The 52,810-nt window shown below is 44.8% G+C and carries 42 protein-coding genes, 2 tRNA genes and 4 pseudogenes; 12 read left to right on the forward strand and 36 right to left on the reverse strand.

Annotated features, from left to right (window positions below):
* Positions 1–153: 153 nt before the first annotated feature.
* Both ACEW9J_RS25675 and ACEW9J_RS25680 read right to left on the reverse strand, forming a co-directional pair.
* Positions 154–792: pseudogene (locus ACEW9J_RS25675) on the reverse strand (transposase); the annotation flags it as partial.
* Between the two features lie 296 nt (positions 793–1,088).
* Complete coding sequence (locus tag ACEW9J_RS25680) at positions 1,089–1,241, reverse strand: hypothetical protein (protein WP_373547907.1); 153 nt, start codon at positions 1,239–1,241, stop codon at positions 1,089–1,091.
* Positions 1,242–1,283: 42 nt separating this feature from the next.
* Between ACEW9J_RS25680 and ACEW9J_RS25685 the strand changes: the two genes are divergently transcribed.
* Positions 1,284–1,415 carry a hypothetical protein gene (locus ACEW9J_RS25685; protein ID WP_373547908.1) on the forward strand — a complete coding sequence of 44 codons (132 nt, stop codon included), beginning with the start codon at positions 1,284–1,286 and terminating at the stop codon, positions 1,413–1,415.
* A 5-nt stretch (positions 1,416–1,420) separates the two neighbouring features.
* On the opposite strand, the gene ACEW9J_RS25690 is transcribed toward ACEW9J_RS25685, so the two are convergent.
* Positions 1,421–1,660: a transposase gene (locus ACEW9J_RS25690; RefSeq protein ID WP_373547909.1), complete on the reverse strand. Its 240-nt coding sequence runs from the start codon at positions 1,658–1,660 to the stop codon at positions 1,421–1,423.
* Between the two features lie 114 nt (positions 1,661–1,774).
* Positions 1,775–2,032 (reverse strand): hypothetical protein, encoded by a 258-nt coding sequence (locus ACEW9J_RS25695; protein ID WP_373547910.1) that lies wholly within the window; start codon positions 2,030–2,032, stop codon positions 1,775–1,777.
* A 634-nt stretch (positions 2,033–2,666) separates the two neighbouring features.
* Here ACEW9J_RS25695 and ACEW9J_RS25700 point away from each other — a divergent pair.
* From ACEW9J_RS25700 to ACEW9J_RS25710, 3 genes are read left to right on the forward strand one after another with little or no spacing between them, the layout of a single operon-like run.
* Positions 2,667–4,445 carry a Mu transposase C-terminal domain-containing protein gene (locus ACEW9J_RS25700; RefSeq protein ID WP_373547911.1) on the forward strand — a complete coding sequence of 593 codons (1,779 nt, stop codon included), beginning with the start codon at positions 2,667–2,669 and terminating at the stop codon, positions 4,443–4,445.
* Between the two features lie 3 nt (positions 4,446–4,448).
* Positions 4,449–5,279, forward strand: coding sequence for a TniB family NTP-binding protein (locus ACEW9J_RS25705; protein WP_373547912.1), 831 nt, complete (start codon positions 4,449–4,451; stop codon positions 5,277–5,279).
* Positions 5,276–5,776, forward strand: coding sequence for a TniQ family protein (locus tag ACEW9J_RS25710; protein WP_373547913.1), 501 nt, complete (start codon positions 5,276–5,278; stop codon positions 5,774–5,776). The genes ACEW9J_RS25705 and ACEW9J_RS25710 overlap by 4 nt, the downstream gene beginning before the upstream one ends.
* Before the next feature lie 158 nt (positions 5,777–5,934).
* Here the strand turns inward: ACEW9J_RS25710 and ACEW9J_RS25715 are convergent, their stop codons facing one another.
* The 11 genes from ACEW9J_RS25715 to ACEW9J_RS25765 all read right to left on the reverse strand — a co-directional run bounded on the left by ACEW9J_RS25715 (position 5,935) and on the right by ACEW9J_RS25765 (position 21,978).
* Positions 5,935–7,404, reverse strand: a complete 1,470-nt coding sequence (locus ACEW9J_RS25715) for an ATP-binding cassette domain-containing protein (protein ID WP_373547914.1) — start codon at positions 7,402–7,404, stop codon at positions 5,935–5,937.
* Between the two features lie 33 nt (positions 7,405–7,437).
* Positions 7,438–7,842 carry a hypothetical protein gene (locus ACEW9J_RS25720; protein WP_373547915.1) on the reverse strand — a complete coding sequence of 135 codons (405 nt, stop codon included), beginning with the start codon at positions 7,840–7,842 and terminating at the stop codon, positions 7,438–7,440.
* Between the two features lie 48 nt (positions 7,843–7,890).
* Positions 7,891–8,325, reverse strand: coding sequence for a hypothetical protein (locus ACEW9J_RS25725; RefSeq protein WP_373547916.1), 435 nt, complete (start codon positions 8,323–8,325; stop codon positions 7,891–7,893).
* A gap of 112 nt (positions 8,326–8,437) precedes the next feature.
* Positions 8,438–11,164: a phospholipase D-like domain-containing anti-phage protein gene (locus tag ACEW9J_RS25730; protein WP_373547917.1), complete on the reverse strand. Its 2,727-nt coding sequence runs from the start codon at positions 11,162–11,164 to the stop codon at positions 8,438–8,440.
* A gap of 14 nt (positions 11,165–11,178) precedes the next feature.
* The gene (locus tag ACEW9J_RS25735; RefSeq protein WP_373547918.1) at positions 11,179–12,840 is read right to left on the reverse strand and encodes a DUF262 domain-containing protein; all 1,662 of its coding nucleotides are present in this window, start codon (positions 12,838–12,840) and stop codon (positions 11,179–11,181) included.
* Between the two features lie 284 nt (positions 12,841–13,124).
* On the reverse strand, positions 13,125–16,211 hold the full coding sequence (locus tag ACEW9J_RS25740; protein ID WP_373547919.1) for an anti-phage-associated DUF1156 domain-containing protein: 3,087 nt from the start codon (positions 16,209–16,211) through the stop codon (positions 13,125–13,127).
* A gap of 123 nt (positions 16,212–16,334) precedes the next feature.
* Positions 16,335–16,946, reverse strand: coding sequence for a Uma2 family endonuclease (locus tag ACEW9J_RS25745; protein ID WP_373547920.1), 612 nt, complete (start codon positions 16,944–16,946; stop codon positions 16,335–16,337).
* 100 nt (positions 16,947–17,046) lie between these two features.
* On the reverse strand, positions 17,047–17,622 hold the full coding sequence (locus ACEW9J_RS25750) for an anti-phage-associated DUF3780 domain-containing protein (RefSeq protein ID WP_373547921.1): 576 nt from the start codon (positions 17,620–17,622) through the stop codon (positions 17,047–17,049).
* Positions 17,619–20,339, reverse strand: a complete 2,721-nt coding sequence (locus ACEW9J_RS25755; RefSeq protein WP_373547947.1) for an anti-phage-associated DUF499 domain-containing protein — start codon at positions 20,337–20,339, stop codon at positions 17,619–17,621. The genes ACEW9J_RS25750 and ACEW9J_RS25755 overlap by 4 nt, the downstream gene beginning before the upstream one ends.
* A 51-nt stretch (positions 20,340–20,390) precedes the next feature.
* The gene (locus ACEW9J_RS25760; protein WP_373547922.1) at positions 20,391–20,810 is read right to left on the reverse strand and encodes a hypothetical protein; all 420 of its coding nucleotides are present in this window, start codon (positions 20,808–20,810) and stop codon (positions 20,391–20,393) included.
* 247 nt (positions 20,811–21,057) lie between these two features.
* On the reverse strand, positions 21,058–21,978 hold the full coding sequence (locus tag ACEW9J_RS25765) for a MerR family transcriptional regulator (RefSeq protein ID WP_373547923.1): 921 nt from the start codon (positions 21,976–21,978) through the stop codon (positions 21,058–21,060).
* Between the two features lie 72 nt (positions 21,979–22,050).
* On the opposite strand from ACEW9J_RS25765, the gene cas12k reads away from it, so the two are divergent.
* Positions 22,051–23,892, forward strand: coding sequence for a type V CRISPR-associated protein Cas12k (gene cas12k, locus ACEW9J_RS25770; RefSeq protein WP_373547924.1), 1,842 nt, complete (start codon positions 22,051–22,053; stop codon positions 23,890–23,892).
* Between the two features lie 927 nt (positions 23,893–24,819).
* Here cas12k and ACEW9J_RS25775 read toward each other — a convergent pair.
* From ACEW9J_RS25775 to ACEW9J_RS25805, 7 genes are all read right to left on the reverse strand, one after another.
* Positions 24,820–24,893: transfer RNA gene (locus ACEW9J_RS25775), tRNA-Pro, on the reverse strand.
* A gap of 166 nt (positions 24,894–25,059) precedes the next feature.
* Positions 25,060–26,340 (reverse strand): HhoA/HhoB/HtrA family serine endopeptidase, encoded by a 1,281-nt coding sequence (locus tag ACEW9J_RS25780; protein ID WP_373547925.1) that lies wholly within the window; start codon positions 26,338–26,340, stop codon positions 25,060–25,062.
* Positions 26,341–26,508: 168 nt separating this feature from the next.
* Positions 26,509–27,846, reverse strand: coding sequence for an N-acetylmuramoyl-L-alanine amidase (locus ACEW9J_RS25785; RefSeq protein ID WP_373547926.1), 1,338 nt, complete (start codon positions 27,844–27,846; stop codon positions 26,509–26,511).
* A gap of 394 nt (positions 27,847–28,240) precedes the next feature.
* Positions 28,241–28,792 carry a peroxiredoxin gene (locus ACEW9J_RS25790; RefSeq protein WP_373547927.1) on the reverse strand — a complete coding sequence of 184 codons (552 nt, stop codon included), beginning with the start codon at positions 28,790–28,792 and terminating at the stop codon, positions 28,241–28,243.
* A gap of 279 nt (positions 28,793–29,071) precedes the next feature.
* On the reverse strand, positions 29,072–30,133 hold the full coding sequence (locus ACEW9J_RS25795) for a DUF3474 domain-containing protein (protein ID WP_373547928.1): 1,062 nt from the start codon (positions 30,131–30,133) through the stop codon (positions 29,072–29,074).
* A gap of 256 nt (positions 30,134–30,389) precedes the next feature.
* Complete coding sequence (locus tag ACEW9J_RS25800; RefSeq protein WP_373547929.1) at positions 30,390–30,920, reverse strand: phycobiliprotein lyase; 531 nt, start codon at positions 30,918–30,920, stop codon at positions 30,390–30,392.
* 139 nt (positions 30,921–31,059) lie between these two features.
* A complete protein-coding gene (locus tag ACEW9J_RS25805) occupies positions 31,060–31,734 on the reverse strand; it encodes a HEAT repeat domain-containing protein (protein WP_373547930.1) in 675 nt (224 codons plus the stop codon).
* Positions 31,735–31,823: 89 nt separating this feature from the next.
* On the opposite strand from ACEW9J_RS25805, the gene ACEW9J_RS25810 reads away from it, so the two are divergent.
* On the forward strand, positions 31,824–33,089 hold the full coding sequence (locus tag ACEW9J_RS25810; RefSeq protein ID WP_373547931.1) for a sensor histidine kinase: 1,266 nt from the start codon (positions 31,824–31,826) through the stop codon (positions 33,087–33,089).
* Positions 33,090–33,156: 67 nt separating this feature from the next.
* Here ACEW9J_RS25810 and ACEW9J_RS25815 read toward each other — a convergent pair.
* Positions 33,157–33,229, reverse strand: a tRNA-His gene (locus tag ACEW9J_RS25815).
* A gap of 91 nt (positions 33,230–33,320) precedes the next feature.
* Between ACEW9J_RS25815 and ACEW9J_RS25820 the strand changes: the two genes are divergently transcribed.
* Together ACEW9J_RS25820 and ACEW9J_RS25825 are read left to right on the forward strand one after the other, a co-directional pair.
* Positions 33,321–33,677, forward strand: coding sequence for a DUF4359 domain-containing protein (locus ACEW9J_RS25820; protein WP_373547932.1), 357 nt, complete (start codon positions 33,321–33,323; stop codon positions 33,675–33,677).
* Between the two features lie 189 nt (positions 33,678–33,866).
* The gene (locus ACEW9J_RS25825; RefSeq protein WP_373547948.1) at positions 33,867–34,787 is read left to right on the forward strand and encodes a TIGR04168 family protein; all 921 of its coding nucleotides are present in this window, start codon (positions 33,867–33,869) and stop codon (positions 34,785–34,787) included.
* Between the two features lie 67 nt (positions 34,788–34,854).
* On the opposite strand, the gene ACEW9J_RS25830 is transcribed toward ACEW9J_RS25825, so the two are convergent.
* A complete protein-coding gene (locus ACEW9J_RS25830) occupies positions 34,855–35,910 on the reverse strand; it encodes a Rieske 2Fe-2S domain-containing protein (RefSeq protein WP_373547933.1) in 1,056 nt (351 codons plus the stop codon).
* Between the two features lie 97 nt (positions 35,911–36,007).
* Between ACEW9J_RS25830 and recO the strand changes: the two genes are divergently transcribed.
* The 3 genes from recO to ACEW9J_RS25845 all read left to right on the forward strand — a co-directional run bounded on the left by recO (position 36,008) and on the right by ACEW9J_RS25845 (position 39,356).
* On the forward strand, positions 36,008–36,823 hold the full coding sequence (gene recO, locus ACEW9J_RS25835; protein WP_373547934.1) for a DNA repair protein RecO: 816 nt from the start codon (positions 36,008–36,010) through the stop codon (positions 36,821–36,823).
* Positions 36,824–36,987: 164 nt separating this feature from the next.
* The gene (locus tag ACEW9J_RS25840) at positions 36,988–38,379 is read left to right on the forward strand and encodes an MFS transporter (protein WP_373547935.1); all 1,392 of its coding nucleotides are present in this window, start codon (positions 36,988–36,990) and stop codon (positions 38,377–38,379) included.
* A 197-nt stretch (positions 38,380–38,576) separates the two neighbouring features.
* Positions 38,577–39,356, forward strand: a complete 780-nt coding sequence (locus tag ACEW9J_RS25845) for an ABC transporter ATP-binding protein (RefSeq protein ID WP_373547936.1) — start codon at positions 38,577–38,579, stop codon at positions 39,354–39,356.
* 119 nt (positions 39,357–39,475) lie between these two features.
* On the opposite strand, the gene menD is transcribed toward ACEW9J_RS25845, so the two are convergent.
* The 12 genes and pseudogenes from menD to ACEW9J_RS25905 form a co-directional block, all read right to left on the reverse strand.
* Positions 39,476–41,251 carry a 2-succinyl-5-enolpyruvyl-6-hydroxy-3-cyclohexene-1-carboxylic-acid synthase gene (gene menD, locus ACEW9J_RS25850; RefSeq protein ID WP_373547937.1) on the reverse strand — a complete coding sequence of 592 codons (1,776 nt, stop codon included), beginning with the start codon at positions 41,249–41,251 and terminating at the stop codon, positions 39,476–39,478.
* A gap of 6 nt (positions 41,252–41,257) precedes the next feature.
* Positions 41,258–41,674, reverse strand: a complete 417-nt coding sequence (locus ACEW9J_RS25855) for a hypothetical protein (RefSeq protein WP_373547938.1) — start codon at positions 41,672–41,674, stop codon at positions 41,258–41,260.
* Positions 41,667–41,912, reverse strand: coding sequence for a hypothetical protein (locus ACEW9J_RS25860; protein ID WP_373547939.1), 246 nt, complete (start codon positions 41,910–41,912; stop codon positions 41,667–41,669). The genes ACEW9J_RS25855 and ACEW9J_RS25860 overlap by 8 nt, the downstream gene beginning before the upstream one ends.
* A gap of 98 nt (positions 41,913–42,010) precedes the next feature.
* Positions 42,011–43,537: a ferredoxin:protochlorophyllide reductase (ATP-dependent) subunit B gene (gene bchB, locus ACEW9J_RS25865; protein WP_373547940.1), complete on the reverse strand. Its 1,527-nt coding sequence runs from the start codon at positions 43,535–43,537 to the stop codon at positions 42,011–42,013.
* 279 nt (positions 43,538–43,816) lie between these two features.
* A pseudogene (locus tag ACEW9J_RS25870) lies at positions 43,817–44,419 on the reverse strand (RloB family protein).
* Between the two features lie 4 nt (positions 44,420–44,423).
* Positions 44,424–45,824 carry an ATP/GTP-binding protein gene (locus ACEW9J_RS25875; RefSeq protein WP_373547941.1) on the reverse strand — a complete coding sequence of 467 codons (1,401 nt, stop codon included), beginning with the start codon at positions 45,822–45,824 and terminating at the stop codon, positions 44,424–44,426.
* Positions 45,825–45,958: 134 nt separating this feature from the next.
* Positions 45,959–46,876 (reverse strand): histone deacetylase, encoded by a 918-nt coding sequence (locus tag ACEW9J_RS25880; RefSeq protein WP_373547942.1) that lies wholly within the window; start codon positions 46,874–46,876, stop codon positions 45,959–45,961.
* A 125-nt stretch (positions 46,877–47,001) separates the two neighbouring features.
* A complete protein-coding gene (locus tag ACEW9J_RS25885; protein WP_373547943.1) occupies positions 47,002–47,733 on the reverse strand; it encodes an ABC transporter ATP-binding protein in 732 nt (243 codons plus the stop codon).
* Between the two features lie 59 nt (positions 47,734–47,792).
* The gene (locus tag ACEW9J_RS25890; protein ID WP_373547944.1) at positions 47,793–48,578 is read right to left on the reverse strand and encodes an ABC transporter ATP-binding protein; all 786 of its coding nucleotides are present in this window, start codon (positions 48,576–48,578) and stop codon (positions 47,793–47,795) included.
* 84 nt (positions 48,579–48,662) lie between these two features.
* Positions 48,663–49,601, reverse strand: coding sequence for a branched-chain amino acid ABC transporter permease (locus tag ACEW9J_RS25895; protein ID WP_373547945.1), 939 nt, complete (start codon positions 49,599–49,601; stop codon positions 48,663–48,665).
* Positions 49,598–50,537: pseudogene (locus ACEW9J_RS25900) on the reverse strand (branched-chain amino acid ABC transporter permease). The gene ACEW9J_RS25895 and the pseudogene ACEW9J_RS25900 overlap by 4 nt, the downstream one beginning before the upstream one ends.
* Positions 50,538–50,610: 73 nt before the next feature.
* Positions 50,611–51,828, reverse strand: a complete 1,218-nt coding sequence (locus ACEW9J_RS25905; RefSeq protein ID WP_373547946.1) for an ABC transporter substrate-binding protein — start codon at positions 51,826–51,828, stop codon at positions 50,611–50,613.
* A 220-nt stretch (positions 51,829–52,048) separates the two neighbouring features.
* On the opposite strand from ACEW9J_RS25905, the pseudogene ACEW9J_RS25910 reads away from it, so the two are divergent.
* A pseudogene (locus ACEW9J_RS25910) lies at positions 52,049–52,615 on the forward strand (Uma2 family endonuclease).
* The last annotated feature ends 195 nt before the right edge of the window (positions 52,616–52,810 follow it).

A 52,810-nucleotide genomic window follows, 5' to 3' on the forward strand; every position in this document is an offset into this window, starting at 1 on the left:
CGGACATTCAGCGATTGAATACATTAGCACTATCGATCGAGATTTTTGATATATGGTGCGATTGAACCGACAATTACGCTATATGTAGGTGTTGACATTCGATCGAAAACCTTAACTTGTCAGGAATCGGGTTTCCCGACCGACCCAACTCCGCTTTTTTGCTCCTGTCCCTACTAGAAATTTATCACTCTCTTGCATCTGTAAACTCATATCATTCTTTATTCTCAAGACAAAGTATCGCTCTTTATCTTGAATTAGATCCTTGATTCTTTCCAGCTTACAAAATCCTCTATCCATTATGTTGACTCCATTCTTCGGTGTCGCTGCTATGGTTTCTTCTCCATATTTACTGTCATGTCCTTGTCCAAAATGAATTAATATTCCACCTGGCTCTGCTGTTAATAAATTAATACCGCTAAATAGTTTAACTTGGTGATATCCTTCTTTCCATAGCAATTTACTAGTCAAGGATATAATCGTTGAATCAATTGGAAATAATACTAGATTCGGGTCAATATTTTTCTTTTTATTCAGCTCACTTCTTAATCTTAAAAATAAATCATGAAATACAGCTGGATCTCTATTTTTGATAGCCTTCGAGAAAGTTGATATGTCCATATCTATTCCTCTAACATCCAACCTCTTGAATAAATCTCTCATACTGGATTGACTTTGATCCATTACAAAACTCAACCAGCATGACACAAACTTGAAGGTGTCCAGCACTGGATAATCATCTTTGGGAAGGTCGCCCAAGAATTTATTGATTATGTTCGGAAAATTTGATAACATGCTAACTAGTTTTTTGTTTTTAATCACCTCCATTTTATCTGAATGGGGGTCATTTTTTACCAGTTGTTACTATCATTCAACACTTCTGAAATAGATGGTGCAGTTCATGTCTCTGAATCTGCCCAAACTTACAAGGCAGAAAAAATGATTCTCTTATAGAAAGGCTACGCCAACGAGTTAGAAAAACATGGGTTGCGGATAATGAAATTTACCAATGATGAGGTAATCAATAGCTTCCAGGATATATGTAAACAGATTGTGGAATTGCTCGATCTTGTTACCCCCTAAAACCAAATCTATACGCCTATCGATCCTACTTTTTCCAAATCTACTTTGACGATCGCCCGTTCGACTACAGCGCAGGCGATCCACCCGAATTCCTCGTCGAAGACTTCCGCACCCAAGGCAAAGAAATCGTTTCTTGGGACAACTCCCTCAACAAAGATCATCCCATCCTGCAAGCAGCCAAAGCCGAATGTGCAGAATTAGGATTGAATAAATCGATCGCCACCCGCATCTGGAATAAAAATACACTAGAAACTTTCGGTTCAGCTTGGGAAGCAAGGAAGCAGAGAAACTTACAGCAATTTGCGATCGAACCCGCCACACTCAGAATTATCTAACCGACTTAAAAAGTAAACCACAAACCACAATGATTAAACCAATCGAGAGCATTTTCTTCAGTAATAGCCGAGGCTAAAGAGATTGCTTCATCAAGACCAGCAGAAGTACTGGCTTTTGCCGAGCGAAGAATTTCTTTTATTTTTGACCAACATAACTCAATTGGGGAGAGATCTGGTGAATATGGAGGCAAAAACTTAACCTGAGCACCGACAGATTCAATTAATTTTTTAGCAATTTCTGCCATAACGTCTATTCATCCCCAGGTTCACGCCCGTCTCATCAATGAATATCAGGTTTCTGATGTCGATCGGATCGAGCCAACTTCTCCACTCATATCTCAACTTCTGGACTCGCTCACTTAGTTGCTCTGTCGCCGGATGCGTTTTTTTTTACGTCCCAAATTTAAGCGATTAAGGTTACGACTCAAGCTCGACAGGCTGATCTCTAGTCCTATTTTATGTTTTATTAATTCTTGAATTTCTCTGAGATCTATGTCATTTGTCTGAGCCACCATTTTTTTCAATAATTCTTCTTCTTCGACTTTCAGCTTCAATCTCCTATCTCCGCCCTGTGGTAAAGCTTCAATTTTATTCGTCTCTCGGTAACGACGCAGCATGTCTCTAACGAAGGACAAACTCACTTTAAATCTTTTTGCTATTTCTCGCTGCGAACCTTCTTTATTTTTCCAAGCACTGAATACCTTTTTTCATAAATCAATTGAATATGCTGCCATCTCTCAATTTTTTTTAATTTATGATATTCAATTTTACTGTATTTGTGGCGGGTTCGATCGCAAATTTTTGTAAGTTCGTAAGCTGTTTTACATCTAAATCTTTTGACTGAATCCCTTACAGCAAAGGTTCTAGAGGACAAAAAGAGTGTTTTAAATGTTTGACAGCTTACTGCTATATCTGCCACCTTACTCTCCTGATTTTAATCCGTACGCCTTTGGCGGGGCGAAGCCCTATTTTATTGTTGTTTTGTACAGTGACTTATTAACTGACGTGATGACAGATTAGCGTCGTCAGCTCTAAGCTTTGTCCTGTATAGGTTACGTCATTATCTTATCAAAAACTCACTATTTACTTAGTGACACATTAATTGTCGTTTCTCAGCAAAGAGACACTTTATGTGTCATTTTCTGTTTCAGGATTAGATCGACATGATGACGGATTAGTTGTCGCTTTATTTAACTCAAGCTATAATAACATTATGTTTTTATAAATTGATTACGTTTACTAGGCTCACTGATGGAAATAAAAGAACAAGTGATTGTCGAGAGTGCCGATCCTGAATCATTGTCAGCACCAGAGCAACAGACGATTGTTACTGAATTAACCCCTGAAGGGGCAGTCAAACTAGAAGTGATACAAAGCTTGCTCGAACCGTGCGATCGAGTTACCTATGGTCAACGGCTACGAGATGGGGCGCAGAAACTAGATATATCGGTGCGCTCGGTTCAACGGTTGTTCAAAAAGTACCAAGAACAAGGACTGATTGCATTAATTACAACAGAAAGAGCCGATCGAGGTCAACATCGGATTAGCACATCTTGGCAAGAGTTTATCCTTAATACCTATAAAACAGGCAACAAGGGTAGTCGGCGGATGACTCCCAAGCAAGTCGCTATTCAGGTGCAAGCACAAGCTATCAAACTCAATGACAATGAGCCACCTAGTTATCGGACAGTACTGAGAGTAATCGCACCGATTCAGGAACGTGCAGCCGAAGTTAAGAGTATTCGTTCTCCAGGGTGGCGAGGTTCGACTTTATCGGTGAAGACTCGTGATGGATATAACCTAGATATCAACCACAGCAATCAAGTCTGGCAATCGGATCATACTCGCCTGGATGTGATGCTAGTCGATCGACATGGAATCGTTATCGGTCGTCCGTGGTTGACGACGGTGATTGATAGTTATTCTCGCGCTCTGATTGGTATTAATGTCGGCTTCGATGCGCCGAGTTCTCAGGTGGTGGCACTGGCTTTACGTCATGCTATTTTACCCAAGGTATATGAGGCAAAGTATGGACTGCATACTGAGTGGATTACTTATGGGAAGCCAGAGTATTTATTCACCGATGGTGGAAAGGATTTCCGATCGAATCACATCACAGAAATCGGCACACAATTGGGGTTTGTCCATAAATTACGAGATCGACCCTCCGAAGGTGGGATTGTGGAGCGATTCTTTGGAACGTTGAATGAGTCTGTGTTGAGGGCATTACCAGGGTATACCGGGTCGAATGTACAACAACGACCTAAAGATGCGGAAAAGGATGCCCAGTTAACGCTGCGAGATATCGAAAGAATAATTGTGGGGTTTATTGTCGATAAACACAATCAAGCTCTAGATGCGCGGATGGGAGATCAGACTCGTAATCAACGGTGGGAGTCTGGACTGATTGGCGATCCGCCGCTGATTTCAGAGCGAGAGTTAGATATTTGTCTGATGAAAACCATTCGGCGAACTGTGCAAAGGGGTGGGAATGTTCAGTTTGAGAATGTGATGTACCAGGGTGAGTATTTAGCTGGGTATGCAGGTAAAACTGTGAGTATTCGCTACGATCCCAGAGATATTACGACGATTTGGATCTATCACCAGGAACAGAATAAAGAGGTGTTTTTGACTCGCGCTCACGCTCACGATTTGGAAACGGAGCAACTGTCTGTAGATGAGGCAAAAGCCAGTGCTAAACGGGTGAGATCTGCGGGGAAAAGCATTACCAATCAGGCAATCTTGTACGACGTAATCGATCGCAGTGTCGATCGAGAAGCGACGAGTAAGCCTAGTCGCAAACAAAGACGGGAAGATGAGCAAGTTTATAAAAGAGCCGCCACAGTTACCAAAACTGTTGAAGAAATTCAGACGGGTAATTTGAAGCTTGATGCTGCTGAGTTAACCGCGATTGCCGAAGGCAGGTCTGCGACCAACGAACAGACTTCAGTGCCAGTGGTAAGTTCAATCCCCATCGACGATATGGAAGTTTGGGATTACGAAAAAATGCGTGATGATTATGGGTGGTAACAAATGAGTGAAGCACAGAAAATTGCGACCGAATTAGGCGACTTACCGATCGATGGGCAGTGGGTACAGGCAGAAATTAACCGTTTAAATCGTCGGAGCGTCTTACCTTTGGCTCATGTGAGAGAGTTACATGAGTGGCTGGATGAAAAGCGGAAAGCGCGTCAATCTTGTCGGATTGTCGGGGAATCTCGGACAGGGAAAACAATCGCTTGTGAATCATATATGTTGCGGAATAAGCCTCAGCAGACAGGTAGACAGACTCCGGTAGTTCCGGTGGTGTATCTGATGCCACCATCGAAGTGCGGCTCGAAGGACTTTTTTACATCGATTCTTGAATACCTTAAATATCGAGCTGTCAAGGGGACTGTTTCAGATTTTCGGAGTCGCGCGATGGATGTTCTTAAAGCTTGTGAAGTCGAAATGCTGATTGTAGATGAAGCCGATCGGGTGCAGCCAGATACTTTTCCTGAAGTGCGCGATATTAGTGACAAATTGGGGATTGCTGTGGTGTTGGTGGGTACCGATCGATTGGATGCTGTCATCAAGCGAGATGAGCAAGTCCACAATCGATTTCGTTCCCAGAGAAGGTTTGGAAAGCTGCTGGGACAGGAGTTTAAGGATACGGTGGTTATTTGGGAAAACAAGGTAATTGCTTTACCTGTACCGTCTAATTTAGCCAAGGTGGATACTCAAAAATTGCTGTTAAAGGCGACGGGGGGATATATCGGTAGATTGGATGAGATCTTGCGAGAAGCGGCGATTAAGTCGCTATCGAGAGGGCATAAAAAGATTGAATTCTCAATTTTGCAGGAAGTGGCGAGGGAATATACTTGAGTACTAAAATTCAGTTTTGGTTATTACCAGTTGAACCGTTTGCTGGGGAGAGTTTAAGTCACTTTTTGGGGCGGTTTCGGCAGCAAAATCATTTGTCGCCCAGTGCTTTAGGGGATTTGGCGGGAGTAGGGGCGGTAATTGCGCGATGGGAGCGGTTTCATCTCAATCCTTTTCCTTCAGATGCGGAGTTGGCTGCCGTTGCGGAGGTGGTTGGGGTAACATCGGAGCGACTCAGAGAGATGTTAGCTCCAGAGGGAGTGAAGATGAAGTGCGAACCGATTCGATTATGTGGGGCTTGTTATCAGGAGGAGCCTTATCATCGGCTGGAATGGCAGTATCAATCAACGGGAGGATGCGATCGACATCAGTTGCGGTTATTGTCAAAATGTCGTAACTGTCAGGCTAAGTTTCCTATTCCGGCATTATGGGAGGATGGGCAATGTAATCGCTGTAGATTATCTTTCATTGAGATGACAAAGTGGCAGAAATCATACTAGCAAAGAACTTACCAGTTATGATTATCTGCTTGACTATCTTATGGGTAGTTTCCCTTTAACCTTGGCAGCTCTAATCGTGTGATGATTGGCAGTAAAATCACGACATAAGACACCACGATTTAAGTTTTTTCTACACTAAGTTAATTAAAAACTTTACCCTATTGAACAACGGAGTCGCGCTGATATGCCCAAATGGTGATGAACCCAAAGGCAATTCCTGCCCACAGTAGCCAGATTAAATGCAATAAAAGATGACCATCATATAAGGATGAATCAGATGCCCAGAGAGACAACTGTCCATAATGATAGAACGGTGAAAACGCTACCACGGTTTCAATACACTCCTGAATGAATGGAGATACTCCCAAAGATAGCGGCATACCACATGTCATTATCCCAATCGGAATTGAGAACCCAACAATTGAGTCATAGCTTTTGGGATTTACTAAATAACTTAGCCCTAGTCCCGCAATCGCAAAAGGAATAACACCTAAAATCATACTTGCAAAAATTGTAATTTCTGCTGTGATACTTATTTGAATACCGCGCTGCCATATACCTATTGTTAACATTAGTAGAAGCGCGATCGCACACAACAATATTACAGTAACAATTTTTGTTGCTACATATAGTTCAGGCGGCAGAGGAGTTGTTCGTAAAAATTTTAGCCACTTGCCTGTGCGTTCGATGGCGACGCGCTTACCAAGTCGCTCGATTGCCACTATGAGTAGTACTAGACCACTATAGCCAATCAAAAACTTTTTATCACTAGAGGTTGCTGATAATGCAGTTGCAAACAATAAAATTCCTATTAAGAAAGTAGGAGTACGCCAAATTTGAAGTATTTCTACCCATAATTGTTGTTGAAATACTTGCAGCAGATGAGAGCGTGAAATACGCTCGTGGTTTGGATTTGCAACACTGGTTACAGTTGGAGTGACTGTTGTTGGCAGATTGCTTGACAGATTATCCTCCGCTAGTTGACAGTTTTTAGGTGCTTCTGCCAGTTTGTGTAGCGTAATTGTGCGGGTAGCCAGTTGCCCCAACACATTCCAGTCAGATTTATTATTCGTCACCATCAAAATTGTGACTCCCTGTTCTCGACATAGGCGTATTTGCTGCCAAAATTCCTCATAGCCTTTGTCATCAAGGTTTCTAGTAGGTTCATCAAGAACCAGGAGATTTGGACTTCCAGCTAAAGCTAGCGCAAAATATAGCCGCTGTTTCTGTCCGCCGGATAAATTGCTTGCCCATGCGTCTTGCATCTCAAGAAGTTCGACTTTACTGAGTAAGGAGTCAACAGAGATTGAATTAGGGTAGTAACTTTTTACAAGTTGCACCAGTTCTTTTACTTTTAAATTTTCGGGAAGATTAGCTTCTTGTAGAACAACACCCATGTGAATTTTAGATTCAGGTAGTTGAGGTGGCAGTCCCATCAGACTAACTTCACCACTACTCGGTCTGATAATTCCAAGAATGAGGTTTAGCAGCGTTGATTTTCCAGCTCCATTTTCCCCTTTGAGAATAACGAATTCACCTTGATGAATATTTAGATTAATATTCTGTAGAATAGTTTTTTTTGAGAAGCCCTTACTGAAGGTCTTAGATACATTGCAAAGTTCAATCATAATTTTGGTTAATTGCTCCTGTAGAAAGTTAACTTAATGAAAATATTGCATTAACAGCCAAACACCTGTGGATACAGCAACCGCAGGCAAAAGTGGCATTCCAACTAATGTAGTGAGTACCATCAAAGTACCTGCTCCTCCTGCAAATGCCCAAAATTCACCCATTTGACCACCTGTATGGCCAGTGTTCGTGTTACTACAATCGCTCCAAAAGCAAATTTCTGTACCTTTGGTAAAAACGAAAAAAGTAGCTGCAAGACCTATAAAAATTAGCCCAGCGACAAATGATTTACTCACAGAAACATTAGATATCTTTGGCACAAATCCAGAGGATATCTCTATTTTATCTGTGATATTAGGATCTGTATTGAGAGAGTCAGTAGTTATAGAATGAGGAACAATCGGAGATAATTCAGTGCTGTCAGAAGATGAATTCATAGTGAATAATTTGATAAAGATTGGATCTAAATAATCAAGATAAGGCAATTATTTCGCTAATGCCAAAACACTCTTAGCCATAAGCCCAACAACAATCATGATTCCAACAGTCACAAAAACAGGTGCGCCTGCAATCGTGGCAATCGCGGCAGCTACTCCTCCTGCTGCAACGCCAACAGCCGTGGGGTCGAATTTAGGTTTAGGATCTGGTTCAGGGCAGTGCTCCGTACATCTGTTAACAACGGGTTTGGTAACGGCTTCGCCAGCAGAATTGATGGGTTCAGTAACAGTCTTCGATATTGGTGGGCATGATGCTGCCAGTTTTCGATCCCAGTCGAACATTGGATGGCAAGAGTTCTGGACATTGATAGTTTCTATACTCAGGATAGAAGTCCATAGCAAAAAACCTACTAACAAAAGTGATTGAAACCACGGCTTTGATACATATATCCAGGGCTTGAAAAAATTAGATGAGGACTGCATAAAGTAAAGAAACACATTGTCTTGATAGTACCCAAATCGAGCTGTGTTATTGATATGCAAGCGATCGCATCAATTTCGAGAACTGGGGAAATCTAATTGAATAAAACTATTTTTAAGATCTACTAGAAATAGAACCCCAAGGCAAAGATAATCGTTTTACTACATCTCGGCGTGATAGTACCCGCGAACAGAGTTCCCAGCGATCCTTGTCAGGGTCGATCGTGGTTTGATAACGGATCTCGAAGACATCACGGGCTTTTTGGCGGAGGTGGATATACTCATCCATCATGTCTTCTAGCTTTTCGATACTCTCGATCCAGTCATCTTCGATCGAGTCTGGTAATCCACCAAAAATATCGTAGCGGTCTTTCATGCGGCGCGAGATGACTTGGTAGACTCGCTCGTCTTGAGTATCGTGGTAGACCAGATTTAGCATATCGACATTGCGCCGCGATTGACCAAAGCGTTTGATTCTGCCTAAACGTTGTTCTAGGCGGGAGGGATTCCAGGGTAGATCGATGTTGATCAGCGTACCGAGGGTTTGGAGGTTTAGCCCTTCACAGGCGGCATCAGTGGCGATAACTAAGCGGATGCTCCTTTCCTTGACGGCTTTTTTGATGTCGTCGCGTTCTACTGAGGTAAAGTCTTCGCCTTTGAATAGTCCACTTTTGCCAGCACCAGCATAGACACCGATCGGTTCGTTGGGCAGTAATTTGGCTAGTTCTACACCCATTGCGTAGACGGTATCGTAGTACTGACTGAAGATAATACAGCCATGCTCTAGCCAGGTGCGATCGTCGGTGCGGTGTTGGGTGAGAAAGTAACGTACTGCTGTTAGCTTGGGATCGCGGGCTTCTGGTCTGGAGAGTTCTTCCACGATCGTGTGCAAGTGCATTGCCTCTTCTGATGTCAGGGCACTCAAGGCATCATCCAGTAAGCGCACTTGTTCTTCATCATCGAGGGATTCCCGCCTCAGCATCTTTTCGGCGGTCGATCGACCAGAGGCGAAACTCGAACAAATCCTTTGCAGGAGCAATGTCTTCATGAATCCAGCCGCTTTGGTGCGTTTTTGTAAGGCTGTGGTAAAATCTTCAGCGGCTCGATACGCCAGATCGAAAGGATGATTGGTGAGCAAGCCTAGACCACTGAAGCCGACTCCAGTGTATGCGGTGGCTGGAGCATCTGGATTGGGATGGATATCTACACCGACTTTTTCTAGTAAACCAGCTTCTTCTAAGGTTTGGCGGCGACGTAGTACGGTATGACGAAGGATTGGGTTGTGCTGCTTGAAGAATTCGGGGGCGAGGGCTTGGCCGATCGCTTGTTGTTCTAGATATCCCAGGGAGCCGAAACCAAGATCGGTGAAAAATTTTTGTGGGGGTAATCCTAATTGCAACCGGAGGGTCATAAACAGGGCATCTTCATGGGCGGGTGGCAACGGATTTCGCAACCATTCCCAAGCGTCTCGCTCGTCTACAGGTCTTTCATCGCCTTTGACTAGGGGTAGTGCTTGTTCGCAGTCATCCCACTTGCCAAAGAATTCGCTACCTAGCACAAAGTCGGCACCAGCATTGAGGATACGGAGCAGATCCCAGAGTTCGTTTACTTCAGTTTGGATCGGGGTTGCGGTTCCCAAAAGTAAATTACGGGTACGGGAGCCGATGCGGAGCATGAAATCGAGGAGATTATTTGGTTCTCCTTTTTTTGCTCCTAGTCCCCCGCGTCGTCGTGCCTTGTGTGCTTCATCGAGAACGACTGTCCCATACTTACGCCCTAGTAAATACCCGCGCTCCTCAGAGTCATGGAAGATTAACCCCGTAGAAACAATAGCGATCCGAAAGGGACAGTTGGTGATGTCTTCTGGCCCGCGTGTTTTGATAATGTGTCCATTGGGATCGCTCCAGACTTTTCGATTTGATAACCAGACGGCACTGGGAATACCGAGTTTATCGGCTAGCTCTACCTGCCATTGGAGGGTGAGGGTGGAGGGACACAGGATTAGGATCGGGCCATCATCGAGTAGGGCGGACATCATCGCGCTGGCAGCGAGGGAAAGAGTTTTGCCGACTCCCACTTCATCGGCAAGTAATAGGCGAGCTTTACCGTAGATTTCGCGATGTTGGAGGAAGAGGGTGACAAACGATCGCTGCCACGGCTGAAGTTGTTCGCCACCGCGATAGATTGGACTTTCGGCGAGTGCAGCAGCAGGTAATTCGTTAAGTTTGACATCGGGAAAGCGGATCTCGACTCGATCGCCAATCCGCTTGACTTCGGCGAGAATGGCATCGGGGAGGGGGTAGGCATCTGGCCACAGGGCATCAAATTCTTCTTCAACCCAGGCGACTCCTTCCGGTGAGGTGTCTTCCCAGAGGATTTCGTAGTTGTGGGCAAAGGCACTTTTGGTTTCGTTGACAGAACCGAGAAAGCAGGTTTTGGTGCCATAGGCGGCTTCAACGACACCAGCTTTGCCGTGGATAAAGATCCGATCTTTGGGTACAACGCGGATCTCGACTTTGCCGCTGGTCAAGAGTTCGTACAAATAACGGTAGCGATCGCGATACAGCAACGATTCTACTTCACAGGGGACTTGATTCCAGCGTTCTTTCAGTGCCATCTCACGGACGTGTTTGGAGATGACAACATCAGCAGCATCTAGTTCACTATTGCAAATAATCTGCACTGAAGGAATAGTAGCAATTTCTTCGCCTACTAGCTCAAAAATGGAGCTACGAAAATAGCCTGCGATCCGTTTGTAGGACTTGGCTGTTTTGAGTCGATCGCGCAGGAAGGCATGGTCGAGGCGTTGGCGGCGGGAAGAGAAGCGGTTGATGGGGTTCATGTTATTTGGAAATCTTAACTCACGGGGCCTGCCCAGATCTGATTGGCTTTGTGGAGAAGATGATTAGCTCTTTCTTCGATTTCGGCAGCACGCCAATGTGATTGCTGAAGAATCCAGCGATTTAACTCGATGTGTGTGTTTTCGAGTTTGGCTTTTTTGTCAGCAAATGGCATGTTTCCTAGCTCTGGATTGTAAGCCGTTAATGTTAAATTTCCGAAGGTATTGATTAAGGTAGTGTGAATTTCCTCAGCGTTTGCACCAAGTTCATTTCTCCATTCAGGACTGAGTGATTGAGGCAGTAAATGTTCGATTGTTGCTTTAGCGAGATTCACCTCTTCTTTATGTCCAAATGATTTCTCCAGTCTTATCAAAATAAAACGAGTGGTTCCACGCCCATACTGCGGATGCTTGAGGAATGCTTCAGCAAACTCGGTATCTTTTGGAAAGCGACGAGCAGCGGTACCAGATGCCATCGCGTCGTGCAGCCATTGGTACTGTCCAGCTTCTGGAAAGTTTTTTGCCCACTGGATAAATAACTTGTTTAAAGTATTGGTCGCTACGTTACAAACAGATCGTCTGACAATGTAAGATTCAATCAAACCCAGGCATTTTTCCAATTCAATATCGCTGAGTGTCTGAGTTTGGCGAGCATTAAACAGACGGAGCAAAATGGGATAGGAAACTGTTACCTTGAGGGCTTGGATATTTTCTAGGCGATCGCGAATAGCTTTGTTTGCTTCTGGGTTGAGACAGAGGATGGTTGCGTAGAATTCGCCAAATCTCTGCATAGACTTGACCTCTGCTTCAACTTCTTGGGATGTTTCCAGGCTCCTTAGCTTAGTTTTGATGGCTGCATAAATTCCATTTTGCTTAATATCATCTCCATCCTTCATTGTGTAGTGACGGAGAAATTCTGTCAGATTGTCACCAAGTGCTTTTTCTAGAGGTTCCCAATACTTAGAATACACAACCTCTTGCTCTCCACCATTGGAAATTGAATGGCGAAAGCGCATGAGGATATAATTTCGGACTAAATCTGCTTGGGTAAGGGGTTCACCTTTGAAATTCAGGCTCTCGAAAATTAAATACGGATCGTCATCGTTACCCAAATTTATCATTACGACTTGAAGCGAATGTTCGAGGGTCGTTAATACTTTAGTTGGAATGACTGGTTCCCCATCAGCATCGATTCCTTTCTGCAACCGATCTTTGAAAAAGTGATAGGCATCGACCATCGAGCCACTAGTAACAGGGATTTGCCGATCGAGTGCGATCGATCGATAGACATCCCGATCTTTCTGGGTGGGGACAAATTTTAGAGTATCTTCTGGTTCGCGAAAGCCATTGGTTAGGTAGACTTGTTGAATACGGGCGGCAGATTGGTCGTCAAGGCAATCTCGCAAGGCACAAAGAATCAGTGAGATTGTAGTCAGACGTTGTTGCCCATCAATAATCAAATATTTGCAGACTCCGACTGGGATGCTCAATGCTGGAACTGAGACGATCGCGCCCATAAAGTGGGTACCAGCATCACCGAGGTCGTACTGCACCATTAAGTCATCCCAAAGAGATTGCCAATTGGGTTTTTTCCAGGTGTAGGGGCGTTGGAAAAGGGGAATCAGGTTTTGCTTTTCGCCGTTGAAGTATTGAATGACTTTGGTAGGTGAGGCTTCCATGAACAGATGCTGGCGTTGTGTAGAGGATCGAATGCAAAATTATCACATGGGTTAATGCTTTACGCTGATACCCAGATAGATTTAGGGTACCCAGAAGTAGCACCTAGAATAATACATTTTGCCTAAATTAAGTCAGAGTTGAGAATGTTTGCTTCGCGCAGATACCGCCTCCGACTGAAGTCGGGGCTAACGATGCAAAGTCCGCCTACGCGGACTAGGAAATTAGTCCGCGTAGGCGGACTTGGCAACACGAGCAACGATTTCAATCGTTGAAGTATTCGATACTATCCCAACCGTTGATTTTTCACCAGTTCGCGCAACACCCGCGCCGCACTCGCCTCATCGGGGCGCAACCCATCCAGTCGCTTGGCTAGATAATCAGCTAGTTCTACAGCTAGCTCTCGCTGAGTCATATCCCCGTAGTAGTTGGGGATATTAAGGGTGAGGTGAGCTAATACCTCGTCGCTGTCGAGATTTTTGACTAGCTCCATCACGGCATACAGGACGGCGCGTAATACTGACTGATACAATTCCGCACCTTCACCCATTTCGGCACGACCAAATTCTACGGCTGTTCGCAGTCGCGCTTTATTGGCGCGTTGGTCGCCCATTAGGACTTTGAAATCCCGCACTTTGAAGGCTTTGGCAAAGTTTTGGTAGTTGTCGAGGGTTTTAGTCCCACGCGCTTCCATATCCAGCATTTTAAGATAGAAGCGTTCGGCACCACTGAGTTTATCCCAATAGGTTTTGGCGATGCCTTGGGGCACGAGGCACTGGTTGGCGGTATCCACTGCAAAGTTGATCAGTCCATCCACAAAGGTGATTTCTTTTTTGACTCTGGGGCGAATTGCTTCGGCGGTCATGTCGCGTCCGTCGATAATGGCGTAGCGGGTGAGGACGCGCAGGGCGGCGGCATAACCCGCCATCTGGATATCGGCATCCTCAAATACGTTTTCGTCGCGGTACAGTCCTTTTGCCTGTTGGTTGAGTCCAGTCAATTGCTGGACTTGGGTTTCGACTTCTTCCTGAATTTCCCAAGCCAAATCGTCACGGGTGGTTTTATGTTGTCCGAGGCGTTTACGACAAACTAATAGGATTGTGCCTTTAACATAACTGCCTTCGCGCAGGGCACTATCTGTCTCTGTGACGACGTACCAAGCGGCAGTGACTTGCAGCCCAGATGCCCAGACGATGTTTGCCATATCTGCCCAAATTGAACCAGATTGGTGCGTGAACATAATGACTTGGATACCGTTATCCGGCATGTATTCCGTCATTCGCTTATATGATGAAACCATCCCTTGGCGGAAGTTTTCATTTTCACCTTTGATAGCTAGAGAACGGCGACTATCCCAGACCCAATCCGCAAATTCTGGAGGTGGATTTCTGCGGAGCCATGCAATGAAGAATTCAAGAATCTCCTCATATTTAACGGCATCACCATAAGGTGGATCTGTAATGTAAATATCATTTGATGTTTGAATATTATTCGCAGGTTCAGAAATAATAATTCTAGAGGTGTTTTGAAGCGGAAAATTCTTAAAGCTAGCAAGTATAAGATCTCCAGCAAACGATGATCCTCTAGTTCCATAATTATAGAGTGTATTTAAAGCCTGATTATCAAATACCGTCTCAACCTTATCATTTCCAAGAGCACTATTCCACCTACTCAATCGAGCATTTTGATTAAGTACACGACTCCAACCAAACTTCAATCGAGCATCACTTAACTGATTGACAAACGCTGCATAAAGGAGCTGACGAGGGTTGAAGAGATGATGCCAATAAGTCCAACCACGAGTACGAATTGGCTCATCAGTTTTTGTACCTGGCTCAATTCTCATATCTGGAATCCAACCTTGATCTTGCCACTGGGTTATATGTTTTGCAATATACATCTCAACTATCTTTTCACGATTCAAGTCTTCTGTCGTAATTCCCCGAAACTCATACTCATTACATTTACTCTGTGGTTTAGAACGCATCCATTGAATACAATACAGCCGCTCCTGAAGGATATCATCAGTTCTAGGCTTGAAATCTTTCTTCTCCCACGTTCTGAGGCGGTTTGCATTAGTCCCATCCTCTTTACGATAAACTCCTTTTAAAGTATCAATATTAGTTCGATAATCTATTCCATTTACTGTATGTACAAGGTAAGAATCTCTTCCTTTCCCTTCTTTTTGAACTGTCCCTTGTTTCGCAATAGCTAAATCGGCATCTGTTTCTACAACATTAATCTCGATGTCATAACGCTTAGATGTTACATCAGGGACTAGCTTGGCAACGACTTTTCGACTCGTGCTAATAATTAAGCTTGGAATCAGTGGAACCATCCACCCTGTCTGTGGGCAAAGGACTTCTACACAATAAAGGAACACTTTAGCTCGCCAGCCATTCCCATCTTTTTCGACTCCCAATCGATCGATTTCTACTTGAACTTTATCAACAAGCTGCTTTTGATCTTCCGCAAGTTGTTTGTGTCCTCCCTCTGCACCACCAACAATGTTGAATGCACCCCAAGTGAGCATACAGGCGACTGGATTAAGGTCAGAAGCATAGACATCACAACCCAATCTCGCCGCTTCAAAGGGAATTTGTCCCGAACCACAGAACGTGTCAGCAACACGAGGTCGATGACCAAATCTCATGATACCAAGCTGTTCTACCAGTTCAGGAAAAGTTTGTGCTTGGGTACCAAGATACTCGTTCACAGCGTCCCAAATATGATTGTGAACAGTGTCCATCACCTCTTCAGGGCGATAGGATTGCTCCATCCATTCACGGTAGGTTTCTTTTGGCAACATTTTAACTTCCAGATACCGCCGCTCTGAATCTGTCAAATCTTCCCGCCAAGACACTTTCACTTTTGCATACTCAGGTTCAGACCAATCCACAGGTGAAGAAATTGGTAAACTACCCTCTGGCTCCACAATGAAATAATCAGCGATCCGATCGATCGAAAGCTTCTCTAGTATCTCTTTTGGCTTAAACCGTCGTTTCCAGCGAATTGAGAATGAATCATCATCCATCGCCATCAACTTCTCAAATATTTCTAGATCGCGAGTGGGATTGTCAGTAGCTGGCAGTAAGCAACCCAGAACACAAGCCTTATTCAGAATTAGTGGCTTACGCCCTTTCCAATAACTACCCAAAGCCGTCAATGTCTTGCCCGTACCTGCCATCTGTTCCTTATACGCCTCAGCCGAGAGCTTCTGCACAGGTAATAGCCTTTCAATCAGGGCAGGAGCATCTTTGAGCGAAAATGGAGTAACAGCGTGGGTCATTGGGAATCCAGAAACAAAGGCAGAGTAAAGGCTTCGATCGAAAGTTACAATTACCTCAATCTCACCAACATCGATCCTTATCATCTGGCTACCTCGATCGACTGTCAAGGTTACACGCTTCGATCGATCTAATTATTAACCGTCACAACTCCAGCGCACCGATAGTGACAATGCCATTTACCCGATCTTGGATTATGCCGCAATGACCTACCAAATTCTCTCTAGAGTTAATACAAACCCTGGCATCACTTCATTGCAATCGACAGACATAGGGGATTCTAGAATTTCTGGTTCTTTTCCGGGGCGATAGATCTCCACTCGTTTGTTCTGGGGATCTATGAGCAAGCCCATTTTTACGCAGACCCGTTCATATACGAGCATCTTCTTCTGTGTTGGCTTGAGATCGTCACTACTAGAACGTAGCTCGATAACAAGATCGGGAGCTATCGACAAGAACTTTTCAAGTGAAATTCCCTCTAGTCTAGATTTCTCAATCCAAGAGACATCAGGTGACGGTTTTCCGCCTTCAAGTGCTGTGAAGTCATATCCGGTTGAAGAATCAAATACTCGACCTAAATTAGTTTGTCGGTTCCAATACCATACTTGACCTGACAAATCTCCATTCCTTTCACCACTAATCGGCAATGTTGGCGGCATAACAATCAATTCTCGATCGGGTGTCAATTCTAGGCGCAAGTCAGGATTATCGATACATAAGCGATCGAACTGTTCTGATGTGACGGTTAGGGTTGTATTGCTGACATCTAACAATAGTGGTTGAGAGTATGTAAGTGAGACAGGATCTTTAGTAATAATCATAGATTTCTAAACACTTATATTTAGCTGATGAGTATTAATACACACATCCAAAGAGTGTTACTAAATTATATCTCGCTGACCTCAATCGCTCCATCTTTGGTTATTTGGAATCCATGAACAAAGGCAGACTAAACAAATCGAGTTCGACAGGGCGGGGGCGTTTGCGTCTTGGGGACGGCTTCTCTCCATCCGAGAGCGCGTAAAATAGAGCGCGTCGCCAACCGCGTTGAGTATCGCAGGGCAAACCCGCCTCAGCTACCGTCATCGTAAACAGCCACCAGCGTTCCTCTGGCCGCAAAGCCGCCCATTTACTACAAATGATCGGAATTTTATCATCACCCGCCATTTCCGCCGCCCATGCGAGGATACACAGTTCCTTACCGAGTAATCGATCGACCAGATTGATCCCCGTATGCCAGCGACCAGTCAGGATTTTAGCAGCTTTGAGCCTGTCGTTAAACTCCCGACGGGCGGTATCTGCGATCGCCGACCAAGTAGCACGGGTGAGAATTACCCGCTCTTCACCACTGGGAACGCCGCCTTCCAAGCCACGATAACCATAATCTTCGGTAATCACAACCGATCGATTTCGGGCGGCGGGAATCTCGACCTGGAACAGGTGAGATCCAAACGCATTTGATGCCCCAAAATCAACAGTAGTTAGCTTTTCGCTCATTGCTCCACATCGCCAACCTTCAACTCAATCCCTAGCTTACTAGCGAAATCACTCAGATCGTGACCACTAGTAAAGTGACCTTTACGAAACGTCATAGTTACAGGCGTATCCGCTGTGAACTTTTCCAACACCTTGCTCAACAAAGCTTCGATGAAAGCAGCATCCACCGCAATCTCACCCACATTGATACTCATCATCTGGCTACCTTGCCCGACAGTCAAAGTCATCCCCTCAAAGGTAATCGATTTCTCCGCTGCTTGCTTCAGCCCTTCAAAGGTCTTGCTCCGAGAATCAAGCTTGCGCCCAGATTGGGAAACCAAACGGCTCGGCTTGACCGGATCGACCTGTACGCCCCGATTTCCCTTGGCAGGGAACCGGAAATCATTCTTAGCTTCCAGGCTATCGGCTTCAGCAAATACCCGAATTAACACGTCTCCATCACCAATGCCGATCGCACCAGTATAGGGAGTTCCTTCACGGGGTTCGCTACCATCGAGGGTATAGCGAATCGACCCTTGTGGCGAAACTAACAATTCAACCAACCGCTGACCGTCTCGCTCGGTTAGTTCATTACGGAGATTGAGCTTATTCGTCCAAGTGACCGGAATTCCTGTCTCATACAGGCCTGATGGGTCGCAGACCAAAAATGTTACTCGCAACGCATTGGTAGTCAGGATCTGATCTTGGAGTTGGGGACTAGAATCAGTAACTACACCATCTTCGGCATAGTAGATCCGTGGCGCGGGGCCAGCATTTTGGGGGTTAATTCGCAGCCGTAACCGACCATCATCATCGGGTTGAGATTCAGGAATGAACTGTACCGAAGTCATTTTCTTCTTCGGCTTCTTGGTGATATAGCCATTACCCAAATCTTCCCACAGACCACGATTACACGCGATCGTCTTGAGCGTATCCAAGCCCTTGGGCGGCAACCATTGCATCCCCGCTTGCTCGGTATATCGATCGATTACATCCGACCAGCGGGCATCGTCTTGATTCTCCGGCCACAGTAGATCTTGCGCCTTATCCCGAATAGCATCAAAATCTTGCTCGACATCTGGAAATAGCTTCGGTGGATTCGAGATTAATGTTTTCTCGATCTGTTCCTCACCGTTGAATGGTTTAGCACCATCACGAGTCATATCCAGCGGCTTAGAAATTAGTTGGGCAGGTTTCCCCGCCCGTTGAATCGGAAATAATACTTTATCAAAGAGGTTGAGGATGGTGGAGTTGAAATCTTGCTCGTAACTCTGCTGCTTGCGTTCCAGATCCTCCCGCTGAGGATGTCCGGCGGGAATCCGCCCGTCGGCTTTTTTAGCGGCGTACAATTGGCGGGCGGCTTTTTCCACGCTGCCCATCGCCGTCTTATCACCCGTCAGCACACAGATATTATTTTTCTGACTCAAACCCTCAAAAAACTTCTGCACCTCATCAGGCGGGATCTTCGAGTCTGGATTCACGACTAATAATACCCGACCTTTCCGCACTCGATCGGCTACCTCTTCTAGTTTCGGCAATGGCAACACATCGTCATAACAAGTCTTCCGCGTCGCCTTAAACATCTCCCGCAGACGATGGCGAATCAATTCATCCACCTGGTTCGGTGGAGCATCATTAGCCAGACTTTGAAGTAATTTAGTGAGGTTTTCTTGTCGATCGAAGTAATAGCGACCTTCCGGCGTATGATGCACATACCAAGCAACTTTCTCTAGCTCATCAAATGCCGATAGGAAGTCCGAAGGCTCGCGCAAAGGCGAAACCAGACACTCGACCATTTCCTCACGAGTTAGCCCCTTCACGGCACTCACAGCCGTCGATAAACTTGCAGTCAGCAACAAAGCACCAAGCTGGGTAGCTGATTCCTTCCCAGTTTGTAGATCGATCACCTGAGCATGGGCAGATTTTTGGATGTCCCACAGATCCTTGGCGATGACATCGCGCATTCCAGAAATCTCGGTGAGCTTATCGCGCACATCTGAAATAGATAGATCGAAATGCTGGGGGCCAATCAGGAACACATCATTAGCATTTCGTGCCCACACCGATTTCAATAACCGAGAGACTAATTCAATCAACCCACGGGTTTGCTTGAACTGTTCGTTTTCCTTGAATAGAGCAATGACATTTTTCAGTCTGGGGTGAAATGGATAGGTAGCCGCAATCTCATCTGCGATCGCCTCTGCACCCCGATTAGCCGTTTTTGACTTAGCCGCTTCTTCTAGCTTGCGTCCAAAAGCATCCGCAATATCTTCAATTTCCGCCTTGTCTGGCAAACTTACAAACAGACGCTTCCGTAAGATGTCATAAATTTCATTAGCCGCGAGATCGACGGGCGTAATGCTCCGTTCCTGCCGACCAAGCTCCGAACTGGCATCCTTGAGAGCGCGGTTAATCAAACTTGCACCACTATCGTAGGCTGCCGCCAAATCCGAAACCACGACACAGACATTTTTCTTCTTGCCTGCTGCCGTTAATAAGTTCGCAAAGGCACGAGTAGCAATATCAGCAACAGTCCCATTGCCGACCTTTTGAGTATCTAGAATGTGGAAATAGGGCGGCATCTCATCAAGGAGGATCAGAATCGGTAGATCGCTCTCAAATAGTTGCAGCCAGTCATTTTCGTCAGGAGCCTTGGGGCCACTCTCCCAAAAAGATTTGAATTGCTCTCCTTTGCCTAGTTGGTTATACTCAAAACGGCTACAGGATGGACTTTTTATTCAATAGCCTAAGCTTTGCTCCACAAGGGTTTCAACCGTTAGAGTAAAAGTCTAGCTCTCATCCGTGTTTAGTATAGCAATCTCACCCCAAAAAAAGTGCATTGGGCTATTACGACCATTAAAAGCTGCGATATCTGCACTCTCAAAAGCTGATGTATACGACATCCCCGCGCAGTATTTTTCGCGCAGTTCCTGATGCCGAGCCAACAAACCAAAACCAACTAACAAGTGCGTCTTACCGCCACCCATCGCCTGCTTGAGGTGAAAGATCGCTTGAGACGATGTTCCTGCCAAACGGGTCAGACCTTCATCAATCAGATCCCGCATCCCTTGGGTGATGTAAGTCTTCTCGAAGAAGGCTTCACCATTACCTTCACTTTTAATTAGTTCATCAAGCTGCTCGATCTGATCGCTGAGTTTGATCGACAGAGCATTGGGTTGAAGATCGCAGGCATCACGGACAGTTTTCATATTCTTGAGGCGTATATGCCCGAATCGCAGGGTAAAGCATTGGCAACACCATATCAAATATCAGCTTTGAAAGTCCAGATCTTGACAAGCTGATGACGAGTGCAGAGGAATCGATTTATTCTTTAGTTATCTAAAATATTCCCTAAATTCTCTGAAAATGAACCTTGCTAATTTCGCTCAAATCTTTGCGACTCTAGACAATCGACTTCTGAATAGCGATTACTTCTCAATATCTAATCTCGATCGCTTACTCAACTGAATAATTAGGTCGATCGCTGTTTAGCAACTCAATTAAAGCTTGGGGAGTATGAAACGTAGGCAGTACATCGACGAGATTAGACTCATCTCTGATATCACAGAAATAGATAATTTCTCCATCACTAGCATACAAAAAAGGAACCCGATAACCTCGCCAATTACCAACACCATCAAATGAGCCTTTAGAGTATTGTTTTGCTTGCTCCATAGCCAAGTCAAGATTTCCCTTTAGTCTCTTGACCTCAATAATGCCGATTAGCAGTCCACGTACAAACAGGGCATAATCAACAATCCCCGTTGCTACCCGATATTCCTCAACAATGTGACTCTCTAAGCCACCAGTTTCTAGATCCCTTTCATAGTGAATTCTCGACCAGCCCAAAGTGTGCAGCATTCGATCGACGATATTTTTAGCATTTTCTTCTGGCCCGCCATCAATTTCTATAGGGGGAATTATTTTGCCCTTTAAACAATTTATGCGATCGATTAATATTTCGTGGAGTTGGTCTAACCAAAGCGGAATTACTGTTTGCCCATTTATCAGTGCCTTTTGAGCAGCTTCTACCTCAAACTCTTTGATGACCAACCGATCGCCATTATTAATTCGGGTTAGGAAATAACGGCTAGTGGTAGAAGCATTAAAAAATTCTGGTTCTTTTTCCTTGAGAACCCCAAGACCTGCACGAGCTTCTACATAGTCTAATCCAGCAGATAGTAGCTGTGCCATCACCATCAAAGCCACAAGATCGTCTTGAGTATAGAAGACGCTGCGACCTCTGCCAGTCGCATCGACTGTTGGCACCACGACTCCTTGCTCTCGCCAATACTGCAATTGACGTAGTGTGCATCCAGAGATATCGGCGGCTTCCTTACTCGTTAAAAACATTAAACATTGGGATGGATCTGACATAGAAGTCATGTTAGCTCAACGCGCCCTATCAGATCGTTGCTTTTAATAAAAACATCATGTTATTATCACGTTATGAGCATCATTACTATTCATTGTCGTCTCACCGCATCTGAATCTACCCGCCATCAACTATGGGGATTGATGGCAGAAAAGAACACGCCCCTGATTAATGAGCTGTTGAGACTGCTTTCTGAGCATGAAGATTTTGAGCAATGGTGCGAAAAAGGTTGGCTAACAGCAGGTTTAATTAAAAAGCTTGGTGGCGAACTCAGACAGGATAGTCGATTCCAAGGTCAACCTGGTCGCTTCTACACCAGTGCTATTAGCCACGTCGAGGATATTTACAAGTCATTCTTACGAATGCAAAACCAGTTACGTTTTCGATTCAAGGGTCAAGAGCGTTGGTTGCAGATGCTCAAAAGCGATCGAGAATTAGCGCAAGCAGCAAAGGTCAGCTTAGATGACATCCGCAGAGTTGCCAAAGATATTATCGATCGCTACTCATCAGAGGAAGAAAACTTAAATCAGAAATTGTTTGATGCCTATGATGTAGCTGAAGATATCCTAACCCAATCCGCAATATGTTTCCTAATCAAAAACGGATGTCGAGTACCAAAGAAAGAAGAAGATCCAGATACGTTTAAAAAACGTCGCAGAAAAGCTGAAATCAAGGCAGAACGATTGAAAGTGCAAATTGAATCGAGAAGACCGTTAGGCAGGGATCTAACCAACGATCTATGGATTAATACCTTGCTGACAGCAGCATCGACTATGCCTCAAGACAATAGTGAAGCTATGGCGTGGCAGAACCAATTACTCCAACAACATCCGGCTGTGCCATATCCAGTTGCCTTCGGTACGAACGAAGATTTGCTCTGGAGTAAAGATTCTCAAGGTCGTCTCTGTGTTAAGTTCAACGGTCTAGGAGCACATACTTTTAAAGTTTACTGCGACCAAAGACAACTAAAGTGGCTAGAACGCTTCTATCAAGACCAAGAGGTTAAACGGCAGAATAAGGACAAATACTCTAGTGCTTTATTTACCATGAGATCGGGAATGTTGGCATGGCAGGAACGGGAAGGTAATGATGAGCCTTGGCAACAGCATCGCTTAACCTTGGCGTGTAGCTTAGATACTCGCTTTTGGTCAGCAGAAGGAACAGAAGTTATTAGGCAACAGAAGGCAATCGAGGTCAAGGAGATCCTCGCAAAAATGGAAGATAAAGCCGACTTGACTAAAAATCAAGAGGCTTTCATCACAAGAAGGCAATCCACCCTAGATCGACTTAATAATCCTTTTCCTCGTCCCCATCAGCCCCTCTATTGTGGGCAAACTAATCTCATATTAAGTGTATCCATGACCCTAGAAAAGCCTGCTACAGTAGCGATTGTTAATATCATTACTGGCAAAGCAATTGCTTACCGTAGCTTTAAACAATTGCTAGGAGATGAATACCATCTTTTCCACCGTCAACGTAAACAAAAGCAACGTTTAGCCCATCTTAGAAAAAATGCTCAAAGAAAACATCAGGTTATTAATTCTAACGAATCAGAGTTAGGGCAGTATATCGATCGACTAGTAGCAAAATACATTATTGAATTGGCGATGGAATATCAGGCTGGAAGTATTGTCTTACCCGCTCTAACAAACATTAGAGAAATTGTTGAATCAGAAATTAAGGTAAGGGCGGAGGCTAAAATGCCTGGATGTATCGAAGCACAAAAGAAATATGCAAAAGAATATCGAATGAGTATCCACCGATGGAGTCATGCAAGGCTCAAAGACAGTATTCAAGCACAAGCCTCTCAACACAATATTCCTGTTGAGATAGTCAAGCAACCAACTCTAACCAAACCACTCGAAATAGCAGGCGAGATGGCAAAAATTGCCTATGAAAAGCGTTGTGTCCCTTGACGATTAAACGACGAATTCACCAACAGTGCCGCAGTTCATGTTCAGTAATGAACCTCTGTACCGTGTTAAGTGAGGGGTAGTTTGTTTACCAGCGGTAAACGTGCTTTCTGACCCTAATAACTGCCCACCCTGAAGCTGTCTACCATTAGGTGGAGACATAAGGCGCACACCCAGCAACAAGGGGATAGACATATTATAGTGGCGGTTATTGAATCACCTCCGAGCAAGGAGGAATCCATCTTTTTTGGCAGACCTCTAGTGAGGTCTAACTCACTAGGGGCTTTGCCAAAATCATACAATGCGTACCTAGCATCATATGTATACTTATAGGAACAGTAAAATCTGCTACGATAGTGTTGAAATAGGTAAGTTTCTTCAAGCTTTGCCAAAATCATCGCCAGACACCAATACCAGCGATGGTTTGGACTCGCAGAGTTTCAACTACTGTCTCAACGGGGAGAGGGTTGAAAGCTCGTCCGTCCTTATTACAAAGGGAGGCACGATGCTTCAACTACTGTCTCAACGGGGAGAGGGTTGAAAGTTGGCATATTAACTTAATCGGAAATAGTAGGAAAGTTTCAACTACTGTCCCAACGAGGAGAGGGTTGAAAGAAGTTTAATTTCTTGCCATCCTCACCTGTTAAGAGGGTTTCAACTATTATTCCAACGGGGAGATGGTTGAACGCATACGCAGGCCCTCGACCCGATCGGCAAGTAGTGATTTCAATTACTGTTCCAATAAGACGAAAATAGATGGATTGAAAGGCGCACTGCTTTCGAGATTGCTACAAAATTTACGATGAATTTTTAGATGTCATCGATTCTGTCACTGCTAATTCAAAGACAAAAAATATTGTCATGACACTTAATTGGGCATCATGACAATAATGTGTCACTGGTGACAAAGAATGTGTCACTGTACATTAATCGGGATGAGAGGATTTGAACCTCCGACCCCTGCTTCCCGAAAGCAGTGCGCTACCAAGCTGCGCTACATCCCGTCGATCGAATGTATAAGATTATAACATCAAAATCTAATGTCTCGATCGAGCAAATATTAGCGGTGCTAGATTGAGGTCTGAAAAGATCGACATCGATCGAGTTGCTCTAAATCGATGCCGATCCTCATATTTATAGATTGGTGCGATCGATAAGTTGCTCTACAGTCTATTCTGGCTCGGCTGTCATTGGCGGAGCCGCGACGGGGGTAACATTGAGGCTAATATCCTGTCCGTTGCGACGGACTGTGACGGGGACACTGCTACCAATCTTGGTAGTATCTACAGCTTGCTGTACTTGATTGGAGTTTTGGACAACTTTACCATTGACACTCTTGATGATGTCGCCAGAACGCATTCCAGCTATTGCTGCGGGCGAATTCCTGACGACGCGGGCGACTAGAGTACCTTTGTCGATATCGATCTTGAGATTAGCGTTGGGATCGGCGTTGATTTCTTGCTTGAGTTGGGGTGTGAGATCGACCATCTGAACGCCTAAGAAGGGATGATCTACTTTCCCTGTGGCGATGAGTTGGTTAGCAATCCGCATGGCTGTATTGATAGGAATTGCAAACCCTAAACCTTGGGCACCGCGCAGGATGGCGGTGTTCATGCCGATAACTTGTCCGCCTGCATTTAGCAAGGGGCCACCAGAGTTACCAGGGTTGATAGCGGCATCGGTTTGGATGTAGTTGACACGCTTGTCGGCGGCACCGATTTCAGCACCAGTACGTCCGGTACCACTGATGATTCCAGCGGTGACACTGTTGTCTAATCCTAAGGGATTGCCGATCGCGATCGCCCATTCACCTGGTTTGATTTGTTCGGAATTACCAAGTTGGATACTGGGGAGATTTTTCTCGGCGATCTCGATCACAGCAACATCGGTTACTCGATCGAGTCCTTTTACTTTACCATCGACTGTTCGTCCATCTTTGAGCGTGACGGTAACTTTGGTTGCACCAGCGACGACGTGGGCATTGGTGAGGATTTGACCGTTATTATTGATGATAAAGCCGGAGCCTGTGCCCTGTCTGATTTCACGCGGCTGTTGCCCTGTTTGAGGCACCCGATTGCCAAAAAATCGCCGATAGAAGGGGTCTTCGGTATCATCTGCTGCCGAACGTCTGGCGACGGTGGAAGCATTAATTCTGACTACTGCTGGGCCGACTCGATCGACTACTTGAGTGATAAAGTTGGTATTTGCACCAGCCAAAATACTGCTGCTATTGGCTAGTTGAGGACTGGCTGTGGCAGGTGATTCGATTATTGTGGGAAGCTGTTCTTTGGCAGCTAAATAACCAAACGAACAACTAGCGATCGTACTCAGCAGTAGCAAAGAGATATATTTACTACCTTGGCGGAGTGTTTTTAGAGGAGTGCGAGGTTTAGCTGGAGGTGTGACTTCCGATCGATCGTCAATTGGGGCGTTGTTCTGGGGTTCTGGCATACAAATCACATTTATACAATTCTTTTAGGAATCTCAGCTAGCTGGCTTCGTTCCTTTGCTTTGAGCCGAATCGCATGGCTCTCAACTCAGCCTACTTTATAGTTTAGCTAATTCTCAAGACGCATAGTTGTAAAATTTGTTGCAGATCGAGTACGGTCGCGATCGACTTTAGAAGAGTCCTGCCGTCTCGTACAAACGACGTAATACTGCGGCAATCTTGATTGTATATTGTCCGTCTGCCGACCAGCGACCGCTTAACTGCCGCATCGTTGGGGCGATCCCGTGCTTGACTAGTTCAAATCTGGGGGCAACGCATTCTTGAACCAACAGATCGGTGCTAGCATAAGCTTTGAGCTGTTGGATGTGAGCGCGAATTCCCAGCCGGAGATTGATGAATTTTGCCCATTCTGCCTGCCTGTCGCCCAAACTAGCAAAATTGTTAAATTCTGGTAAGATGGCACCGCCAAAGGTCAGAAAGCGCGTTTCTAGACACATCTGAGCAAAAGCTAAATCGTGATTGATGTCTTCAGCTTTGGCTTCTTCGATATAGATTTCGGCAATGTTGGGAAATTTTTCGAGAGCTTCAGGATTGTTGGCTGTGAGAAAATCATTGAGATGTGTGGCAGTGGTATGTCCGATTGACATCAACCGATCGAATTCTTCTGCACTAAATGGGTGTTGGGAACGGATATTATATGTACGTCCAATTTCGGCAACGAGCGAGATATTTAGATCCCGCAATTCGATCGCTTTGATGTAGACTATGCCGCGATATCGGATGCGCCGCATCTGGGGATTGAGCGCGAGATTGACACCCAATCTATCTGCAATATCGATCGGGATATAGACATTCCCATCGATCGCGATGCCCCATTCAGGGTATGGTTCGTTATTAACTTTTAGATGTATGGGTACGGTGTGATTGTTGCTGGCGGCTTGCATCTGGACATCGCGGCTCCAAGTGACTAAGCCATCGGCAATCCCGAGAGCAATTTCGCGCCGATAAGCTTGGATCTTTTGTCGATCGTCACTATCGATTTTAAAGCCAATTTCCATCAGTAGCGACGGAATCATCAATCGCCGACAAAAGGCTAAACTGCCTGTCCCCGTGACTGTATCGGGTTTTGCCCCACGGCTAGGTAAATCTGGAACGCGACTGGAAAAAGCCAGTAACAGCATTTGAGCATGATTTTTGCGTTCGCCATTTTTGGCTATATAAAAAGTACTCACCCCTTTAGTTTGGGAATGAGCGTAAGCATCAGCATGAATACCCAGGGCGATATCACCTGGTTTTGCCCGTCTATCAATCCAGTCGATGCTGATTCTAGGGTTGTCAAAGTCAGGTACGGCGATCACTTCAAATTTGCGATTGCGAAGTTCTGGGACGATTAGATCGCGCAAAAATACCATTTCTCTTGCTTCATTTGGCGCACTCCCAATGGTTTCTGGATCGGCAGCAGCACCGTCATAGCCACCGTAGATCGCACAGATAAAAATCCTGCCCATGACAATTGTTCTCCTTGCTAGTTAATAGTGAAGGGGGTATTTACTAGCTATTATGCCAATAATTATGCTGAGATCTCGATTGTCTTCGATCGTAACTGATGGAGCGAGCGATCGCCTTGGGGTATTTGGCTGTATTCTATATTTTTTCCGTCTGAATGCTCAATTCAAGCCGATTTTATCGGTCGTGCTGCTTTGTGGTGTTGTCTCGATCTGTCGATCGCTAGCTGACATTTATTTCTATTCTCGGTCTTAGGATCGGATCTTTTTTTCAACGCAAAGGGCGCGGAGGGTGTTTGGGATCTGGATGGGGTTGTTGGTGTTTGCCGCAAAGGGCGCGAAGGGGGATGATTGTGTTTGGCTGAGGTTTATTGCTTTCTAGCCCCGATTCTACAATTTAAGTTTTAGCGGATTGGAGTCGATCTAGTTCGGTGAGTACTTCTCGGCTGTGGGCTGTGGGATTGACATCTGTGAAGGTGGCGCGCAAGATTCCTTGAGGATCGATGATGAAGCTATGCCGCATGGAGTAAATCCCCATCCAGGAACCGTATGATTTGCTAACTTTGCCGTCGGTGTCTGCGAGTAGTGGAAATTTTAAGCCTTCTGAGTCGCAAAATTCGGCGTGAGAATCGATCGAATCAGCACTCACACCGACAATCTCGGTTTGGCGTCGCTGGTATTTATTGATGTCTTGTTGAAATCTCCGCGCTTCTAATGTGCAGCCGGATGTGAAGTCTTTGGGGTAAAAATATAGAACTATCCATTTCCCTACATAGTCGGCTAGAGCTACTTGTCCCGTTCCGGTATTTGTTGGTAGCGTAAATTCTGGTGCTGGCTGATTCATTGCTGGTAATTTACCACCCATTGCCTGTGCTGTGGGGGCATTGAGCCATAAGATCGCACTCAAACAAATTGATAATAGACTAGTCAAAAAATAACGTCGAGACATGGGAACTAGGCTTTAGGTTTTAGGTGTTAGGTTTTAGGGTTGGAAATTGGGGGTGTAGGCTCTAGGAATTAGGCTTTAGGTGTTAGGCTTTAGGGTTGGAGATTAGGGGTGTAGGCTCTGGGAATTAGGCTTGAGGCACGGATTTTTGATTTTCAGCTTAGTTTTTAGCTGTACTGGAGATTTAGAACACTCACATTGCAGTTAATGTCCCAAAATCTAAAATCTTGTCCCTAAAGCCTAAAGCCTAAAGCCTAAAACCTAAAACCTAAAACCTAAAACCTATTTAGAGCGATAGTAAATTTTACTACCAGTATTCGAGACATAATGACAGTTCTCCTTGGCGTCCCAGAAGGCTGCCCAGATGGAACGGTTGGATTTGCGATAGTATTCGCCCAAAACGGGTTTAATCGCCTCTGTTGCCTCTAGGAGGTGGTAGTGAGGGATGGATAGGAAGATATGGTGAGCGACGTGGGTGCCGATATCGTGGTGAATATTATTGATAAAACCATAATCAACATCGATTGTCGAAATTGCACCTTTGAGGAAGTACCAATCTTTGCCACGATACCAAGGGATATCATCATCGGTGTGGTGAAGAAATGTGACTAAATCCAACCAGACAACAAATCCTAGATAAGGCATCAGATAAAACTTCACTAGCCACAGCCAACCCCAGGTAAATGTCCCCGCAGCGACTAAAGCCACCATCACTGCACAAAAAATGCTACTGGTAATCACATCCCACTTTTCGGACTTGCGAAATAGGGGACTAGCTGGGTGGAAATGCGAACCGCCTGGACGTTCGGGAGAACGACGGAATAAATATAAGGGGTAAGCTAGCAATAAGGTAAGGTCGAATCGGAGGAACTTCTCCCATCCTGCCATATCCTGATATTTAGCTTCAGATACTGGATACCAACTCTCGTCAGTTTCGATGTTGCCAGTATTATGGTGATGCGTCCGATGGCTGATCCGCCAGCCGTGATAGGGGACTAAAATAAATGAGTGGGTGATGTGTCCCATCAAGTCATTGAGCCACTTGTGTCGGGAGAATGAACCATGACCACAATCGTGTCCAATCACGAATAATGCCCAAAACATCGTTGCCTGCATGAACCAGAAGACTGGATAAAATAGCCAAGAATCTAATTTGTAAGCGATCGCGTACAATCCAGCTACAATTACGACATCGCGACCGAAATAACTTAATGACTTCCAGGTAGAAGGCTCAAAACAATACTTGGGGATCGCTGCTCGAACATCTTGAATGGTGAAAGGAAGCCTTTCTCGCTCAAATTCAGATCCGTTCTGATTAACTGGTTCGATTAAATTAGATTGCACGTACTTTTAAAATTTACCCGATAATAGACCAACCGCATTGTTACACTCCGACATAATTTTCGCAACCGAGAAATCTACAAAATCTGTCTTTAGATGGATACAGAAGTGAAAAAAATGCTGCTGACGGAGCTAGCCGAGATACTTAATTACCGAATAGCAGTGATTTAGATCCTCCACTGGACGGGTCTCCCGCCCAGTTGCCCATCAGCACTTTTCGCTTGCGACTATCAACTATCAACTATCAACTATCAACTAATTACCCACCCATCCGAATTTCTGAGTAAAAGGACGCGATCGAGTTACCATCAGTCTGTGTGACGATCGTGGTCCGAACTCGGACGTTGTTACTCTCAAACCAAACTCGTTCTTCGGCGCAGGTATTTTCAGCCGTTGTGACTAGAGTTAGCGCATCATCATCACCTAGCGTATATCGAGCTGGGGGCAATTGGGTATTACCACCGTTGGTGTGAAATAGCTTGCCAGTCTTGGCTGCTGGCGTATCAGGCACTAAGATCGCGATCGTTTCGCCCTGTTGATTGCCTGAGCTTTGAAGCTGGGTATCCCAGCTAAGTGTGCCTTTCCAGGTATATTTAGCACCACCCCAGAGCGAGCTGGGATCGATGCCTGTTTGTTGGCACAGTTTGACGATCTGGGGATTGTCCTGGGGTAAAATTTCGATCGTTAGATCGGATTTACCATGTTCTGACTGTTTCAAGGTTAAATGTTGACTAGTTTTTTGGGAAAACCACTTGCCAGCACTCAATTCAAAAAATTCTTGGACGTTCATGATTAGGCTTTAGGCGTTAGGTTTTAGGTTTTAGGTTTTAGGTTTTAGGGGTAGAGGGTGGATGGCTCGTTTCGTTCCTTTATCCCTGCCCTTTTCCCTTCTACACTATGGATTTTGTATCTTCTCCAAGATGTTGCGCCTACTCTTCTAGTCGTTGGAGGCAGATAGTGGCGGCGGCGGATACATTTGGCTGACTATCTTTGGTGAGATACTTGAGCGCGGAAATACTCTTGGGAGTAGGTAATTGTCCTAGTGCCTCAGCCAAGCGTTGGCGGACTAGCCAGTCTTCAGCTTCAATAAATAATACCAGTCGATCGACTGCTGCAATCGCTTTAATCTCGCCCAATGCGGCAATCGCCGCTTGTTGGAGGACGACTTCGGGTGAGTCTAGAGCTTGCATCAGCACATCAAAAGCACGCGGATCTTTGAGATTTCCGAGGGAAACAGCCGCACTAAACCGCACTAACCAATCGGTATCTTCATAAAACGCCCTGACGAGTGCTTCAAAGGCGCGGATATCTTCTAAGTAACCAAGCGCACCTGCGGCATCGGCGCGAATTCCATAATCTGGGTCATTAGCAAGAATCTCGATCAAAATCGGGTAAGATTCTGATGTGACTTTGATCCCTAGTGCAAACACTGCCATCGATCGCAGTTGTAAGCTTTCATCATTGAGCACTTTTTTGATCAGTGGTAATGCCACATCAGCCGGAACATTTCGCAGTGAGGCTAATGCCACCATCCGATCTCGTAGATCTGGACTCTCCAACTGTTGTGCCAGTAATGCTGTTTCCACTGGTTGTAGATCGCTCATATACTCTTTACCATACTTTTATTAGGTATTGTAACAAATTTTATCGTCACGACTGGATCGCTACATCACCCCGACCCCGATAATCATCCATGAGCAGTCACATCGACTCAACCTATCTCTGTCAACTCACCGCCGCTCAAATTCAGGAAATTTTAGTCTTGAACGGGGTGTTGATTCAACAATATCAACCACAATCACATCGATGGCTAACGATCGCTCAGTTACCAAATTTAGGACAATTAACGTTAAGTTTGGAACCGGAAAAAGCAGCGGAGATCGATCGGCGGCTACACGATCGGGAGATTGTTGAATTTACGGCGATGACGACAGTAATGAATCTCAATATTTGCGATCGATATGTGTTTATCCCACTCCTAGAACAACCCGCTCAGTTTGGTAACGATTGTAGCCAATTATGGGGCAGAATTTGTTTATTAGGAAATCTCAATAGTATTTGGACTTCTCAAGACTTGTCTTGGGTGCAAGCGTTGGGTCAACAGTTACTCACTGCAATGAATATGTTCGCAGGATTTACTACTAATATTGTTACTAATCGAGGTAATTCTTCCACACTCTCTGAGCTAGTCGAACTAATCGAACGAATTGCCGAACTAGAGTCTGTGTGCGATCGAAAGGATGATTTTATCAATAATATTTCTCACGATTTACGCGCACCATTGATGAATATTAAAATGGCGGTGCGGCTGTTGAAAACTAGTTTGAATGCAGATCGGCAGATTGCAGATTTATTGTCAGGACATCGAGCCGGAAAGTATTTAGCAATTCTAGAGCAAGAATGCGACCGCGAGGTAGAATTGATTAACAATATTTTAGAGCTACAACGATTAGATTTATCGATCGATAAAATAAATCTCGAATCAGTAGAAATCTCCACATGGCTACCAACGGCGATCGAACCATTTATGCATCGCGCTGGTGCAGATCGTCAAAAATTAAGTACTTCTGTGTCTGGAACAATCCCGCCGATTGCGACCGATCGGTTTTGCTTGAATAAAATTTTTACAGAGTTGTTAAATAATGCTTGTAAATATACTCAAATAGATGGGCAAATCCTCGTATCGATCGCTAGCGATTCAGAGTGGCTGACAATCGCGATTGAAAATCAGTCAGAAATCTCGAAGCAACATCTACCGCATATCTTCGAGCAATTTTATCGGATTCCTAGTAGCGATCTATCTTCTCATGGAGATACCCCAACCCAACCAAGCGGTAGTGGTTTGGGACTAACCCTGGTGCAAAAATTAGTCCAACAATTGAACGGTCAAATTCATGTCTCTAGTACTGCTGGCTGGACGGAGTTTGCAGTTAAGTTACCTGTAGGCGATCGAAATTAGGGCTTTGTTGAAAACATAAAACAATCCCTAACCATTGGCTAGGGATTGTTTTGAATAAACTGATAAGGGCGAACGACGGGATTCGAACCCGCGAGTGGAGGCACCACAAACCTCTGCCATAACCACTAGGCGACGCTCGCCATACTTTATTCGTATAAAAGAGCATAACACGAACTAGTCAAATTAGTCTAGAGCTACAGTAGAATAATTTTGGTGTGAGTTGGTGATGATATGACACGGTGGCAGCTATTCTTACTTGGTATGCTTGGATTGTGCGGGCTGGGCATCACAAATCCCGATCGAGTGGCTTATGAAATCTACGCCACCCAGCAAATTAGTAATCTTGCTAGAGACGAATGCAGCCGCGCTCCAGCCGGACTGGGGATTTTGATTCAGGAGCCTTGTCGGGCGGCAATCGCAGCCTACACTCCCCAAATTCGGCAGCTCTTGGCGGCAACTACCACTCGTCAAAACTGGATTTTGTTTAGTATCTATCGATCGGATATCTCAATTCCAGTGGTCAATCTTGATGCACATGTGGAATCGATCGGGATTTTAAATAACTTTTTTACTTACAAAGCTCCGTAAATTACGCCCTTCCCGCTCAAGAAATAGGCAGCGCAGTTAACTATCCACCATCCACCATCCACTATTCACCGACTACCCTAGGATCTAATTCTTCACTGGGAAGGGATTAGATCGCATCCGCTTGGCAACAAGGGCGTTCAGTTCTCCCTTATAATGGTCGAAGGCGCAAATTGAGTGCTAATCAAAAACATGCTGGGGAATCTAACCAAACCTATTAGAATTGCGATCGTTGGCGATGTCCACGACCAATGGGAAGCTGCTGACGAGATCGCGCTTCAACATTTGAATGTAGATTTAGTATTATTAGTTGGTGACTTTGGCAATGAGGCGGTGGAATTAGTTGCCCGCCTAGCCACTCTAGATCTACCCAAAGCAGCCATCTTTGGCAATCATGATGCCTGGTATACCGCCAGCGATTGGGGGCGCAGTAAAAGCCCATACGACCCACTAGTAGAAGACCGAGTTCAGCAACAAACAGATCTACTCGGTGCTAGTTATGTTGGCTATGGCAGATTAGATTTTCCCGAACTCAACCTCTCGGTTGTCGGTAGTCGTCCCTTTAGCTGGGGTGGCCCCAAGTGGAAATATAGTGACTTCTATGAAAGTAGGTATGGTATAGATAGTTTTGCTGCATCCACCCAGCGGATTGTCGAGGTAGCGGAAAATGCTACTTGCGAACACCTCATCATCATCGGACACAATGGCCCGACTGGACTAGGCGACGAACCCGAATCGATCTGTGGTAAAGATTGGGGCGACACAATTGGCGGAGATTATGGCGATCCTGACTTAGCCGATGCCATTTCAATTCTGCAAGCTCAGGGAAAATCGATTCCGCTGGTGGCATTCGGTCACATGCACCATCGACTCAGGCATACTAAAGAGCGTCTGCGTCAGCCAATCGTGGTTCATCCCGATGGGATTGTTTATCTCAATGCGGCAAGATGTCCTCGGATTATTTCAACGATCGAACGTACTCTGCGTAACTTTTCTCTAGTCACTATTATCGATGGTAAAGTGGCTCAAGCTGGTTTAGTGTGGATGACTGAAGATTTTAAAGTGGGGCTGGAGGAAGTTTATTGGACGAGCAAGGCGGAGATCTCGATTTAGGGTTGGTAGGCGTACATATTTATCTTAGTTGAGCAGAGAGAGAGTAGATTAAGATCGAGCATGAGGATTAACTGCGCCAGTGTAAGGTCTGAGACTTGACTGGATTGACAAAATCGCGATTTTCTGAGTTAGATTTGATGAATTCCGATCGCAGTTGATAGTACCATTTGGCTTGGCTGTCAGCATCCCTGATGAGCATCAACGGGGGATTGTATTTTAAGCCGATTTGTTGTTTGACTACCATGTCCCGATCTTGACCCAAGAAGGTACGGATAAATGGGAGGATTAGCGGCCGCAATGGTTTGAACCAGGCGAGAGTTGTATAGAATAACGTTGTTACTTCTGTTTCTGTCTCAGAGATCGGGGTGATGACAGTCAGATTAGCGACGCGATTTTTATTGGTAATAATTTGCTCGATTCTCACTCCAGGGAGCGCGAAGGCGATCTCTACCTCTGCATCACCACCAATCAACTGATAGAAAAATGTTTGCCGTTCCAGGCGATGACGGCGCATGGTGAAGCCATAGGGAGAAGGATCGAAAGCTTTGATCTCATCTGTCAGGATAGCATCCGATCGCCACCACCACGCCCGATGCACAAAGGGAACGTGCGAAGGATCCATCAAGCCGACGACCGCATGATCGATAAAGCAAGGAAAGGTCATCGTCAATGCAGATTGATACGTCGCACCTTCAAATCCAGGCACTACTGGCACTTCGTGTGTTGGTTCGATCTCCCCCCGTTCCTGTTCGGACATATAAATCCAGATATTTCCCTGCACTTCCCTAACTGGATACCTGCGAACTTGAAACTTACTCAAATCCAAATCTTGACCCTCATTGAGAGCTGGAATCAACGTACACCCACCCGCTCCATCAAATCGCCAGCCGTGGTAAGCACACTCAATTTCTGTACCATTAAACCGTCCACAACTCAAGGGGACAGCGCGATGGGGACAGATATCTCGCAGTGCAAATACTTCGCCGCTGTGAGTGCGTCCGAACACAATTGGTTCGCCAAGTAGTTGTTTGGCAAACATCTGACCAACTTTTAGCTGTTTTCCAGGTAGAGCATAGTACCAAATATTGCGGAGGAAAGTTTGTTTCTGTTCTGTCGCTGGCATCTTTCCCTCTACAGCAATTAAATTATTGAATCATTAACGATCGAGTCCTCGATCTTAAAAGTCTATATTATAAAGGTTTGTCAGCATAACCCAGTTCATGAGCGGTACATATAAAGCGACAGGGATTAATCTCAAAGCGATGCCCATCGGTGAAAACGATCGATTGGTGACAATTCTCACCCGCGAACATGGTTTAATTAGAGCGATCGCCCCAGGAGCGAGAAAGTCAAAGTCTAGCATGGGTGGACGCAGCGCACTATTTATAGTCAACGATCTACTGATTTTTAAGGGTAGATCGATCGATAAGATTACCCAAGCTGAGACTACCCTCACCTATGGTAAACTCAGCGGCGACTTAGGTAAATTAGCCGCCAGTCAGTATTTAGCCGAAATTGTCCTAGCACAAGCCTTAAAAGACCATCCACAGGAGGACTTATATCAGCTATTACTGCTACATTTAGGACGATTGAATGGACTCGACCAAGGAGATAATACCGCATCGATCGCGCATCTGTGCCAAGGAATTTTTCACCTGCTGGCTCTGGGAGGAATTGCGCCCCAGGTATATAGTTGTTGTATCACCAGACAGGCGATCGAGCCAAACTTTACTACCCTCAATTGGCAGATCGGCTTTAGTATTGAATCGGGTAGCACTGTTGAGTTAGAGGTAGCAGCTCAAGATCCCAGTATGATGGTCAATTATCGGCTCACCGCACTAGATTTACTCTTATTTCAGCACCTATCAGATCCAAGTCTCGACAAGTTAGATCTAGAAATCGATAAGTTTCCCCTCGAAACGATCTCAGATGTGGAGATCGCTAGAGTCTGGCGGCGGATCGAGCGAATTTTACGTCAATATATTCATTATCACCTCAATCTTCAGATTCGATCGGCAGCCCTAATCGACTTGTAACCACTAGGGTTGAGAACTGCTAATCGATCGGAAACCCGCTACACTAATAGCTGTCAAAGCGACATCCTCTAAACTGTTTAAGTTAAAATAGTAGATATTTTCCCAGCATTTTTTAAGATCGAACTTTAGTTTCAGCAGTTATTACAGCCCCACCACTTTACTCAATGCGACTATCTGATTTTGACACAGCACCAGAAAATGAGTTGCCATTTAATCCAACCGAGCCAGCTACGGAATTACAGGCTGACTCAGTAGCGGCGGGCGAGGCTGCTACGATGCCAACACCAGCCGAGAGTCAATCCGTGCTCAAAAATCGGAACTTTGTGATCCTGTGGAGCGGACAGATTTTTTCTCAACTGGCTGATAAAGTCTATCTAGTGTTGATGATTGCCATTATTGAAAGTCAATTTCAATCAGAAAATCAGAGTATTAGTGGGTGGGTATCGGCGATCCTGATTGCAAATACGATTCCAGCGGTGCTATTTGGCTCTCTGGCAGGGGTGTTTGTCGATCGCTGGCATAAGAAAGAGGTTTTAGTCAGTACCAACCTGCTACGGGGTGCCTTGGTGCTGCTGGTGCCACTACTACTATGGTTGACAAAAGGGCAAGTAGTGGCAAATTTACCCTTGGGATTTGAAATTCTCCTCGCAGTCACTTTCGTGGTATCTACCCTCGGTCAATTTTTCGCCCCCGCAGAACAAGCGACAATCTCGATGATTGTGGATAAGCCAAATCTACTCTCAGCGAATTCCCTCTACACCACCACCGCAATGGGTTCGCTGATTGTCGGGTTTGCCATCGGTGAGCCAATATTAGCATTAGCAGATACTTTCGGCGCGAGTATTGGCTTGGGCGTGAATATCGGTAAGGAAGTATTAGTCGGAGCTAGCTATGCAATCGCAGGTATACTGCTAATTTTGCTGCGAACGGGGGAAACCAAACAGATTCCGACGGGAGATGAGCCGCACGTCTTAGCAGATCTCAAAGATGGAGTCCGCTATTTAGGAGAGCACAAACAAATTAAAGGTGCACTGATTCAACTGGTGATATTGCAATCAGTAATTGCTTCGATGACGGTGGTTGCAGTGCGGATGGCAGAACTATTACCAGAAATCAAAGCTTCGCAATTTGGATTTCTCCTCGCTGCTGGTGGAGTCGGGATGGCACTAGGTGCAGTAGGATTAAACTATATCGGTCAAAAATTCTCCCGCGCTCAGTTGAGTTTATATGGCTCTATTGGTGTGGCGGTGGCTTTAGTTGGGTTATCATTTTCCCAATCGCTGTGGCTGAGTCTATTGTGCTTGGTTGGCATGGGTGTCTTTAGCGCAAGTGTAGCCATTCCGATGCAGACTACCATCCAAAGCGAAACTCCAGAAGAAATGCGCGGGAAAGTATTCGGACTCCAGAATAATGCAATTAATATCGCCCTCAGTCTGCCACTAGCACTCACCGGACTGGCAGAAACGGCTTTAGGTGTCCCAACAGTATTACTATGTTTAGCAGCAATCTCCGCAATGGGTGGGATCTTCACTCAAAAATACAATTCAGTAGATTAGACATCCTGCGAAAGTAATTAAAGATTGGCTTGTGCTAACACCTTGAACCGATTTATCACATTAAGTTTTTTTGAACTATTCAAACTGTCGAACTATCCTCTACCCTCTACCCTCCCATCACAGTTAACCTCTGACTTTCGCAGGATGTCTATTAGTCACACTACCCCGAACTGCATCTTCATCCCCAAAGCCTTCCGATGGAACCAATAATTCAACTACGTGGAATCTCCAAAGCCTTTGGTAAGAGTGTCATCTTAGACCGGATGGATTTAGATATTTATCCTGGACAAGGTTTGGGAATTATCGGGCCGTCTGGAACGGGTAAATCGACAATTCTCCGCATTGTTGCTGGATTACTCGCACCAGATGAGGGCGAAGTATACATTCGGGGCGAACTGCGACGCGGGTTAATTGAAGATGGTAACGATCCGATTTATATCGGGATGGTATTTCAGCAAGCGGCACTATTTGATTCGCTGACAGTCGAGGAAAATGTCGGCTTTAGGTTATTTCAACAGTCCCAGATTTCCCGCAAACATATTCGGGAGCTAGTAGAATCTAAACTAGCAATGGTAGGCATGGCAGATGTCTTAGATCGATATCCCGCACAATTATCAGGTGGGATGCGGAAGCGAGTTAGTTTTGCAAGGGCAATTATGTCCGATCCCGAACATCCCGATGACAATCCTGAAGTCTTATTATACGATGAACCAACAGCAGGTCTAGACCCGATCGCGTCTACAGTAATTGAAGATTTGGTCAGAGACTTACAACAGCATCAGTCTGGTTGTGGTACTTACGTGATGGTTACACATCAAAATAGTACAATTAGGCGGACGACCGATCGCATTGTCTTTCTATATCAAGGTAAGGTGCAATGGGATGGCAAAACATCAGAAATAGACACCACTGATAGCCCCCTGATGCGTCAATTTTTTAGTGCTAGCACCCAAGGCCCGATTCATCTAGTCGATTGAGTTAAATTAATTGACGATCGATCGTACTTCATCTATTTTAAATATTTTTTAAATCATGCTAAATCCGATTGTGATAACTGAATTTTCGGCTCTCAGAGATCGATTGCGATCGATAAAAATTACTTAAACTGTTGTTGAATATTTAGATTGAGAGCTTGATGTAACTGGAAATTTTCAGATCGATCGGTTGTCACTTCAATTATGGCACTGCGTAGATTCTCCGCAGGAGAGGCTCCGCCAACGACTAATGCCTGATGATAGTCACGAATCAATTCATCAGCAGTTTGAGGATGATAGTAGTCCAACTTAAACATCGCCGCTGCATGGGAGAAATCCACACCATGTGGAGTACCAAAATAAGTATCGAATATTGCAGTCGATTTGGCGATCGGTAAAAAGGAGAAAATACCCCCGCCATCATTATTGATAATGACGACAATGACTGGCTGGATACTGCGTTGCAATAGTGCCAAAGAATTTAAGTCATGTAAGCTCGATAAATCTCCCACAATCGCCGTCACTGGAGCCTGTAAACCTACCGCAAATCCAGTCGCTGATGCGATCGCACCCTCAATCCCACTCGTGCCCCGATTTGACCCGATGCGCGGACTTAATGCCTCGGATGCCCCCATCGCACCGACACCAAACATATCTAAATCCCGAATCGGCATACTATTCGATACCCACAAACCATGTTGACTGGGGATGAGTTCGGAAATAGTTCGCGCGATGAGTGGCTCGGTTAATTTCGCGGTTTTTAAAAATTTAGCGGCTGTAACGCTGATTCTATCTGAAGCCGATCGTAATTTTTGTACCCATTCCGAAGTAGGAAGGCAAGGTAACTGCTGACAGAAATAAGCGATGTCAGACTCAATTCTGAGCGAGACTAAATGACTGGGATCGTGACGATCGCCATCATTGACGACGACAATATAATTTTGAGGTGGATATTTCTCGATCCATTTCAACCACTGCGATGAGACAATCCTAGTCCCCAATTGAACGATCGTGTCAATCTGCTCCAACTCTACAGCGATATCTGTCAGTAACAATCGATCGAAGTAATGGACTAAATTCGGGAAATCTCGGCGCAACCTCAATCCTGACTGAATATCTGCAAATACCGCCCAATTTAACCGCAAGGCTAATTCTACTACTGCCTGAATATCTGCGATCGATTTTAACTGTCCGACAACTAATATACCCTTAGTGGTAGATTGGATGATTTCAATTAGTAACTCAATTTCGTCAGGAGTTGGAATCGTTAGTTTAGCTGCATAACGAGTATAAGGCATTGGCGGAGCCTCTCCTACGGAGAATCGCTTCTCACTCCACTTACTCAAGCTTGCAGGTATTTCTACAGGTGTATCTGTAGAGCCAAAAGGCTCCCGAAACATGCAATTGAGATGCACCACTCCACCTGAGGCTTGTCGCGATTTAGATACGGTGAGATCGATCGTCGTCAACACTACATTGGGGCTAATTTCGGATGTAGGGCAAGGTAAATCGAATTGCCAGATTGGGTAATTTCCATACAAATTCACCTGATTAATCGTCTGATTTGCCCCCGTCTGGCGCAATTCTGGCGGTCGATCGCTAGCTAAGATAATCAGGGGAATATTATCGATCGAGGCTTCAATTACTGCGGGCAAATAATTCGCCGCCGCCGTACCAGACGTACAAATTAACACCGCAGGATTTCCCGTCGCGCGGGCATACCCGATCGCATGAAATCCCGCCGCTCTCTCATCTAAGCAGATAATTTTTTTTGCTTGTGGATGTTGAGCTACAGCTACAGTTAATGGTGTCGATCGAGAACCAGGTGAAATGACAAAATAATCGACCCCATTTCTCACCAATTCTTCAATAATTAAATAGCTCCAGAGTTGATTCATGGCGATTTATTTGTTTCTGGGAAAAAGCTCAAAAGCTGATTCATGTCGATAAAAGCAGACATTAAACTCAGCAAAAAAGTTCATATGCCCAAAGATAACTGGTACATCGGTCGAGTTGGTCCAAGCAAACGCCAGTAAGATGGGTGAAAAATCACCTACCGTTCCAGATATCACTAAACCTCTAGCTTCGCTCTGAGCCAGATTTCCACTCAGTGGAATTTGGACGGTTTGATTTTCCCACACTGCACCTAATTGTAGTCCAAGTTCGTAGGGCAATACATTGACACTTGCGCCCGTATCTAACAATGCCATCACTTTTTGACGATTATTGCCGTTACGAAGAGTTAATGGTAAATAGGGCAAAGTGGCAGTTTGTCCTGAACTATTGCGCTCGACAAATGGAAAACGTTGACCATTAAGCATTAGCTTGTGCTGTCGTTAAAAGGTCTGACAAAGCTTGCACCGCCAGCTCGTCTGCTTGAGGCGACCAAACAACTGCATCGGTTGAGGCTAATTTATCTAACAAGATATGTTCGGGATCGGTTGTTTCAAGGCTACACCCTTCTTCTCTAGCTACTGCCAATAATAAAAAATGGATCAGTCGAAGTTTATCTTGATGAGATAGTCGAGCGACTGTAGGTAAAAGTTGAGTAAGTGTCATAGCTTTGAATTGAGATAATTTTTACTAAGCACTGGTTAAAATGTAGGGGGTAATTCATGAATTACCCCTACATTTTAATCGATATCTGCTGTTAGATGCTATGCTCCAACTGCTTCCTTCGCTGCATACATTACTTCTAATGTAATCACAGCTTGACCCCGATCGCGTGCGAATTTCTCAGTGTTGCGTTTGACTTTACCGCGCACAAACCCAGGCACTTTATTAAGTTCGGCTTGAGCTTCTTTATTCCAACCCAAGTCAGAATCAGCCGAGATACCTTTAGTAATTACTTCCTTCGTATCGTGTCCGCCGAAGATTTCTAACAGGTGATCTTCCATTCCTAATGTAAACGAATTATAGATTAAATCCACAACTTGATTCGTGCCTTCATAACCCAAGAATGGCTTATAACCGATCGGGAAATTCTGAACGTGAATCGGTGCTGAAATTACGCCCGTGGGAATATTTAAACGTTTGCCCACATGGCGTTCCATTTGGGTACCAAAGATTGCTGAAGGCTCACTTTGTGCGATGCGATCGCCAATTAAGCCATGATCGTCTGAGATAATAACTTCATCACAGAAACCCTCAACTTCCTTGCGGAACCACTCTTCATCGGGCTTGCAAAAAGTACCCGCCCACACAACATGAATCCCCATTTCGCGGGTGAGAATCTTGGTAATCGCCGCCGCATGGGTAGCGTCGCCATATACTACTGCTTTCTTACCTGTTAAATTCTGACAATCGATCGATCGCGAGAACCACGCCGCCTGGGAAACGTGGATAGTTTGCTCGTTGATAAAGCCTTCATAATTAACATCCGCACCACCCGCATTCAGAATGGTTTGAATCTTGCGAATACACCGTGCGGTTTCGACTACGCCCATCGGGGTAATATCGACGCAGGGCATCCCAAATTCAGCCGCGAGGTAATCTGTAGTCATCGGCCCTAATTCGCGGTAGGGAGCGAGGTTAAACCAGGCTTGGGGGAGGCTTTTGAGTTCTGATACTGTTGCGCCTTCAGGGATAACTGCATTAATAGTAATCCCTAACTCGCCCATCAACTTCTTGAGTTCGGTGCAGTCGTGGTTATTGTGGAAGGCGAGGGTAGAAATCCCGATGATATTTACCGAAGGTTTCGCCGTCTTCTCAGTAACTAAATCGCCCTTCTTGCGTCCCTTCTCGATGTAAAACTGGACGATCTGCTGTAGAGTGCGATCGGCAGCCTGCATCTCGTTGAAACGATAATGATTGACATCGGCTAGTAATACATCCGCCTTAGCTTCGAGCGATGCGCGTTGGACGAAATTGGCGAGATCTTCTTGGAGAATGCTCGAAGTACAAGTCGGCGTGAGCACGATCAAATCTGGATGCTCCTCGGCATCCTTGCGGGTAATATTATCCACCACCTTTTCCTGAGAGCCGCGCGAGAGGACGTGACGATCGACTACACTAGTCGTCACTGGCGTAAAGTCCCGCTCCCGCGACAGCATCGATCGCATCACGTTAAAATAATCATCGCCGATCGGCGCGTGCATGATCGCATGAACGTTTTTAAACGAAGTCGCCACCCGCAAAGTCCCAATGTGAGCGGGAGCAGCGTACATCCAATAAGCTAATTTCATATATATCTTTCCCTTAGTCCCAGTCCACTAATCGATTCTGTCTAGATTGTCGCAAACAAGTTTAGGGTTAGGATGCGATTGAGTAAAAATTTAACTTAATATCTAGCAACAATGGCAAAATCGCTGTAAGTACCGTTATCAAAGCGATAGATGAATTCACCTGAACATTAGGCAGTTAAATTTTTATTGATAATTAACTAAATATTTTCTCTATTATTTGCGCTGATGATTTCTGATTTGGCTGTCGGTTGTCAGCCCAGACATCGGCATTGTCAGAGCCTATGTAGCTAGCTGGAGTAGAATTTCGACCAATCGATAGACGTGCGTTCCAATTGTGGGAGGCCAGTTTTGCTGAAGATCTGGATGTAGTATTTGAGCGCGTTCTACTGCCGCAGTAAGATGGGGTTTATACTGAGATAAATCTAAATTGCTACCATTATAACTTCCCAGAATTTTACGCAGCCTTGCTTTAAACTGTTTGCATGTTTTATCTTCGGGATTTAGCTCGTTACAATGAAGGCATAACCAAACTTCAAAGCATGGATTACTAATGGCTAGATGATAATTTTTCTATTTGGCTTCACGACAAACCAAACTTAACTTTTCGTCACCCCATCGATCGACATCCAGTACCAGCCATAACATATCATCTTCATGAAGATCGAACTGTTCTTTAAATGAATTCAAGCGATCGAGTACACGATCGGGTGAAGACCGATTTTCGTCACCAGTCGGCAATACTTCTACTTTAATCCGACTGTTACCAAACATCTCAAAATATTGTTTTTCGGTAATAGCACCTTCAGTCGCAATGATAAATAGCCTAGCATCTCGGCGATCGTGTTGACGATCTAGTAATCTAGTTCGATTGATTTTCCCCATCGCTTTATTGCTCGATCGTTTCCATTGCAGAATCTATATCTCGACTGTTCCAGCCTAAGCTTTCAGGATTTTCAAAAAATGGAATCGCACCAAATCGACCATTTAAGTAACCTTTCTCAATTTTTAGATCGGGTCGAGTTTTAAATTCTGCCAATGAATAAAGGCTCGACGATCCTTGTCGATCTTTTTCAACAAACCAAATCTCATCACGACGGAGTAAGTCTAAATCGAGTAGATTTGTATCGTGAGTTGTAAAGATAAGTTGATTTGCTTTGTGCGTACAATCTATCGCTGCTTTTACAAATAGTTGAGAAAGTAGCGGATGTAATTGCCTATCTAATTCATCTATAAAAATTACTTCTTCGTGAGACTGCTTTAATATAAATAAAACTGGAATAAGATTGATTATCCGCTGACTCCCTTCTGATTCTTCTTCCATCATGAAGTCAATCAAATTTCCATTTTCATGACGGTGTTGAGTTATCAACTGAATCATTTTAAGTCGATTGTCTTCATTTTTAAGAATAAGATACTGATTACCATTAGTATCCTCCATCAATACTGCATTTTCATCCCTTTCCAAAAATTCTTCAAAGAATTCATCTCTTGACACTTTTGACATTGCGGGAAAATATCGATCGAAATCCAGTTCGACTTCTCTCGCATCGATCCCATCAATACCTGTTCCTGCAAGCCTAAGAAATTCACCCAGAAAATCTGTAAAAGATCGATCGCTGAGTGCAAATATTGCCAAATTAGCAAAATCTGATTCGGCTGAAATAATAGTTAACACCTGTTCAAACCAATTAGCAACTGGAAGCAAAGCATCAACATTTTTATCGATCGCTTCAGTCAATAATAGTTGATTTGGACGCGTACCTTCGGCAATAAATTTGAGAAATTGTTTGCGCTTTGAGCTTCTCCCTGTGAGTGGAGAACCATAATCTACACTGGTTTTTCTGTCTGAAGAAGTAATTCTTTCAAAATACATCACCTCTTTTTTCTTACCAGGTGGAATCGCATGAAGCCATTCTTCAATGATCTGTTCTCGATTTAATTTAAATCCATAAGAATATCGAGCATCTTGATGGGTAAATATGAATTCAAACTTACTAGCCTTTTTAGTATAATCTCCCAGTTTAAAAGTAGCCACAGGAATCGATCGATTGCTGCGAGTACCTTCTAAAATCAGCTCTTTGGCAAAGCTCAGAGCCTTAATCAAATTCGATTTACCTGCTGCATTTGCACCATAAATTGCCGCAATCGTTACTACATGTCGTCCTTTACCTGCCGCATCTTCTATTAGTCGATCGGCATGTTGTCGATCGCTACTAACACCCATCATACTAAAAGTAACTTCATCTCGGAAGGACAGAAAGTTTTCGATAGTTAGTTGAATTAGCATCGTTATTTTGTTTGCAGAATTTTTATGTTATTCTGCCCTGATTACGATTTTACTCTAAAAATGATGGTTTTAAGAGAAAAAATCTCCTGAAACTGCTAAAAAATTGAAATCCAGATATTTTTACAGCCGTTCAATCATAACTTATGCCTGCCATAAATCTCATTGGCTGCCCGATGAAGTAACGAATGTCGATAAACCAAACTCGGAATATCTTCTGCATAGCCGCCACCGATGACACAAGCTACGGGATAACCCCTCGATATACAAGTATCCAACACCTGCAAATCCCGCTGAAAAATCCCTGTATTAGTTAATGCTAGTTTACCCAACCTGTCGCTAATATGTGGATCTACACCCGCATCGTATAATACTAAATCCGGTTTTACCTGTGATAATAAATCGGGTAAATACTCAGCCAGGGTTTTTAAATACTCCGCATCTTCCATCCCTTCCCGCAGGGGGACATCGAGATCGCTGGTTTGTTTCTTGCTGGGGAAATTGATCTCGCAGTGCATCGAGAAGGTAAATACACTCGGATCGCGTTGAAAAATCGCCGCTGTACCATCGCCTTGATGGACATCGAGATCGACGATCAGGATCTTTTTGGCTAAACCTAATTTTTGGATGACACGAGATGCGATCGCCAGATCGTTGAAGATACAGAAGCCCGAACCCATATTAGCAAAAGCATGATGAGTCCCACCTGCTGTATTACAAGCGATGCCATGTTCGATCGCGAGTTTCGCCGTCAGGATCGAGCCACCTAGCGCGATCCGAGTCCGATTTACTAGTTCGGGACTCCAGGGCAAACCGATCCGCCGTTGGGCTTTGGGGTCTAATGTGCCAGTATAGTAAGCCTGAATATAAGCCGGATCGTGGACTAATTCTAACCATTCCGTCGGTGGTAATGCAGGGGCAAATGTTCGATCTGCTGTAACTAATCCATCGGCTAATAGTAACTCGTACAAGATCCGAAACTTGGACATCGGGAAGCGATGACTATCGGGTAATGGTACGACATAATCGGGATGGTAAACGATCGGGACTGACAAAATTGCGACTAATAACTAAAAAAACTCACGCATGAATTCTAACTTAACGAGATTGCAAAAACACTAAAATTTTCAACCGATCGATCGTTTTTAAACCTTGTAGCTATCTAGTTGAATTGACCGCTCTAGCCCAGGTAAGCTTGCCTGACGCGCTCGTCTGCCCAAAGATCCGCCGCAAGCCCTTCTAGAGTAATTTGCCCCGCTTCCAGCACATAACCGCGATCGGCAATCTGGAGAGCGAGATTAGCATTCTGTTCTACTAGCAAAATTGTCACACCCTGTTCGCGGAGATTTTTGATAATCCCAAATATTTCACGCACGATCGAGGGTGCTAAACCTAGACTCGGTTCATCTAATAGTAGCAGTTGGGGGCTACTCATCAGGGCACGCGCGATCGCCAGCATTTGTTGTTCCCCACCGCTGAGTGTTCCGGCTAATTGAGTGCGGCGTTCTGCTAGTCGGGGGAATTGCTGAAATTGTAACTCTAGATCGGATTTGATACCCAGTCGATCGTTACGACAATAGGCTCCTAACATCAAATTATCTAGTACTGTTTGCTTAGTTAATACCCGTCTACCTTCAGGGCTGTGAGCAATACCTAGCTTGACGATCGCATGAGCATAATCATGAGTAATCTCTCTCCCATTATAAATAATCTGCCCACTGCGAGATTTAACAATGCGCGAAATAGCCCGCAAGGTAGTACTTTTACCCGCACCATTCGAGCCAATTAGGGTAACAACCTCCCCAGCTTTGACAATCAGATCTAGATTTTGCAGGGCTTGAATCCCCCCATAATTAACATTGAGATCCCTAACTTCTAGAATCGGCAGTGTAGATTGTGATTCAGTCAACATATTTTCCTGTTAAAATGTTAAACACATTATCAATTAATTATTAATTATTAATTAATTAATTATTCACTACCTAAATAGGCTTCAATTACCGCTGGATCGTTACGAACAATTTCGGGATTGCCTAGTGCAATTAATTGACCAAAATCTAACACGGCAATCCGATCGCATAACCCCATTACTAGCGGAACATGGTGTTCGATTAATAATATCGTCAGCTCAAATTGCTGTTGAATTTGGCGAATAAAATCACTCAATTGACCTTTTTCACTGGGATTCATCCCGGCAGCGGGTTCATCTAATAGCAAGATCTGGGGTTTCAACGCCAAGGCGCGGGCAATTTCCAGCCGACGACGATCGCCGTAAGCCAGGTTATTCGCCCCACTGAAGGCTCGATCGGCTAAACCAACTAAATCTAGTAATTGATAAGATCGATCGCGGATATCGCGTTCTTCGGCTGGTGTGGGTGGTAAATTAAATATGCCTTGAAATAGTCCACTATGGGTCTGAATGTGATGGGCGATCGTCACATTTTCCATTACAGATAGATTACCAAACAGGCGAATATTCTGAAATGTCCGTGCAATCCCCCGTTTGGCAATTTGAAATGGACGCAAGCGCGAAATATCGACACCCTCATGCAACATCTGCCCGCTAGATGCTTGAATTAGTCCCGTCATCAGATTAAAAGTCGTGGTTTTACCAGCTCCATTAGGGCCGATTAAGCCGAATATTTCCCCTTTTGTCACTGTAAAAGAAACATCATTTACCGCCACCAGTCCCCCAAATCGGCGGGTAAGTCCTTGGGCGGTGAGCACAACATCAGGCTGGGGGGGAGTAGATGCCATCGATTCTCCAGGGAGCTATTGCCAACGAGTGATATGAATAGGATGCTAAATCAGCCACTACATATTAAGCTAAAATGGGTTAAATCACATCTTATCTGGATTTATCTTTCTTTGGGACGATCGCTTAAATAACCCCGCAGGTACTAAACCTTGAGGGAAAAAGATCGTACCCAATACGATTAATAAGCCAAAAATTATCAATCGTCCATCCTTGAGAAACTGCGCTATAAATAACGGTAAATTGGGAATATCCGCTCCAAACCGCAACAATTCCGGCATCGCTGTAAATACCATTCCCCCCAACACCGCACCCAAAAAGCTACGCGAACCGCCAATTAAGACAAAAGTTAAGTAGACAATACTTGCATCAAAAGTGCCTTGTCGAGCATTCCAGGTATTGAGAAAGTGGGCACTGACGGCACCGACAACCCCAGCGAGAATCGCGCCTAATGTGAATGCTAAAACTTTGTAATAAGTGGGATCTATCCCCATCGCATCAGCAGCTAATTCATCTTCTCGAATTGCCACTAGAGCGCGTCCGATCCGAATATTTTCGAGTCGATAGACAAATGCCATACTCAATAATAGTAACGGTAAGGCAATCCACAAATACTCGATCGGACTATTAAATGGTTGAGGAATCCCAAAAATCCCAACTGCACCACCAGTTATTTCGAGATTGAGAGAAAGAATGCGGAGAATTTCGATAAAAGCAATGGTCGCGATCGCTAAATAAATGCCCCGTAGCCGTAGCGCAGGTACTCCGACTAGAATTCCCAAAATTCCGCAAACGATCCCCGCGATCGCCATTTCTAGCAGCAATAAAGGAATCGGAAACATCCCCGTCGTCACGAATACTTTAGTTGATAAAATTGCCGCAATGTAACCGCCGACGGCATAAAAACCAGGACTTGCCAGGGATAATTGTCCCGCCATTAGTGGTAAATAGAGGGAAATTCCTAACATCGAGCCAAATAGCATCGAGACAATTAGAAAGCCATAGGTAGATAAAAAATCATTCATACTTTTTGGATTAATTTCTGTCCCAATATCCCTTGAGGACGTACCAAGAGAATGATAAATAAAATGGCAAAAGCCACTGCATCTTTGTAACCCGAATCGGGGACAAATGATTCTACCATGCCAATTAATAAGCCACCGATTACCGAGCCTGGAATACTCCCCAATCCACCTAGTACAATTACTGCTAAACCCTTCAACCCAAAGCCAATCCCAAAATATGGCCCCGCAATCCCAAAACTAGAGCCGACGAGAGTACCCGCAATACTCGCCAAGAAGCCACTGACAAAAAAGGACAGCATGATAAATCGTTCGGTATCGATCCCTAGCAAACTTGCCGTGGTAGGATCTTCGGCTACTGCTCGCATCGCCTTACCATACTTAGTTCCCGTGATAAAATAGGTCAATCCAGCGAGAATTATGCCTGATGTGACAAAGATAATAATCTGAACTGTCCGAATCGCGATCGGGTTTGCCTCACTCCCAAAATTAATCGCCGTAGGTATCTTCCCGTAGATATCATCTGGAAATGTATAGTTTTCAGCCCCAACCAAGTATTGAATTAAATTTACCAGCACCAGCGCAACACCTAAGCTGGAAACCACCATCAGCAGTGGATCTGACTGTTTTCGTCTCAGGGGGCGGTAGGCTAATCTTTCGATCGCCACTGCTACTCCACCTGCTAAAATTGCGGCTAAAATTGCGGCGCGCCAGAACGGTAATTGGATACCCAGCGAAAAGTTTGCGAGTAAGCCATTGAAGCCAAATTTTCCACCGACGAGCGCATAGGTAAAATAAGCACCGAGGGTAAAAACTGCCCCCATGCGCGAAATTAATTATCCCCAGGATCGAAAAAACTAAGGTGTAGCCCAGCGCAAAAATAGCGTAGACACTACCGATCGATAAACCGCCTAACAAATTCTGTAGAAATACCGTCATAGTTTTACATTCTATCACCAGACAGATCCCCGACTTCTTCAAAAAGTCGGGGATCTGAATTGCGTCTATTTTATTATTTTAGGAATGTAAATTTCCCACTAGTTCCATCGGTATCCATCTTAATCTGCGCCACATAGAAATCCTGTTGGACGATCTCACCTGCCTTTGTAAACGAAATCTCACCCAGGGGCGTACTATACTTACCCGCCAGTAATTGTTTATTCAATCCTACCCGCAGATCGGCGATCGGTTGAGCATTAACTTTCAGCGTGGGATTCGCCTTAGACATGGCGGTGAGTGACTCGACAAAAACTTGTACACCCGTAAACGCTTGGGCACTAAATTGGGGCGGTTCTTTCTTGTACTGCGCCAGATAAGCGTCCCTAAAGGCTTGATTCAGAGCATTAGGTTGCGCTGGATTATAAGCTTGAGCAATCAAAATACCGTCACACAGTTTTTTACAAACAGGGAATAGGTTGGAAGTATTCATCCCATTACCGCCAATAATTAAACCTTTGTAGCCGAGTTCCCGCAATTGGCGAACGAGATTACCACCATCTGCTGCCAATCCAGAGACAATGACTAGATCGGGTTTAGCATTGATTCCGGCTGTCGCTTGGGATTGAAAATCGGTGTCGGTTGTTTGAAACTTTTGGACGGTGGCGAGTTCTAGTTTTTGCTCTTTAACTGTCTGCTGAAAAATTTCGGTTTCTGACTTGCTAAACGCATCATTTTGGGCAAAGAATACCGCAACTTTTTTAATTTGGGGATTAATTTTTAGAGCTGCTTTCAGAGCATTTGGTGCGACGATCGCGACTGGAGCAGATACCCGCCCTACAAAGTCACCGATCTCTGGAATACCTTTGGCTGTATTGGATGGCCCTAATACTGGTACTTTGGCTCGATCGGCGATCGGATCGGCACTAAAGGCTTGCTGGGAGAGGGTTGGGCCGACGATTCCGACCACCTTATCGCGATTAATTAAGGTTTGAAAAGCATTAATCGCCCCCTGCTCATCACCTGCGGTATCCTGAAATATCAGCTTAATTGGTGTGCCATTGACACCACCTTTATCATTAAAATATTTCTCGGCTAATTTAGCTCCAGCAACTTGTTCTTGCCCCAATAGAGCCACATTGCTAGTCTGAGCGACAGCAATCCCGATCGGAATTGCACCACCAGTGCTAGAGGTATTTTCCCCCACACTAGGCGCATTGCTACTCGTGCCACAGGCTGTTAACAATACAGGAAAACCGATTGATAGCAGCCAACGAAACCATGCTGATGTCATAATCACTCCATTCAACTCACACTAATCGATCGATCTATACCATACTTCTCGATCGTTAGTTTCTATCTAGCTTGGGAAAATATTTCACCCCGTTAAGTAATTCAAAGTCATTGTCTTGCGTCCAGACGACAGCATCATATTTCTTAGGCTAAGATATAATCGGTGTATTCAGGTGAAATAAGGGAAAAATCGACCCATGACAATCGCCACGACCAAAAAAATGACATTGGCGGAGTATCTCACCTATGATGATGGCACAGATACTTGTTATGAGCTGGTGGATGGGGCACTAACGAGGATGTCATTAGGCACAGGTGAGCATGGCGACATTAACGAATTCCTAAATGATGAATTCAAAGCTGAAATTAGACGGTTAGGTTTAGATTGGGTTGCCAAAGACATGAAGATTGGGATTCAGTCGCCGAGAGGTACACGCTGGGAAACTGCGCGAGTGCCCGATGTTGTCGTGTTGCCATTAGAGTAATGGAACAGTTTGAAAAAACGGGAATCCTTTATTCCCTTGAATGAACCGCCACCTTTGTTGGTGGTGGAAGTTGTGAGTCCGTCTACGGTAAGGGTGGACTATCGGGCAAAACATAGCGAATATGCAGTTTTAGATATTCCTGAATATTGGATTGTCGATCCGATCGATCTCAGAGTGACAGTTTGTATACTCAAGGATGGAGCCTATACTGATGAGGTATTTGTGGGCGATATGACGCTCGTTTCACCGACGTTTCCAGAGTTGAAATTGAAAGCATTAGAAGTACTAGGTGCCAGCAGGTAAGTCGCAATTAGTTAGGCTAAGATGGAAAAATAAATTGGAGTCGATTCTCTTTCAGAGCAACTAAGCCGACATAAATGTCGTTTAAGGGATGAAAGAAACTGTTCTAGGAAGTGACAAGCGATTATGCTAGAGAAGTGCCCTGACAGTTAAGACCGAAGCCTCACTGGTGCGATAGCAGCCCGATGCGGAGCATGG

This window comes from Chamaesiphon sp. (assembly GCF_041737865.1).
Classification (GTDB): domain Bacteria; phylum Cyanobacteriota; class Cyanobacteriia; order Cyanobacteriales; family Chamaesiphonaceae; genus Chamaesiphon.

What these genes read in the sequence shown, in the direction of transcription:
- ACEW9J_RS25715 (WP_373547914.1), bottom strand. Translation starts at nt 7,404, where the DNA reads ATGATTGAACTTTGCAATGTATCTAAGACCTTCAGTAAGGGCTTCTCA.
- ACEW9J_RS25905 (WP_373547946.1), bottom strand. Translation starts at nt 51,828, where the DNA reads ATGACATCAGCATGGTTTCGTTGGCTGCTATCAATCGGTTTTCCTGTA.
- ACEW9J_RS25800 (WP_373547929.1), bottom strand. Translation starts at nt 30,920, where the DNA reads ATGAACGTCCAAGAATTTTTTGAATTGAGTGCTGGCAAGTGGTTTTCC.
- ACEW9J_RS25840 (WP_373547935.1), top strand. Translation starts at nt 36,988, where the DNA reads ATGCGACTATCTGATTTTGACACAGCACCAGAAAATGAGTTGCCATTT.
- ACEW9J_RS25690 (WP_373547909.1), bottom strand. Translation starts at nt 1,660, where the DNA reads ATGGCAGAAATTGCTAAAAAATTAATTGAATCTGTCGGTGCTCAGGTT.
- ACEW9J_RS25735 (WP_373547918.1), bottom strand. Translation starts at nt 12,840, where the DNA reads ATGGAAGCCTCACCTACCAAAGTCATTCAATACTTCAACGGCGAAAAG.
- ACEW9J_RS25810 (WP_373547931.1), top strand. Translation starts at nt 31,824, where the DNA reads ATGAGCAGTCACATCGACTCAACCTATCTCTGTCAACTCACCGCCGCT.
- ACEW9J_RS25890 (WP_373547944.1), bottom strand. Translation starts at nt 48,578, where the DNA reads ATGGCATCTACTCCCCCCCAGCCTGATGTTGTGCTCACCGCCCAAGGA.
- ACEW9J_RS25785 (WP_373547926.1), bottom strand. Translation starts at nt 27,846, where the DNA reads ATGGGCAGGATTTTTATCTGTGCGATCTACGGTGGCTATGACGGTGCT.
- ACEW9J_RS25695 (WP_373547910.1), bottom strand. Translation starts at nt 2,032, where the DNA reads ATGCTGCGTCGTTACCGAGAGACGAATAAAATTGAAGCTTTACCACAG.
- cas12k (WP_373547924.1), top strand. Translation starts at nt 22,051, where the DNA reads ATGAGCATCATTACTATTCATTGTCGTCTCACCGCATCTGAATCTACC.
- ACEW9J_RS25845 (WP_373547936.1), top strand. Translation starts at nt 38,577, where the DNA reads ATGGAACCAATAATTCAACTACGTGGAATCTCCAAAGCCTTTGGTAAG.
- ACEW9J_RS25700 (WP_373547911.1), top strand. Translation starts at nt 2,667, where the DNA reads ATGGAAATAAAAGAACAAGTGATTGTCGAGAGTGCCGATCCTGAATCA.
- ACEW9J_RS25740 (WP_373547919.1), bottom strand. Translation starts at nt 16,211, where the DNA reads ATGATAAGGATCGATGTTGGTGAGATTGAGGTAATTGTAACTTTCGAT.
- ACEW9J_RS25860 (WP_373547939.1), bottom strand. Translation starts at nt 41,912, where the DNA reads ATGACACTTACTCAACTTTTACCTACAGTCGCTCGACTATCTCATCAA.
- ACEW9J_RS25760 (WP_373547922.1), bottom strand. Translation starts at nt 20,810, where the DNA reads ATGAAAACTGTCCGTGATGCCTGCGATCTTCAACCCAATGCTCTGTCG.
- ACEW9J_RS25805 (WP_373547930.1), bottom strand. Translation starts at nt 31,734, where the DNA reads ATGAGCGATCTACAACCAGTGGAAACAGCATTACTGGCACAACAGTTG.
- ACEW9J_RS25765 (WP_373547923.1), bottom strand. Translation starts at nt 21,978, where the DNA reads ATGTCAGATCCATCCCAATGTTTAATGTTTTTAACGAGTAAGGAAGCC.
- ACEW9J_RS25725 (WP_373547916.1), bottom strand. Translation starts at nt 8,325, where the DNA reads ATGCAGTCCTCATCTAATTTTTTCAAGCCCTGGATATATGTATCAAAG.
- ACEW9J_RS25790 (WP_373547927.1), bottom strand. Translation starts at nt 28,792, where the DNA reads ATGTCTCGACGTTATTTTTTGACTAGTCTATTATCAATTTGTTTGAGT.
- menD (WP_373547937.1), bottom strand. Translation starts at nt 41,251, where the DNA reads ATGAATCAACTCTGGAGCTATTTAATTATTGAAGAATTGGTGAGAAAT.
- ACEW9J_RS25820 (WP_373547932.1), top strand. Translation starts at nt 33,321, where the DNA reads ATGACACGGTGGCAGCTATTCTTACTTGGTATGCTTGGATTGTGCGGG.
- ACEW9J_RS25855 (WP_373547938.1), bottom strand. Translation starts at nt 41,674, where the DNA reads ATGCTTAATGGTCAACGTTTTCCATTTGTCGAGCGCAATAGTTCAGGA.
- ACEW9J_RS25705 (WP_373547912.1), top strand. Translation starts at nt 4,449, where the DNA reads ATGAGTGAAGCACAGAAAATTGCGACCGAATTAGGCGACTTACCGATC.
- ACEW9J_RS25680 (WP_373547907.1), bottom strand. Translation starts at nt 1,241, where the DNA reads ATGATCTTTGTTGAGGGAGTTGTCCCAAGAAACGATTTCTTTGCCTTG.
- ACEW9J_RS25745 (WP_373547920.1), bottom strand. Translation starts at nt 16,946, where the DNA reads ATGATTATTACTAAAGATCCTGTCTCACTTACATACTCTCAACCACTA.
- ACEW9J_RS25875 (WP_373547941.1), bottom strand. Translation starts at nt 45,824, where the DNA reads ATGCTAATTCAACTAACTATCGAAAACTTTCTGTCCTTCCGAGATGAA.
- ACEW9J_RS25885 (WP_373547943.1), bottom strand. Translation starts at nt 47,733, where the DNA reads ATGTTGACTGAATCACAATCTACACTGCCGATTCTAGAAGTTAGGGAT.
- ACEW9J_RS25830 (WP_373547933.1), bottom strand. Translation starts at nt 35,910, where the DNA reads ATGCCAGCGACAGAACAGAAACAAACTTTCCTCCGCAATATTTGGTAC.
- ACEW9J_RS25730 (WP_373547917.1), bottom strand. Translation starts at nt 11,164, where the DNA reads ATGAACCCCATCAACCGCTTCTCTTCCCGCCGCCAACGCCTCGACCAT.
- ACEW9J_RS25895 (WP_373547945.1), bottom strand. Translation starts at nt 49,601, where the DNA reads ATGAATGATTTTTTATCTACCTATGGCTTTCTAATTGTCTCGATGCTA.
- ACEW9J_RS25720 (WP_373547915.1), bottom strand. Translation starts at nt 7,842, where the DNA reads ATGAATTCATCTTCTGACAGCACTGAATTATCTCCGATTGTTCCTCAT.
- ACEW9J_RS25825 (WP_373547948.1), top strand. Translation starts at nt 33,867, where the DNA reads ATGCTGGGGAATCTAACCAAACCTATTAGAATTGCGATCGTTGGCGAT.
- recO (WP_373547934.1), top strand. Translation starts at nt 36,008, where the DNA reads ATGAGCGGTACATATAAAGCGACAGGGATTAATCTCAAAGCGATGCCC.
- bchB (WP_373547940.1), bottom strand. Translation starts at nt 43,537, where the DNA reads ATGAAATTAGCTTATTGGATGTACGCTGCTCCCGCTCACATTGGGACT.
- ACEW9J_RS25750 (WP_373547921.1), bottom strand. Translation starts at nt 17,622, where the DNA reads ATGAGCGAAAAGCTAACTACTGTTGATTTTGGGGCATCAAATGCGTTT.
- ACEW9J_RS25780 (WP_373547925.1), bottom strand. Translation starts at nt 26,340, where the DNA reads ATGCCAGAACCCCAGAACAACGCCCCAATTGACGATCGATCGGAAGTC.